47 protein-coding genes, 1 tRNA gene and 1 rRNA gene (1 of these 49 running past the window's edge) are annotated in these 57,671 nt (G+C 71.4%); 32 read left to right on the forward strand and 17 right to left on the reverse strand.

The features are described from left to right. The 3 genes from rrf to ACZ499_RS10220 form a co-directional block, all read left to right on the forward strand. Positions 1-88: ribosomal RNA gene (rrf, locus tag ACZ499_RS10210) — 5S ribosomal RNA — on the forward strand; the annotation flags it as partial. Positions 89-186: 98 nt separating this feature from the next. Beyond that, entirely contained in the window at positions 187-864 is a 678-nt protein-coding gene (locus tag ACZ499_RS10215) for a DegT/DnrJ/EryC1/StrS family aminotransferase (protein WP_468673586.1), read from the forward strand. Positions 865-976: 112 nt separating this feature from the next. Beyond that, positions 977-1,049 (forward strand) — tRNA-Thr (locus ACZ499_RS10220). A gap of 106 nt (positions 1,050-1,155) precedes the next feature. On the opposite strand, the gene ACZ499_RS10225 is transcribed toward ACZ499_RS10220, so the two are convergent. Further along, on the reverse strand, positions 1,156-3,855 hold the full coding sequence (locus ACZ499_RS10225) for a SpoIIE family protein phosphatase (protein WP_468408776.1): 2,700 nt from the start codon (positions 3,853-3,855) through the stop codon (positions 1,156-1,158). A 300-nt stretch (positions 3,856-4,155) separates the two neighbouring features. Between ACZ499_RS10225 and ACZ499_RS10230 the strand changes: the two genes are divergently transcribed. The 10 genes from ACZ499_RS10230 to ACZ499_RS10275 all read left to right on the forward strand — a co-directional run bounded on the left by ACZ499_RS10230 (position 4,156) and on the right by ACZ499_RS10275 (position 18,893). Beyond that, on the forward strand, positions 4,156-9,618 hold the full coding sequence (locus tag ACZ499_RS10230) for a HAMP domain-containing protein (protein ID WP_468673587.1): 5,463 nt from the start codon (positions 4,156-4,158) through the stop codon (positions 9,616-9,618). A gap of 244 nt (positions 9,619-9,862) precedes the next feature. Beyond that, on the forward strand, positions 9,863-10,543 hold the full coding sequence (locus ACZ499_RS10235) for a response regulator (RefSeq protein WP_067165024.1): 681 nt from the start codon (positions 9,863-9,865) through the stop codon (positions 10,541-10,543). 161 nt (positions 10,544-10,704) lie between these two features. Beyond that, complete coding sequence (locus ACZ499_RS10240) at positions 10,705-13,518, forward strand: DNA translocase FtsK (protein ID WP_468673588.1); 2,814 nt, start codon at positions 10,705-10,707, stop codon at positions 13,516-13,518. 255 nt (positions 13,519-13,773) lie between these two features. Then, entirely contained in the window at positions 13,774-14,637 is an 864-nt protein-coding gene (locus ACZ499_RS10245; RefSeq protein WP_468673589.1) for a helix-turn-helix domain-containing protein, read from the forward strand. Positions 14,638-14,730: 93 nt separating this feature from the next. Next, positions 14,731-16,206: a 30S ribosomal protein S12 methylthiotransferase RimO gene (gene rimO, locus ACZ499_RS10250; protein WP_385540061.1), complete on the forward strand. Its 1,476-nt coding sequence runs from the start codon at positions 14,731-14,733 to the stop codon at positions 16,204-16,206. Next, a complete protein-coding gene (gene pgsA, locus ACZ499_RS10255; RefSeq protein ID WP_468673590.1) occupies positions 16,203-16,892 on the forward strand; it encodes a CDP-diacylglycerol--glycerol-3-phosphate 3-phosphatidyltransferase in 690 nt (229 codons plus the stop codon). The genes rimO and pgsA overlap by 4 nt, the downstream gene beginning before the upstream one ends. Continuing rightward, positions 16,889-17,398, forward strand: a complete 510-nt coding sequence (locus tag ACZ499_RS10260; RefSeq protein ID WP_468673591.1) for a CinA family protein — start codon at positions 16,889-16,891, stop codon at positions 17,396-17,398. Before pgsA ends, ACZ499_RS10260 begins: the two co-directional genes overlap by 4 nt. 109 nt (positions 17,399-17,507) lie before the next feature. Further along, a complete protein-coding gene (locus ACZ499_RS10265; protein WP_067165033.1) occupies positions 17,508-17,891 on the forward strand; it encodes a helix-turn-helix domain-containing protein in 384 nt (127 codons plus the stop codon). Between the two features lie 151 nt (positions 17,892-18,042). Further along, positions 18,043-18,513 (forward strand): Dps family protein, encoded by a 471-nt coding sequence (locus tag ACZ499_RS10270; RefSeq protein WP_468673592.1) that lies wholly within the window; start codon positions 18,043-18,045, stop codon positions 18,511-18,513. 164 nt (positions 18,514-18,677) lie between these two features. Beyond that, positions 18,678-18,893, forward strand: coding sequence for a hypothetical protein (locus ACZ499_RS10275; protein WP_385540081.1), 216 nt, complete (start codon positions 18,678-18,680; stop codon positions 18,891-18,893). Here the strand turns inward: ACZ499_RS10275 and ACZ499_RS10280 are convergent. The 3 genes from ACZ499_RS10280 to ACZ499_RS10290 all read right to left on the reverse strand — a co-directional run bounded on the left by ACZ499_RS10280 (position 18,841) and on the right by ACZ499_RS10290 (position 25,461). Then, on the reverse strand, positions 18,841-19,605 hold the full coding sequence (locus ACZ499_RS10280) for an SDR family NAD(P)-dependent oxidoreductase (RefSeq protein ID WP_468673593.1): 765 nt from the start codon (positions 19,603-19,605) through the stop codon (positions 18,841-18,843). The genes ACZ499_RS10275 and ACZ499_RS10280 overlap by 53 nt on opposite strands. Before the next feature lie 83 nt (positions 19,606-19,688). Then, positions 19,689-20,483, reverse strand: coding sequence for an Fpg/Nei family DNA glycosylase (locus tag ACZ499_RS10285; RefSeq protein WP_468673594.1), 795 nt, complete (start codon positions 20,481-20,483; stop codon positions 19,689-19,691). Between the two features lie 328 nt (positions 20,484-20,811). After that, positions 20,812-25,461, reverse strand: a complete 4,650-nt coding sequence (locus tag ACZ499_RS10290; protein ID WP_468673595.1) for an ATP-dependent helicase — start codon at positions 25,459-25,461, stop codon at positions 20,812-20,814. A gap of 56 nt (positions 25,462-25,517) precedes the next feature. Here ACZ499_RS10290 and ACZ499_RS10295 point away from each other — a divergent pair, with 56 nt between their 5' ends. The 3 genes from ACZ499_RS10295 (at position 25,518) to ACZ499_RS10305 (ending at position 27,542) form a co-directional block, all read left to right on the forward strand. Then, positions 25,518-26,372, forward strand: coding sequence for a helix-turn-helix domain-containing protein (locus tag ACZ499_RS10295; protein WP_468673596.1), 855 nt, complete (start codon positions 25,518-25,520; stop codon positions 26,370-26,372). 106 nt (positions 26,373-26,478) lie between these two features. After that, on the forward strand, positions 26,479-27,237 hold the full coding sequence (locus ACZ499_RS10300; RefSeq protein WP_468674068.1) for an AzlC family ABC transporter permease: 759 nt from the start codon (positions 26,479-26,481) through the stop codon (positions 27,235-27,237). Then, a complete protein-coding gene (locus ACZ499_RS10305) occupies positions 27,234-27,542 on the forward strand; it encodes an AzlD domain-containing protein (protein ID WP_385824625.1) in 309 nt (102 codons plus the stop codon). Before ACZ499_RS10300 ends, ACZ499_RS10305 begins: the two co-directional genes overlap by 4 nt. A gap of 160 nt (positions 27,543-27,702) precedes the next feature. On the opposite strand, the gene ACZ499_RS10310 is transcribed toward ACZ499_RS10305, so the two are convergent. Beyond that, positions 27,703-28,644 carry a hypothetical protein gene (locus tag ACZ499_RS10310; protein WP_468673597.1) on the reverse strand — a complete coding sequence of 314 codons (942 nt, stop codon included), beginning with the start codon at positions 28,642-28,644 and terminating at the stop codon, positions 27,703-27,705. 79 nt (positions 28,645-28,723) lie between these two features. Here ACZ499_RS10310 and ACZ499_RS10315 point away from each other — a divergent pair, with 79 nt between their 5' ends. The 6 genes from ACZ499_RS10315 (at position 28,724) to ACZ499_RS10340 (ending at position 35,906) form a co-directional block, all read left to right on the forward strand. Further along, positions 28,724-28,918: a DUF3046 domain-containing protein gene (locus tag ACZ499_RS10315; RefSeq protein WP_468673598.1), complete on the forward strand. Its 195-nt coding sequence runs from the start codon at positions 28,724-28,726 to the stop codon at positions 28,916-28,918. A 335-nt stretch (positions 28,919-29,253) separates the two neighbouring features. Next, positions 29,254-30,405: an AI-2E family transporter gene (locus ACZ499_RS10320; RefSeq protein ID WP_468674070.1), complete on the forward strand. Its 1,152-nt coding sequence runs from the start codon at positions 29,254-29,256 to the stop codon at positions 30,403-30,405. Between the two features lie 230 nt (positions 30,406-30,635). Next, positions 30,636-31,757, forward strand: coding sequence for a recombinase RecA (recA, locus tag ACZ499_RS10325; protein WP_468408747.1), 1,122 nt, complete (start codon positions 30,636-30,638; stop codon positions 31,755-31,757). A 3-nt stretch (positions 31,758-31,760) separates the two neighbouring features. Further along, the gene (recX, locus tag ACZ499_RS10330; protein WP_468673599.1) at positions 31,761-32,417 is read left to right on the forward strand and encodes a recombination regulator RecX; all 657 of its coding nucleotides are present in this window, start codon (positions 31,761-31,763) and stop codon (positions 32,415-32,417) included. 292 nt (positions 32,418-32,709) lie between these two features. Then, positions 32,710-33,318 (forward strand): ArsR/SmtB family transcription factor, encoded by a 609-nt coding sequence (locus tag ACZ499_RS10335; RefSeq protein ID WP_468673600.1) that lies wholly within the window; start codon positions 32,710-32,712, stop codon positions 33,316-33,318. Continuing rightward, positions 33,315-35,906 (forward strand): ABC transporter permease, encoded by a 2,592-nt coding sequence (locus tag ACZ499_RS10340; RefSeq protein ID WP_468673601.1) that lies wholly within the window; start codon positions 33,315-33,317, stop codon positions 35,904-35,906. The genes ACZ499_RS10335 and ACZ499_RS10340 overlap by 4 nt, the downstream gene beginning before the upstream one ends. A gap of 153 nt (positions 35,907-36,059) precedes the next feature. On the opposite strand, the gene ACZ499_RS10345 is transcribed toward ACZ499_RS10340, so the two are convergent. The 8 genes from ACZ499_RS10345 to ACZ499_RS10380 all read right to left on the reverse strand — a co-directional run bounded on the left by ACZ499_RS10345 (position 36,060) and on the right by ACZ499_RS10380 (position 42,485). Beyond that, on the reverse strand, positions 36,060-36,461 hold the full coding sequence (locus tag ACZ499_RS10345; RefSeq protein WP_468673602.1) for a rhodanese-like domain-containing protein: 402 nt from the start codon (positions 36,459-36,461) through the stop codon (positions 36,060-36,062). Continuing rightward, positions 36,458-36,973: a cupin domain-containing protein gene (locus ACZ499_RS10350; RefSeq protein ID WP_468408788.1), complete on the reverse strand. Its 516-nt coding sequence runs from the start codon at positions 36,971-36,973 to the stop codon at positions 36,458-36,460. The genes ACZ499_RS10345 and ACZ499_RS10350 overlap by 4 nt, the downstream gene beginning before the upstream one ends. Positions 36,974-37,099: 126 nt before the next feature. Then, positions 37,100-37,147, reverse strand: a complete 48-nt coding sequence (locus ACZ499_RS10355; RefSeq protein ID WP_309506048.1) for a hypothetical protein — start codon at positions 37,145-37,147, stop codon at positions 37,100-37,102. Positions 37,148-37,218: 71 nt separating this feature from the next. After that, a complete protein-coding gene (locus tag ACZ499_RS10360; RefSeq protein ID WP_468673604.1) occupies positions 37,219-38,823 on the reverse strand; it encodes an FAD-dependent monooxygenase in 1,605 nt (534 codons plus the stop codon). A 143-nt stretch (positions 38,824-38,966) separates the two neighbouring features. Next, a complete protein-coding gene (locus ACZ499_RS10365) occupies positions 38,967-39,881 on the reverse strand; it encodes an amino acid ABC transporter permease (protein WP_468408735.1) in 915 nt (304 codons plus the stop codon). Then, the gene (locus tag ACZ499_RS10370) at positions 39,878-40,525 is read right to left on the reverse strand and encodes an amino acid ABC transporter permease (protein ID WP_385540031.1); all 648 of its coding nucleotides are present in this window, start codon (positions 40,523-40,525) and stop codon (positions 39,878-39,880) included. The genes ACZ499_RS10365 and ACZ499_RS10370 overlap by 4 nt, the downstream gene beginning before the upstream one ends. 143 nt (positions 40,526-40,668) lie before the next feature. Further along, positions 40,669-41,589, reverse strand: a complete 921-nt coding sequence (locus tag ACZ499_RS10375; protein WP_468673606.1) for a glutamate ABC transporter substrate-binding protein — start codon at positions 41,587-41,589, stop codon at positions 40,669-40,671. A gap of 110 nt (positions 41,590-41,699) precedes the next feature. Beyond that, positions 41,700-42,485 carry an amino acid ABC transporter ATP-binding protein gene (locus tag ACZ499_RS10380; RefSeq protein WP_468673608.1) on the reverse strand — a complete coding sequence of 262 codons (786 nt, stop codon included), beginning with the start codon at positions 42,483-42,485 and terminating at the stop codon, positions 41,700-41,702. A 253-nt stretch (positions 42,486-42,738) separates the two neighbouring features. Here ACZ499_RS10380 and ACZ499_RS10385 point away from each other — a divergent pair, with 253 nt between their 5' ends. Both ACZ499_RS10385 and ACZ499_RS10390 read left to right on the forward strand, forming a co-directional pair. Next, positions 42,739-43,443 (forward strand): response regulator transcription factor, encoded by a 705-nt coding sequence (locus ACZ499_RS10385; RefSeq protein WP_371655082.1) that lies wholly within the window; start codon positions 42,739-42,741, stop codon positions 43,441-43,443. Positions 43,444-43,458: 15 nt separating this feature from the next. Beyond that, the gene (locus ACZ499_RS10390) at positions 43,459-44,859 is read left to right on the forward strand and encodes a sensor histidine kinase (protein ID WP_468673611.1); all 1,401 of its coding nucleotides are present in this window, start codon (positions 43,459-43,461) and stop codon (positions 44,857-44,859) included. 65 nt (positions 44,860-44,924) lie between these two features. Here ACZ499_RS10390 and ACZ499_RS10395 read toward each other — a convergent pair whose 3' ends face one another. Further along, complete coding sequence (locus tag ACZ499_RS10395) at positions 44,925-45,920, reverse strand: TAXI family TRAP transporter solute-binding subunit (protein WP_468673614.1); 996 nt, start codon at positions 45,918-45,920, stop codon at positions 44,925-44,927. Between the two features lie 98 nt (positions 45,921-46,018). Here ACZ499_RS10395 and miaB point away from each other — a divergent pair, with 98 nt between their 5' ends. Continuing rightward, positions 46,019-47,515, forward strand: a complete 1,497-nt coding sequence (gene miaB, locus ACZ499_RS10400; RefSeq protein WP_468673616.1) for a tRNA (N6-isopentenyl adenosine(37)-C2)-methylthiotransferase MiaB — start codon at positions 46,019-46,021, stop codon at positions 47,513-47,515. A 238-nt stretch (positions 47,516-47,753) separates the two neighbouring features. Continuing rightward, positions 47,754-48,479: a class III extradiol dioxygenase subunit B-like domain-containing protein gene (locus tag ACZ499_RS10405; RefSeq protein WP_468673618.1), complete on the forward strand. Its 726-nt coding sequence runs from the start codon at positions 47,754-47,756 to the stop codon at positions 48,477-48,479. 121 nt (positions 48,480-48,600) lie between these two features. Here the strand turns inward: ACZ499_RS10405 and ACZ499_RS10410 are convergent, their stop codons facing one another. Continuing rightward, complete coding sequence (locus tag ACZ499_RS10410) at positions 48,601-48,840, reverse strand: antitoxin (protein WP_468408717.1); 240 nt, start codon at positions 48,838-48,840, stop codon at positions 48,601-48,603. Positions 48,841-48,922: 82 nt separating this feature from the next. Continuing rightward, on the reverse strand, positions 48,923-49,189 hold the full coding sequence (locus ACZ499_RS10415; RefSeq protein ID WP_468673621.1) for a hypothetical protein: 267 nt from the start codon (positions 49,187-49,189) through the stop codon (positions 48,923-48,925). A 183-nt stretch (positions 49,190-49,372) separates the two neighbouring features. Here ACZ499_RS10415 and miaA point away from each other — a divergent pair, with 183 nt between their 5' ends. From miaA to hflX, 6 genes are all read left to right on the forward strand, one after another. Continuing rightward, complete coding sequence (gene miaA, locus ACZ499_RS10420) at positions 49,373-50,311, forward strand: tRNA (adenosine(37)-N6)-dimethylallyltransferase MiaA (protein WP_468673623.1); 939 nt, start codon at positions 49,373-49,375, stop codon at positions 50,309-50,311. Between the two features lie 202 nt (positions 50,312-50,513). Beyond that, positions 50,514-51,002, forward strand: a complete 489-nt coding sequence (locus ACZ499_RS10425) for a hypothetical protein (RefSeq protein WP_468673625.1) — start codon at positions 50,514-50,516, stop codon at positions 51,000-51,002. Positions 51,003-51,169: 167 nt separating this feature from the next. Next, positions 51,170-52,054, forward strand: a complete 885-nt coding sequence (gene dapF / locus ACZ499_RS10430; RefSeq protein WP_468673627.1) for a diaminopimelate epimerase — start codon at positions 51,170-51,172, stop codon at positions 52,052-52,054. A 139-nt stretch (positions 52,055-52,193) separates the two neighbouring features. Then, a complete protein-coding gene (locus ACZ499_RS10435) occupies positions 52,194-54,281 on the forward strand; it encodes a RelA/SpoT family protein (RefSeq protein ID WP_468673629.1) in 2,088 nt (695 codons plus the stop codon). An 80-nt stretch (positions 54,282-54,361) separates the two neighbouring features. Then, positions 54,362-55,807, forward strand: coding sequence for a M1 family metallopeptidase (locus ACZ499_RS10440; protein ID WP_468673631.1), 1,446 nt, complete (start codon positions 54,362-54,364; stop codon positions 55,805-55,807). Positions 55,808-55,995: 188 nt separating this feature from the next. After that, complete coding sequence (hflX, locus tag ACZ499_RS10445) at positions 55,996-57,501, forward strand: GTPase HflX (RefSeq protein WP_468673634.1); 1,506 nt, start codon at positions 55,996-55,998, stop codon at positions 57,499-57,501. A gap of 100 nt (positions 57,502-57,601) precedes the next feature. Here hflX and ACZ499_RS10450 read toward each other — a convergent pair whose 3' ends face one another. Next, positions 57,602-57,671 carry the 3' end of a trypsin-like serine peptidase gene (locus ACZ499_RS10450; RefSeq protein ID WP_468408701.1) on the reverse strand. Its footprint extends 1,100 nt past the window's final position, so 70 of the gene's 1,170 nt are visible here — the last part of the coding sequence; its start codon lies off the right edge, out of view; its stop codon occupies positions 57,602-57,604.

Here is a 57,671-nt window from a genome sequence, read left to right on the forward strand (position 1 = left end):
CGGTTACATTCCGAACCCGGAAGCTAAGCCTTTCAGCGCCGATGGTACTGCAGGGGGGACCCTGTGGGAGAGTAGGACACCGCCGAACAAATTTTCAACGCGGGTTCCCGAGCTTCGGCTCGGGGACCCGCGTTTTTTTATGCCCGATCACCTGCTGTTCATATCGTGCGAGCACCATGCCCAGCTATGGGGATCATCGGAAAGCTGGAGTCCGCGGGCTTCGCGGCCGGGGACGAAGTGATCGTGCCGGCGTACGACGACGGTGCGGTGGCGCGGGCCGTGGTGGCGGCCGGTGCCCTGCCGGTGTTCGCCGACATAGACCCGGAGACGTACTGCCTGGGTGTCGGGGGCATCGAGGCCGTCGTGACCTCGCGGACCGTCGGGCTCGTACTCGTCCACCGCTTCGGGCACCCGGCCGACGCCGGCCAGTTCAGGCAACTCGCCGACCGGCTCGGGCTGTTGCTGGTGGAGAAGGACGAAGACGAAGACGACGGCGGCGACGTCGTGCAACGCCGGGAGCGGGCGGGGTATTTGGACCGGCGGCTCATCGGAGTGCGGACGCCCGTACCGGCCGCCGGGCACGGGTACCAGCGCTATGTCGTAAGGGTGCCCGGGAACGGGCGGCCCGATCGGGACGCGTTCGCGCGGCTGTTGCGGCGGCGCGGGGTCGAGTGCGAGGTGCCCGTGCTTACGCCGATGCACCGGACGCGGGAGTTCAGGCGGGTCGGCTGTGCGCTGCCGGAGACCGAGCGGGCCGTGGACGAGACGCTCGCGCTGCCCCGTCTGGACGGGCTTTCCGACGCGGGCGTACGGAAGTTGGTCTCGGTCTGCAATGCCCTCGGAGGGCTCCTTCAGCCGGCGTGACAGGGGCGCTGGGTAGCGCACCGCAGGAACTGGCGAGCGCGGTTCGGACCACCGTCTGATTCGGGGTATGCTTTATCTCGTTGGTGAGGGAGAAACCCCGAAACAACAACCGGCCCCTATAGCTCAGTCGGTAGAGCGTCTCCATGGTAAGGAGAAGGTCTGCGGTTCGATTCCGCATGGGGGCTCAGCAGCAAGACGATGAAAGGCCCCGCCCAATTGGGCGGGGCCTTTCGCGTTCTTACGGCCCCGGTTTCCGGTGGCCCTCGGTCCTGTCGGGGCCCCCGGCCCCGCTTAGTGCCGGGGCTGTTCCGGGATGCGCATCGACAGGATCGCCATGTCGTCGGACGCGGGCTCGGCGGCGAAGCGTTCCACCGCGCGCAGGACGCGGGCCGCAACGGCGCCGGCGGTCAGGCCCGTACACGTGGCGAGGACGTCGGTCAGACCGTCGTCTCCCAGCATCCGGGTACCCTCGCGGCGCTCGGTGATGCCATCGGTCACACACAGCAGGACATCGCCCGGGTCCAGGGTGATCGTCTGCTCGTACAGCTCCAGGTCCTCCATGACGCCGAGCAGCGGCTGGGGTTCGGCGGCGGGTTCGACCGTGCCGTCCTGGCGCAGGCGCAGCGGGAGCGGATGGCCCGCGCACACGATCTTCAGCACCGCGCTGCCGTCCTCCTGCGGCCACAACTCGCCGTACAGGAGCGTCAGGAAGCGGCTGCGGGCGCCCTCGTCGAGGATTGCGGCGTTGAGGCGCTCCAGGACCGCCGGGCCGCCGAAACCCTCGCGAGCGAGGAGGCGCAGGGCGTGGCGGGCCAGGCCCGTGACGGCCGCGGCCTCGGGGCCGGTGCCGCAGACGTCGCCGATCGCGAAGCCGTACGCGCCGTCGCGGATCGGGAAGAGGTCGTAGAAGTCGCCGCCGACCTCATTGCCCTCGCCGGCCGCGCGGTAGATGACCTCGACCTCGACGCCGGGGATCTGCGGGAGGCCGGGCGGCAGGAGGCTGCGCTGGAGGGAGCGGCTGATGGCCGTGCGCTCCGAGTAGAGGCGGGCGTTGTCGAGGGCGAGCGCGGCCCGGCGCGAGAGGTCTTCGGCCAGTTCCAGGATCTCCTGGCGGAAGTGGTCGTCGGAGGGCTTGCCGAGCGTGAGCATGCCGATGACGCGGTTGCGGGCGACCAGGGGCAGGACGACCGTCTCACCGCCGACCGCGGCGGCCGTGGACAGCGTGGTGCCGAGGCCGCTGCCCAGGTGCGGGCTGGTGCCGCGGCCGAGGTCGCGCATGGAGGTGCGCAGTGCGGCCTGGTGGGCCGCTTCACCGGGGGCGGTCCAGACGCGGGCGCCCGGGGTGGGGACCGGCTCCGGCGGGTCGATCTTGGAGAGGAGCGCCTTGAGGCCGTCGATGCGCTCCTCGTCCTCGTGGAGGACGTACGACAGGTACGGATCGGAGGCCTGGTCCGCGATCGTGTAGACGGCGCACCAGGTGGCGAGGGTGGGGACGGTCATCTGTGCCATCAGGGCCAACGTCTGGTCCCGGTCCAGAGTTCCCGCGAGCAGGTCCGAGGCTTCCACGAGGAAGCTCAGCGATCCCCGGCGCAGCCGTTCGAGCTCGCCCAGGCGTGCCGACTCGACGGCGAGCGCGATGCGGTCGGCGGCGAACTGGAGGCGCAGCGCTTCTTCGTTGGAGTAGCGCCCGGCCGACTCGGCGGCGACGCCGAGGGAGCCGGTGAGGCGGCCCTCGACCTTGAGCGGGACGGTGACGACCGAGCGCATGCCGGAGCCGCCGAGGATCGGGACGGCGCCGGGGACGGCCGCGAGGTCCTCGTGGACGGCGGGCATCCTGGCCGAGCCGTAGCGGCCGGTGCCCGCTTCGACGGGCACGCGCGCGAAGCGCTGGCGGGCGGACGGGAGACCGGTGGTGGCCCGGACCTCCAGCTCGGTCTCGTCGTCGGTGGCCAGGAGCAGGAACGCGGCGTCGCCGTCGAGCATGTCGCGGGCGCGCTCCACGGTCCGCTGGAGCAGTCCGTCGAGGTCGTCGGGGGCAGGGGAGCCGATGAAGACCTCGAACGGGTCGACGTTGCGGCTCTCGCCCATGGAGGTGGAGTCGGCGGGGGCCCGCACGGGGGTCTGCAGCACTGCCCGCTCGTCGTCGCGGACCAGCAGGCAGACGGTGGACGGCTCGCCATTCGTGTCGCGTACCCGAAGATGTGACGCGTACACGGGCAGGACGCGGCCGTCTGCGCCGCGGATGCCGTAACTGCCCTCCCAGCGCGAGAGTTGCAGGGCCTCGACGATTCCGGTGGAGGTGCCGGGGGTGTGCGGCCAGGCCGCGAACTCGGTGAGCTGCTTGCCGGTGACCTTCTCGGCGGGGTAGCCGAACAGTTCCTCGGCGTCCTCGTTCCAGGCGCGGACGGCGCCGGTGCGGTCGATCTGGATGACCGCGACGCGGACCCGGCCGTCGGTGACGGGCAGCAGCTCCACGGGCAGGGCCGGTCCGGCCGAGCGGGTGCCCACCGGGCGGGCGGGGAGGTCGAGCTGGAACCAGACGTGCTTCTGGGTGGGCGTGTACTCGACGCCCCAGCGGGAGGCGAGGGCGGCGCACAGCAGCAGGCCGCGGCCGTTCTCACGTTCGGGGCCTGCGACCTCGGCGGGGGAGGCGTGGAGCGGAACTTCCCGTTCGGGGTAATGGTCGGCGACCTCGACCCGGACGCCGTCCTCGGAGCGCAGGCAGAGTACGTCGGCGGCGGTGCCCGCGTGGACGACCGCGTTGGTGACGAGCTCACTGGTGAGGACGACGGCGTCGTCGACGACGTCCGCGTATCCCCAGCCCTGGAGGGTGTCGCGGACGAATGCGCGGGCGGTCGCGACGGACCGCCCGACGGGTTCGAAGCTGGCTTCCGCCCGCGCGGTGATCACAGAACTCCTCGTACGCGTCTCGACGCCCGGTTTCCCCTGCCGGGGTCCGGGAAGGTGCCCCCCGGGAATCAACACTCCCATGTGTGGCCCGCCCCCTCCGGTGTCCCGTGGTCGTCCTTGTGGCGTCCGCTGTCCCCCGGGCTCAGAGGAGCAGGGGGGCGCTCCCGCCTTCGGACGGACCGGGGCGGTTGGGCAGCCGGAAGCCAGGTTACTTACCCTCGCTGTCCTAGCGGATGCCGGTCACCAGTGTTTCCGCCCTCCGAGGGCGGGGACGGTATGCGAAGCTGCCGAACTGTTATGGCCGGGTTCGGTCATGGTGAAACACTGGGAAGGCTTGAAGGAAGCCCGATGAGGGCGGTCGACCCCTGCGGGAGGGACACGGTGGAGTCTGGCGTGGCGGCGCGTGGCAAGAGCACGCGCGCGAAAGGCGGACGGACCCGCGGTAAGGGGACGACCGAGGTGGACACCGCTGCGCTGCAGCGGCTGCTCGCCGCACTGGCGTCGATGCGGGACGGTAATTTCCGCAAGCGGCTGACCGTCTCCGGGGACGGGGTGATGGCCGAGATCGCCGCCGTTTTCAACGAGGTCGCCGACCGCAACCTCCATCTGACCGGGGAGATCGCCCGGGTACGGCGGATGGTGGGGCGCGAGGGGAAGCTGAGCGAGCGGCTGGAGAACGGGGCCTGTGAGGGCTCCTGGGCGGCCGCCATCGACGCCTCCAACGCCCTGGTGGACGATCTGGCCAGGCCGGTCTCCGAGGTCGGCAGGGTGCTGTCGGCGGTCGCCGAGGGCGATCTGGAACAGCGCATGGACCTGCGTTCGCACGGCGTGGACAACGCCGAGCGGCCGTTGCGCGGCGAATTCCTCAAAGTGGGGCGAACCGTCAACAACCTGGTTGATCAGCTGTCGGCGTTCACCGACGAAGTGACGAGGGTCGCACTGGAGGTCGGCACCGAAGGCAAGCTCGGCGGCCAGGCGCAGGTGCGTGGAATGTCCGGTTCGTGGAAGGACCTCACGGATTCGGTGAACACGATGGCGTACCGGCTGACCGCCCAGGTACGTGACATCGCTCTCGTGACGACGGCGGTCGCCAAGGGCGATCTGTCGCGCAAGGTGACCGTGCACGTCGCCGGCGAGATGCTCCAGCTGAAGAACACCGTCAACACGATGGTCGACCAGCTCTCCTCGTTCTCCTCCGAGGTGACGAGGGTCGCGCGCGAGGTGGGCACCGAGGGCGAGCTCGGCGGTCAGGCGCAGGTGCCGGGCGTCGCGGGAGTGTGGAAGGACCTGACCGACTCCGTCAATCTGATGGCGGGCAACCTCACCGCCCAGGTGCGCGGGATCGCCCAGGTGACGACGGCGGTCGCCAACGGCGACCTGTCGCAGAAGGTGACCGTCAACGCGCGCGGGGAGGTCGCCCAGCTCGCCGAGACGATCAACCAGATGACCGAGACGCTGCGTACGTTCGCCGACGAGGTGACCCGGGTCGCCAACGAGGTCGGCGCCGAGGGCCTGCTGGGCGGTCAGGCGCAGGTGCCGGGCGCGGCGGGCACCTGGAAGGACCTGACCGACTCGGTCAACACGGTCTTCCGCAATCTGACGACGCAGGTGCGCGACATCGCCCAGGTGACCACGGCGGTCGCCAACGGCGACATGACCCAGAAGGTCACGGTCGACGTCGCGGGCGAGATGCTGGAGCTGAAGAACACTGTCAACACGATGGTGGACCAGCTCCAGTCCTTCGGTTCCGAAGTGACCCGGGTGGCCCGCGAGGTCGGCGTCGAGGGGCGTCTGGGCGGCCAGGCCGAGGTGCCGGGCGCGGCCGGCACGTGGAAGGACCTGACGGACTCCGTCAACAACGCGTTCCGCAACCTCACCGGTCAGGTGCGCAACATCGCCCAGGTGACGACGGCGGTCGCCAACGGCGACCTGTCGCAGAAGGTCACGGTGGACGTCTCCGGCGAGATGCTGGAGCTGAAGAACACCGTCAACACGATGGTCGACCAGCTGGCGTCGTTCTCCGCCCAGTTGACGCGGATGGCGCAGGACGTGGGCACGGAGGGCCGGCTCGGCGGCCAGGCCCGGGTGGACGGCGTCCTGGGCACCTGGAAGGAACTCACCGACTCCGTCAACTTCATGGCGGGCAACCTCACCTCCCAGGTGCGCCAGATCGCCCAGGTGACCACGGCGGTGGCGCGCGGTGACCTGTCGCAGAAGATCGACGTGGACGCCCGCGGCGAGATCCTGGAACTGAAGAACACCATCAACAACATGGTCGACCAGCTGTCCGGCTTCGCCGAGCAGGTGACCAGGGTCGCGCGCGAGGTGGGCACCGACGGCCGCCTCGGCGGCCAGGCGCAGGTGCCGGGCGTGGCCGGTGTGTGGCGCGACCTGACCGACTCGGTGAACGGCATGGCCGGCAACCTCACCGCCCAGGTCCGCAACATCGCCCAGGTCGCCACGGCGGTGGCGCGCGGTGACCTGTCGCAGAAGATCGACGTGGACGCCCGCGGCGAGATCCTGGAACTGAAGAACGTCCTGAACACGATGGTCGACCAGCTCTCGAACTTCGCGGAGCAGGTGACCCGGGTGGCCCGCGAGGTGGGCACCGAGGGCATCCTGGGCGGTCAGGCCGAGGTGCAGGGCGTCTCGGGCACCTGGAAGGACCTCACCCAGTCCGTCAACTTCATGGCGAACAACCTGACGTTCCAGGTGCGCAACATTGCCGAGGTGACGACGGCGGTCGCCAAGGGCGACCTCTCGAAGAAGATCACCGTCGACGCCAAGGGCGAGATCCTGGAGCTGGTGACGACCGTCAACACGATGGTCGACCAGCTCTCCAACTTCGCGGACGAGGTGACGAGGGTCGCGCGCGAGGTGGGCACCGAGGGCATCCTCGGCGGCCAGGCCCGGGTGCGCGGGGTCACCGGCATCTGGAAGGACCTCAGCGACAACGTCAACCTGATGGCCGCGAACCTCACCTACCAGGTGCGCAACATCGCCCGGGTGTCGACGGCCGTCGCCAACGGCGACCTCACCAAGAAGGTGACGGTCGAGGCGCGCGGCGAGGTCGCGGAACTCGCCGACACCGTCAACACGATGGTGACGACCCTGTCCTCCTTCGCCGACCAGGTCACGAGGGTCGCGCGCGAGGTGGGCACCGACGGCATCCTCGGCGGACAGGCCCGCGTCCCCGGTGTCTCCGGCACGTGGAAGGACCTCACCGAATCGGTGAACTCCATGGCCGACAACCTCACCGGCCAGGTGCGCCAGATCGCCACCGTCACCACCGCCATCGCCAAGGGCGATCTCACCAAGAAGATCGACATCGATGCCCGCGGTGAGATCCAGGAGCTGAAGAACACCATCAACACGATGGTCGACCAGCTGTCATCGTTCGCCGTGGAGGTCACCCGGGTCGCCCGCGAGGTGGGCACCGAGGGCCAGCTCGGCGGCCACGCGCGCGTACGCGACGTCGACGGCACCTGGCGCGACCTCACCGAGTCCGTGAACGAGATGGCCGGGAACCTGACCCGGCAGGTGCGCGCCATCGCGGCCGTCGCCACCGCGGTGACCCGCGGCGACCTCAACCTCAAGATCGACGTGGACGCGGCGGGCGAGATCCAGGCCCTCCAGGACAACATCAACACGATGATCGCCAACCTGCGCGACACCACGGTCGCCAACAAGGAGCAGGACTGGCTCAAGGGCAACCTCGCCCGTATCTCCGGCCTGATGCAGGGCCGCCGCGATCTGGACGACGTCGCCTCCCTGATCATGACCGAGCTGACGCCCGTGGTCTCGGCCCAGCACGGCGCGTTCTTCCTCGCCCTGCCGGCCGCCGGCTCCCCCGAGGTCGGGGGGGACGAGGACAGCCCGTACGAGCTGAAGATGCGCGGGAGTTACGGGTACTCGTCAGGCTCGATGCCCACCTCGTTCCGGCCCGGCGAGACGCTGATCGGCACGGCGGCGGAGGAGAAGCGCACGATCCTGGTGGAGAACGTGCCGCCGGGCTATCTGAAGATCTCCTCCGGCCTCGGGGAGGCGCCGCCCGCCCATGTGATCGTGCTGCCGGTGCTCTTCGAGGGCAAGGTCCTCGGCGTGATCGAGCTGGCTTCGTTCCAGCCGTTCACCCACATCCAGAAGGACTTCCTCAACCAGATCGCGGAGATGATCGCGACCAGCGTCAACACGATCAGCGTCAACTCCAAGACGGAGGTGCTGCTCAAGCAGTCGCAGGAGCTGACCGAGCAGCTGCGCGAGCGGTCGGCGGAGCTGGAGAACCGGCAGAAGGCCCTGCAGGAGTCCAACGCGGAGCTGGAGGAGAAGGCCGAGCTGCTCGCCCAGCAGAACCGTGACATCGAGGTGAAGAACACCGAGATCGAGGAGGCCCGGCAGGTCCTGGAGGAGCGCGCCGAACAGCTCGCGGTCTCGATGCGCTACAAGTCCGAGTTCCTGGCGAACATGTCGCACGAGCTGCGCACGCCCCTCAACTCGCTGCTGATCCTGGCCAAGTTGCTCGCCGACAACGCGGAGGGCAACCTCTCGCCGAAGCAGGTCGAGTTCGCGGAAACGATCCATGGTGCGGGTTCGGACCTGCTCCAGCTCATCAACGACATCCTCGACCTGTCCAAGGTCGAGGCGGGCAAGATGGACGTCAGTCCGACCCGGATCGCCCTGGTGCAGCTCGTCGACTACGTGGAGGCGACGTTCAGGCCGCTCACCGCGGAGAAGGGGCTCGACTTCTCCGTACGGGTCTCGCCGGAGCTTCCGGCGACGCTGCACACCGATGAGCAGCGGCTGCTGCAGGTGCTGCGCAACCTGCTGTCGAACGCGGTGAAGTTCACCGACAGCGGCGCCGTCGAGCTGGTGATCAGGCCCGCCCACGCCGATGTTCCGCACGCGATCCGCGAACAGCTCCTGGAGGCGGGCTCGCTGCGCGACGCGGACGCCGATCTGATCGCGTTCTCGGTCACCGACACCGGCATCGGCATCGCGGCCAGCAAGATGCGGGTGATTTTCGAGGCGTTCAAGCAGGCCGACGGCACGACCAGCCGCAAGTACGGCGGCACCGGCCTCGGCCTCTCCATCAGCCGCGAGATCGCCCGGCTGCTCGGCGGCGAGATCCACGCGGCGAGCGAGCCCGGCCGCGGCTCCACCTTCACGCTCTATCTCCCGCTGCACCCCAGCGAGTTGCCGCCGCAGGGCTACCCGCAGCTGCCGCCCGGCGGCGAGGCGGCTGCCGAGGGCGCCCTGGCGGACGGCGTACGGCAGGACCTCGTCCCGCACGAGAGCGCGGCGCCCACGCCGGGCGAGAGCCAGATGGGGGCGGCCGGGCTGTTCCGGCGCCGCCGCAAGGCGCTGGGCACGGAGCCCCCGGCGACGCTGCCCGGCCAGCCGGGAGAGGCGCAGCAGGACTCCTGGGCCGCCCAGGAGCCGGAGCGCGCGCCGACGCGCACCTTCCACTTCGGTGGCGAGAAGGTGCTGATCGTCGACGACGACGTACGCAACGTCTTCGCGCTCACCAGCGTGCTGGAGCAGCACGGCCTGTCGGTGCTGTACGCGGAGAACGGCCGCGAGGGGATCGAGGTCCTGGAACAGCACGAGGACACGGCCGTGGTGCTGATGGACATCATGATGCCGGAGATGGACGGGTACGCCACGACTTCGGCGATCCGTCGTATGCCGCAGTTCGCGGGACTGCCCATCATCGCGCTCACCGCGAAGGCGATGAAGGGCGACCGGGAGAAGGCCATCGAGTCCGGCGCGTCCGACTACGTCACCAAGCCGGTCGACCCCGACCATCTGCTCTCGGTGATGGAGCAGTGGATGCGCGGGAAGTGATCGGTGGCCGCACGGTTCACCGCGAGTTGCTGACTGACTGTGGCCGAAGGCGTGTGAGACGGCGGTATTCGGGGAACCTTCTGGTCTCCCACTACGTTTCTGCTACGTGCACAGTGACATCGCGGTGACAGGGTGTGGCGACAGGCGGGGTGCGGCTACCATGACCGGCACAAGGACGGGCGGCGCAAGGGAGTCGTCCCCTGGGGCGGCGCCCGGTGCACTGCCGGGGCGAGGAGGACGGGCCATGGTGCAGAAGGCCAAGATCCTCCTGGTCGATGACCGGCCGGAGAATCTGCTGGCGCTGGAGGCCATCCTCTCTGCGCTCGATCAGACACTGGTGCGGGCATCGTCAGGGGAGGAAGCGCTCAAAGCGCTGCTGACGGACGATTTCGCAGTCATCCTGCTGGACGTCCAGATGCCGGGCATGGACGGTTTCGAGACCGCCGCGCACATCAAGCGGCGGGAGCGGACCCGGGACATCCCGATCATCTTCCTCACCGCCATCAACCACGGCCCGCACCACACGTTCCGGGGGTACGCGGCGGGAGCCGTCGACTACATCTCGAAGCCCTTCGACCCCTGGGTGCTGCGCGCCAAGGTGTCGGTGTTCGTCGAGCTCTATATGAAGAACTGTCAGCTGCGCGAGCAGGCCGCGCTGCTGCGGCTCCAGCTGGAGGGCGGCGGCCAGACGGCCGGCGACCCCAAGGAGCCGGCGGGCCTCCTCGCCGAACTGTCCGCGCGGCTCGCGGCGGTCGAGGAGCAGGCCGAGGCGCTCTCCAAGCAGCTCGACGACGAGTCGGCGGACGCGGCGGCGGTGGCCACCGCCGCCCACCTGGAGCGCAAACTGACCGGTCTGCGGCGGGCTCTTGACGCCCTGGAGCCGGGCACCGGCAGTGGCACGGCAGCCCTGCCCTCGCAGAACTGAGCGCACTGAGCGGCGCGGAACCGAGCGGTCCGGAGGGGCCTGACGCTGATGACGCGTCAGGCCCTTTTGTGCGTACGTGAGTATCGTCTTTCGGTACGACACGAACGGGTGAAGCACCGGCCGTCGTGTCGACCGCCGCCCGCACCGGTAACCTCAGCACCATGGCCTCACGTACGTCCGGCAAGGGTTCCCAGGGCACGGCGGGCACCGCGAAGCGCACCGGCCGTACCGCGGCACCCGCCAAGAAGGCGGCCGCGCCCGCCAAGAAAGCGCCCGCGAAGAAGGCTGCCGCGCCCGCGAAGAAAGCCCCCGCCAAAAAGGCACCGGCCAAGAAGGCGGTTGCCGCCAAGCCCGCGCCCAAGCCGGCGCCTTCGCCCACCGGGGGCGTGTACCGGCTCGCGCGCGCCGTCTGGCTGGGCGCGGCCCATGGGGTCGGGGCGATGTTCCGCGGCATAGGGCGGGGCGCCAAGGGCCTGGACCCGGCCCACCGCAAGGACGGGCTCGCCCTGCTGCTGCTCGGTGTCGCGCTGATCGTCGCCGCGGGTACCTGGTCGAATCTGCGCGGCCCGGTCGGTGATCTCGTCGAGATGCTGGTGACCGGTGCGTTCGGACGGCTCGACCTGCTGGTGCCGCTGCTGCTCGGCGCGATCGCGGTCCGGCTGATCCTCTACCCGGAGAGGCCCGAGGCCAACGGCCGGATCGTGATCGGCCTCTCCGCACTGGTGCTCGGCGTGCTCGGCCAGGTCCACATCGCCTGCGGCTCACCGGGCCGGGACGACGGCACCAGCGCGATGCAGGACGCGGGCGGCCTCATCGGCTGGGCCGCGTCCAAGCCGCTCGAATTCCTGATGGGCGACGTCCTGGCGGTGCCGATGCTGGTGCTGCTGACCGTCTTCGGGCTGCTAGTGGTCACCGCGACACCCGTCAACGCCATCCCGCAGCGGCTGCGGGCCCTGGGCGCCCGGCTCGGCATCGTCGAGCCCCTGCCGGGGGAGTACGGCGAGGACGAGCTGTACGAAGACGACTGGCGCGACGAGGAACCCGCACCGCGCGCCCGGCGTACGCCCGGGCGCCGCGTCGCCCCGTCGGACGAGTACGGCCAGGACGAGGCCGAGCAGGCGGCGCTCTCACAGCGCCGCAAGCCCCGGCGCGCCTCGGTGCAACCGGCGTTCGACCTGCCGATGGACCCGGTCGACGTGGCCGCCGCCGCGGCCGCCGCGCTCGACGGCGCCGTACTGAACGGCCTGCCGCCGTCCCCGATCGTCGCCGATCTCACCCAGGGCGTCTCCGTCGAGCGGGAGCGCGGCAGCACCACACCGGTGCCCACGGCCCGCGGCGAGGCCGCCGCCAAGGCCGGGGCGCAGCCCGCCGCCAAGGCCGACGTCACCAAGCCGGCGCCCAGGGCGACCCCGGGCGCGCCCGCCGTCGTACCGGATCTGACCAAGGCGGCCCCGGCCCACTCCGAGATGCCCTCGCGCGCCGAGCAGCTCCAGCTCGCGGGCGACATCACCTACGCGCTGCCCTCGCTGGACCTGCTGGAGCGGGGCGGCCCGGGCAAGACGCGCAGCGCCGCCAACGACGCCATAGTGGCCTCGCTGCAGAACGTCTTCACGGAGTTCAAGGTCGACGCGGCCGTCACCGGCTTCACCCGGGGCCCGACGGTCACCCGGTACGAGGTGGAGCTTGGCCCGGCCGTGAAGGTCGAGCGGATCACCGCGCTGACCAAGAACATCGCGTACGCGGTGGCCAGCCCGGACGTACGGATCATCTCGCCGATCCCCGGCAAGTCGGCGGTCGGCATCGAGATCCCGAACACCGACCGCGAGATGGTCAACCTCGGCGACGTGCTGCGCCTGGCGGACGCGGCCGAGGACGACCATCCGATGCTCGTCGCGCTCGGCAAGGACGTCGAGGGCGGCTATGTGATGGCCAACCTGGCGAAGATGCCGCACGTCCTGGTGGCCGGCGCGACCGGCTCCGGCAAGTCGTCCTGCATCAACTGTCTGATCACCTCGGTCATGGTGCGGGCGACGCCGGAGGACGTACGGATGGTGCTCGTCGACCCCAAGCGGGTCGAACTCACCGCGTACGAGGGCATTCCGCACCTGATCACGCCGATCATCACCAACCCCAAGCGGGCCGCCGAGGCTCTTCAGTGGGTCGTGCGCGAGATGGACCTCCGCTACGACGACCTGGCGGCGTTCGGTTTCCGCCATATCGACGACTTCAACGAGGCGATCCGCAACGGCAAGGTCAAGCTGCCCGAGGGCAGCGAGCGGGAGCTGACCCCGTACCCGTATCTGCTGGTGATCGTCGACGAGCTCGCGGACCTGATGATGGTGGCGCCGCGTGACGTCGAGGACGCGATCGTGCGCATCACCCAGCTGGCCCGCGCCGCCGGCATCCATCTGGTCCTCGCCACCCAGCGGCCGTCCGTGGACGTCGTGACCGGCCTGATCAAGGCGAACGTGCCGTCGAGGCTCGCCTTCGCGACCTCCTCGCTCGCCGACAGCCGCGTCATCCTCGATCAGCCCGGCGCCGAAAAGCTCATCGGAAAGGGTGACGGACTGTTCCTGCCGATGGGCGCGAACAAGCCGACCCGCCTCCAGGGCGCGTTCGTCACCGAGGACGAGATCGCGGGGATCGTCCAGCACTGCAAGGACCAGATGGCCCCGGTCTTCCGCGAGGACGTCACCGTCGGCCAGAAGCAGAAGAAGGAGATCGACGAGGAGATCGGCGACGACCTCGATCTGCTCTGCCAGGCCGCTGAGCTGGTCGTCTCCACCCAGTTCGGGTCGACATCCATGCTTCAGCGCAAGCTGCGGGTCGGCTTCGCCAAGGCGGGCCGACTGATGGACCTGATGGAGTCGCGCGGGATCGTGGGCCCCAGCGAGGGCTCCAAGGCGCGTGACGTCCTGGTCAAGCCGGATGAACTCGACGGTGTGCTGGCGGTGATCCGCGGGGAGGCTCCCTGATGGCCCGGGGCGGGCCCCAGGGGTCGGTCCCGCGGCCGAATGGAGCACAGAAACAGGAGCGTGGGGCAACCGTTTTCCCCGGCTGTACGTCCAGTTGAGGGAAGATCAGGAACGTGTCCCCCTCCTGACCCGTTAGGAGGAAGGGAGGAGGCCATTCCTATGGCGTACAAACTCCACCCTCCCGGTTGCCCCACCCTTTCGTACCCCCCCTAGACTGAACACCCAGCAGGTGGCTCACGCTCGAAAGGCGCCCCCGTGTCCATCGGCAACTCCCCCGAAGACGACCGGCCTTCCCTCGGCGACGACGACCGGCCCTCCTTTGCTGACGACGATCGGCCGACGATCGGCCACGCCCTCAAGCAGGCCCGAATCGCGGCAGGACTGACCGTCGACGAGGTCAGTTCGATCACGCGGGTGCGCATCCCGATCGTGCAGGGCCTGGAGGAGGACGACTTCTCCCGGTGCGGCGGCGATGTGTACGCGCGCGGACACATCCGCACGGTCGCGCGTGCCGTGCGCCTGGATCCGGAGCCCCTGGTCAGGCAGTACGACGCCGAGCACGGCGGCCGCCCCGCGCCCACGCCCGCGGCGCCCATGTTCGAGGCCGAGCGGATCAGGCCCGAGCGGCGCCGCCCGAACTGGACCGCGGCCATGGTCGCCGCGATCGTGGTGGTCGTCGGCTTCGTCGGTTTCACGATGTTCAGCGGCAGCGGCGACTCCAAGGGCAAGAGCGCCCAGGTCGCCGAGGGCCCGACCCAGACGCAGCAGCAGAGCCCGAGCCCCAAGCCGGTCCCGAGCCCGCCCGCCGCGCCCAAGCCCCCCGCCCCCTCCGACAGCGCCATCGCCGCGGCCCCGCAGGACAAGGTCACCGTCAAGCTCAGCGCCATCTCCGACAAGAGCTGGATCTCGGCCAAGGCGCACAACGGCCAGGTGCTCTACGACGGCCTCCTGGAGAAGGGCGAGTCGAAGACCTTCGTGGACGGCGAGAAGATCGATCTGATCCTCGGCAACGCCGGGGCGATCGAGCTCTACGTCAACGGAAAGAAGGTCGAGGACCAGTTCGGTGACGGCCAGGTCGAGCGGCTGACCTACACCAAGGGCGACCCGGTCGTCGGCTGACCGGGGCCGCCGCGTCCCGGCGCGTACGGCCGCCGATTCCTTGATCAACCCTCGCGGCGGGACCGCGGGCCGGGACAAAGTAGTCTTGAGTCCATGCCCGAACGCCGTACCGTCGCCCTTGTCACTCTCGGCTGCGCCCGTAACGAGGTGGACTCGGAGGAGCTTGCAGGCCGCTTGGCAGCGGACGGCTGGGAGCTCGTCGAGGACGCCTCGGACGCCGATGTCGCCGTCGTCAACACCTGTGGGTTCGTCGAAGCCGCCAAGAAGGACTCCGTCGACGCGCTCCTCGAAGCCAACGATCTCAAGGACCACGGCCGCACCCAGGCCGTGGTCGCCGTCGGCTGTATGGCCGAGCGGTACGGCAAGGAACTCGCCGACGCGCTCCCCGAGGCCGACGGCGTGCTCGGCTTCGACGACTACTCCGACATCTCCAACCGGCTCCAGACCATCCTCAGCGGTGGCAGCGTGGAGGCGCACACCCCGCGCGACCGGCGCAAGCTGCTGCCGCTGAGCCCCGTCGAGCGCCAGAGCGCCGACGTGGCGCTTCCCGGCCACGCGCAGGAGGCACCGGAGAGCGCCCCCGAGGACCTGCCCGAGGGTGTCGCGCCCGCCTCCGGCCCGCGCGCCCCGCTGCGCCGCCGCCTGGACACCAGCCCGGTCGCCTCGGTGAAGCTGGCCTCCGGCTGCGACCGCCGCTGCTCGTTCTGCGCCATCCCGTCCTTCCGCGGCTCCTTCATCTCGCGCCGCCCCTCGGACGTCCTCGGCGAGACGCGCTGGCTGGCCGAGCAGGGCGTCAAGGAGGTCATGCTGGTCTCCGAGAACAACACCTCGTACGGCAAGGACCTCGGCGACATCCGGCTCCTGGAGACGCTGCTGCCGGAGCTCGCGGCCGTCGACGGCATCGAGCGCGTACGCGTCAGCTACCTCCAGCCCGCCGAGATGCGGCCGGGCCTGATCGACGTGCTGACCTCGACCGACAAGGTCGTCCCGTACTTCGACCTGTCCTTCCAGCACTCCGCTCCCGGCGTGCTGCGGGCCATGCGGCGCTTCGGCGACACCGAGCGGTTCCTCGAGCTCCTGGAGACGATCCGTGCCAAGGCGCCGCTGGCCGGTGTGCGCTCCAACTTCATCGTCGGCTTTCCCGGTGAGACCGAGGCCGACTTCCAGGAGCTGGAACGCTTCCTCACCGGCGCCCGGCTCGACGCCATCGGCGTCTTCGGCTACTCCGACGAGGAGGGCACCGAGGCCGTCACGTACGAGAACAAGCTGGACGCCGAGGTGATCGCCGAGCGGCTCGACCACCTGTCGCGGCTCGCCGAGGAGCTGACCGCCCAGCGCGCCGAGGAGCGCGTCGGCGACACCGTCCGGGTGCTGGTCGAGTCGGTCGACAGCGAGGACGGCGTGATCGGCCGCGCCGAGCACCAGGCGCCCGAGACCGATGGTCAAGTGCGGTTCACGGAGGGCACGGGACTGACGCCGGGCCGTATCGTCGAGGCGAAGGTCGTCGCCGCCGAGGGCGTCGACCTGGTGGTGACGAGTCTCGACGTCCTTGAGGAGGCGGCCAGATGACCGGAGTCCCGGCATCCGCGGCGGGTGGTACCGGCCGGACGCCGGCGCCCGGCGGCAAGCTGGGCGCGGCGGCCGTCAACCAGGCCAGCCTCTGGAACATCGCCAACATCCTCACCATGATCCGGCTCGTCCTCGTGCCGGGCTTCGTGGCGCTGATGCTGCAGGACGGCGGGTACGACCCGGCCTGGCGCGCCTGGGCGTGGGCGGCGTTCGCCGTCGCCATGATCACGGACATCTTCGACGGCCATCTGGCCCGGACGTACAACCTGGTCACGGACTTCGGGAAGATCGCGGACCCGATCGCGGACAAGGCGATCATGGGCGCCGCGCTGGTCTGCCTCTCCTCGCTCGGCGATCTGCCGTGGTGGGTGACCGGGGCGATCCTCTTCCGGGAACTCGGGATCACGCTCATGCGTTTCTGGGTCATCAGGCACGGGGTGATTCCCGCCAGCCGGGGCGGGAAGCTGAAGACCCTGGCACAGGGCACGGCAACGGGGATGTACGTGCTGGCGCTCACGGGTCCGCTGGCGACCCTGCGCTTCTGGGTGATGGCGGTCGCCGTGGTGCTGACGCTCGTCACCGGGCTCGACTATGTGCGACAGGCGGTCGTACTGAGGCGCCAGGGGCTCGCCGCGCAGCGCGCGGCGCGCGACGCCGAGGCCGCCGTGGAGGGACCAGGCCGGTGAGCGAGGCGGCCCGGATCGTGCGGATGCTCACGGAGCGTGAGCAGACGCTTGCGGTGGCGGAGTCACTCACGGGCGGTCTGGTGGCCGCAGAGGTGACGTCCGTGGCGGGTGCCTCACGCGTCTTCCGCGGCTCCGTCACGGCGTACGCGACCGAGCTGAAGCGGGATGTGCTGGGCGTCGACGCGACCCTTCTGGGTGAGCGCGGAGCGGTGGATCCCGAGGTCGCACGGCAGATGGCGGCGGGTGTGCGGAAGGTTCTGGGCGCCGACTGGGGCATCGCCACCACCGGCGTCGCCGGGCCCGCACCCCAGGACGGCCGGCCGGTCGGGACCGTCTACGTGGCGGTCGAAGGGCCGGACGGGAACGGGAAAACCGTCGCTTTGAGGTTGAACGGCGACAGGGCGGAAATCCGTAGAGAGAGTGTACGGAGCGTGCTCGACCTGCTCTCCGGTGAACTCGGCGAAGATACGCGGGCACAGGATACGGAACAGAACGGGGGGAATTGATGTTTGCAGCCCTGAGTGAACACGACATCGCTCCCCGCACGGCCGCAGCGCGAAGCGGTACGGTGGGGCGTGAAGGATGCGGCTACGCGGTCCGAGGAGGGAGCCACCGATGATTCTGCTCCGTCGCCTGCTGGGTGACGTGCTGCGTCGGCAGCGCCAGCGCCAGGGCCGTACTCTGCGCGAAGTCTCCTCGTCCGCCCGAGTCTCACTCGGCTATCTCTCCGAGGTGGAGCGGGGGCAGAAGGAGGCATCCTCCGAGCTGCTCTCCGCGATCTGCGACGCGCTTGACGTACGGATGTCCGAGCTCATGCGGGAAGTGAGCGACGAGCTGGCACTTGCCGAGCTCGCTGCCTCGGCGGCGGCGAGCGATCCGGTGCCTGCACCGGTACGTCCGATGCTCAATTCGATCTCCGTGACGTCGGTGACCGGTGTCCCGACCGAGCGAGTGACGATCAAGGCGCCCGCGGAAGCGGTGGACGTCGTCGCGGCCTGACGCTGTCGGGCTCTGTCTGCGAGTGGCCCCGGCCGGTCTGTTGACCGGCCGGGGCTTCTTCTTTTCCCCGGAATGCCTCATTTGAGGCTTCCGTGTAAAGGTGGGGGAGGAGAAGCGGGGAGAGCCGGCGCATACGAAACGGAGTGCACGCATGTCTGTCGTGAAGAGCTCGCTGTCCGAGGCCGACCTGAAGGTGGTGGGCGACGCGTTGCAGGGCGCCCTCGTCGACCTCGTGGACCTGTCGCTGGTCGCCAAGCAGGTGCACTGGAACGTGGTCGGGCCGCGCTTCAGGTCCGTCCACCTCCAGCTCGACGAGGTGGTCGACACGGCCAGGCTCCACTCCGACACGGTGGCCGAGCGGGCCGCGGCGCTCGGGGTCGCCCCGGACGGCCGGGCGGCGACCGTGGCGTCGTCGAGCGCGATCGGCACGGTGCCGACCGGCTGGATCAAGGACGGTGACGCGGTACGGATCCTGGTCGACGCGCTGGGCGCGGTGATCACCAGGATGCGCGAGCGGGTCGGGTCCACCGGCGACCCGGACCCGGTCAGTCAGGACGTGCTCATCGGGCTGACGGGGGACCTGGAGAAGCATGCGTGGATGTTCCAGGCGGAGACGGCCTGAGGGTCTGTGGCCTGAAGTCTGCGGCCTTGGGTTCTGCGGGCTGAGGGCGCTTGAGGGGTACGTGGGGCGTGCGGGACGGTGTACGCGCTGGGACTGCATTCGGTGCGCCCTCCCGGTGGACGAGGAGGGCGGTCTAGCGTCGGTCCGAGGAGGCGGCCATGGCAGTGGCGGTGCGTTGGGTGCCGGCGCTCGTGGTGGGGGCGCTGTGGTGGTGGGCGGTGCTGCGCCTGCTGACGGCACCCGACGAGGCCGGCGTCCTCGAAGGCGCGGTGGCCGCGGGCGGCTGGGGTCTGAGCCTGCTGCCGGTGCACGTCGCGAGCCCCACGGTCACCACGGCATCGCGACGCCGCCGTTCGGACGCAGGATCTGGCCCGTCGTGAACGACGACGCGTCCGAGGCGAGATAGAGCACGGCGTGCGCGATGTCCTCGGGCTCGCCGATCCGCCCGAGCGGGGAGAGCCGGACCATCGTCGACTCGATCTGCCGCTGGTGCTCGGCCGAGTGCCGCTCGGTCATCGGCGTGCGGACCCAGCCGGGCGCGACGGCGTTGACGCGGATGGAGTGCGGGCCGAGCTCCGTGGCCAGGGTCTTGGTCAGCTGGACGACGGCCGCCTTCGAGGCGCTGTAGCAGAAAAGGCCGGGCCCGGCGGAGTCGACGGCTCCGGACGCCATGGTGATGATGCTGCCCGCCGTACCGTTCTCGATCATGACGCGGGCCGCCTCCTGGCAAGAGTGCAGTACGCCCTTGAAGTTGACCGCGAGAACGCGGTCGAGGTCGGCGTCGTCGGTGTCGAGGACCGCACTTGAGTGCATGATCCCGGCGACGGCGGCCAGGACGTCGACCCGGCCCGAGGTCCGCATGGCCGCGCGCAGCCGGGTGCGATCGGTCACGTCGAGCACATGGGTGTAGGCGGTGCCCCCGGCCTTGGCGATCAGCTCGCGGGTCCCCTGGAGGCCCCGGTCGTCGACGTCGGCGCAGTGCACGACCGCGCCCGCCTCCGCGAGCAGTACGGCACTGGCCCGCCCGATACCGCCGGCGGCGCCGGTCACGAAGGCGGTGCGATCGGTGAGGTCGTACACCGAGAGGGGCATGCGGGGACGGTACGGCGGGATCTGACGGGGCGTCAACTGTCGTGTCGTCGTGGCCGCCTTGCCGCGTCAACCGGTCGGCCGGGTCAACTGCCGTTCTGCCCGGGGCGGCTGTCCGCCGGAGGGTTGGGCTGGCACCGGGGGCACCAGTAGGTGGGGCGCTCGCTGCCGGCCGGATCGCGCAGGGTGGTGGCGCGCAGCGCCGTACCGCAGCGCGGGCAGGGCTGCCCGCTGCGCCCGTACACATACACGTTCCGGGACGTGCGCTCCCGATTCGCCTCCAGGAGCTTCTTGGCGGCGACGACGACCCGCGCGGGGTCGGTGAGGTCGCCCACCGGCAGCCACGGCACGGCCCGGACGGCGAAGCAGATCTCCGACTTGTAGATGTTGCCCACGCCCGCCAGATTGCGCTGGTCGAGCAGCGCCTCGCCGAGCGGCCGGCCCGGGTCCTGGAGCAGGTTGCGCAGGGCCAGCTCGGGGTCCCAGCCCGGCCCGAGCAGATCGGGGCCCAGATGGCCGACGACGCGGTGCTCGTCGCGGGTGCGGAGCAGTTCGAGCACGGCCAGCCGGTACCCGACGGCCGTCCGCTCCGCCGTGCCCAGGATCGCCCGGATCTGGTCGCTCCGGCCGCCCCGCCAGCGCTCCCCGGGCGAGAACACCCGCCAGGACCCTTCCATCCGCAGATGCGAGTGGAGGGTGAGACCGCCCTCGATCCGGGTGAGCAGATGCTTCCCGCGCGGGGTGACGTCCAGCACGGTCCGCCCGGTCAGGTCTACGGTCGCGAGCCGGGGCACGCGCAGATCGGACCGGATCAGCTCGCGTCCGGCGAGCGCGTCATCGAGCCGCCGAGCGGCCTGCCAGACGGTGTCTCCTTCGGGCATGGGGCCATTGTGCCGGGGTGGGGGCGTGGGTGGCGTACGGGGCGGTTCTGGCGCGGCCCTTGTCGGTGGGGGGTGGGGGTGGTGGGGGTCGGTGGGGGTCGGTGGGGTTGGGTCTGGGGTCAGCCCCTCGGCGGGCGGCAAGGGCTGGGTGAGCCCCGGCGGCGTGCGGGGGAGAGCCTCGACCGGGTGCGGAGCCCGGGCGGAGCCCGAGGCGGTGCAGGGGCGCAGCCCCACCCGGGGGCTCCGGGGGCGAGCCCCCGGGAAACCCGCCTGCCCCATCCGTCACCGGCCGCCCGCAGGGCTTTCGGGAAGGGCGGGGTGGGGAACATCAAGGCCGCAGCCGCAACCCCCTCGGTGTCGGGACGAAGCCCGCCGCCTCCAGTGCCCGGGCGAGCGGCGACGTGAGCGCGGACTCGGCGTTGACCCGCTCCACGGTCACCGTCCCCAGCCGTCCCGCACGCGCCGCCCCCGCCAGCGCCTCCACCGCCGCAAGCAGCGCCGGATCGTCGGGCTCTGCGGGCCAGACCAGCAGGGACTTGCCGCCGCGCTCCATGTAGAGCGCGAGCTCACCGTCGACCAGGACCACCATCGACCCGGCCTTGCGGCCCGGCTTGTGCCCGGCTCCCGTCGGCGGCTCGGGCCAGGGAAGCGCCGCCCCGTAGGCGTTGGCGGGGTCGGCGGCCGCCAGCACCACGCCACGGGGCGCGGGCCGCGCCTCCGCACGGTCGCGCGCGGTGGCCGCCGCCCGTAGCCGGTCCACCGCCCCGTCCATCGCGAACTGGGCCGCGCCCAGCCCCTCGACGACGTAGCCCCGCCGCGCCTGGCCGCTGTCCTCGAACGCCGCCAGGATCCGGTACGTCGCCGAGAAGCCGCCCTCGACCCCCTCGGCCGCGACCGCGCCCCGGGTGACCACTCCGTGGCGGTCCAGGAGCGTCCGGGCCAGGGCGTGCGCCCGGTGCGTGGGGTCCGGCTCGCGGGCGGGCAGCAGTGACCAGCGCCCCGACACCGTCGGCGGTCCGGTGCGCGACGCGGGCCGCGCCGCCGTCGTCAGCGTCCCGTAACGCCCGCGCGGAACGGTCCGCCTGGCCCGGTGCGCCGTGGACCCGGCGGTCCGGCCCGACCCGAGCAGCGCCCGCAGCGGCGCGAGCGTGTCGTTGGTGAGCCGCCCCGACCACGCCAGGTCCCATACGGCGTCGGCCAGTTCGGGGTCGCTCGCCTCCGGGTGCGTGGTGGAGCGGACCTGGTCGGCGATCTGGCGGAAGAACAGCCCGTATCCGGGGGCGAGCGCCGTCAGCACCGACTCGTGCAGCGCGGTGAGCTCCAGGGGGTGCGGCGGTGGCAGCAGCAGTGGCGCCGCGTCCGCGAGGAACAGGGACACCCAGCCGTCCTTGCCCGGCAGTGCGCCCGCCCCCGCCCACAGGACCTCGCCGGTGGTGGTGAGCTCGTCGAGCAGCCCCGGCCCGTAGTCGGAGACCCGGGACGGCAGGATCAGCTTCTCCAGGGCGGACGCGGGCACGGCGGCGCCCTGCAGCTGCTCGACGGCCCGTGCCAGCCCGTCGATGCCGCGCAGGCTGTTGCTCCCCAGGTGCTGCCACTGCGGCAGGAAGGTGGCGAGCGCCGCGGGCGGCACCGGTTCGAGCTCATGGCGCAGCGCGGCCAGGGAGCGGCGGCGCAGCCTGCGCAGCACCGTCGCGTCGCACCACTCCTGCCCGAGCCCCGCCGGATGGAACTCGCCCTGCACCACCCGCCCGCTCGCCGCCAGCCGTTGCAGCGCGCCGTCGGTGACGGCCGTGCCGAGGCCGAACCGGGCGGCCGCCGTGGCCGAGGTGAACGGCCCGTGCGTGCGCGCGTACCGCGACAGGAGGTCGCCGAGCGGGTCCTTGACCGGCTCCATGAACGCCTCGGGCACGCCCACCGGCAGCGCCGTGCCCAGCGCGTCGCGCAGCCGCCCCGCGTCCTCGATCGCCGCCCAGTGTCCGGCGCCGCCGACCCGCACCCGGATGGCGCGGCGGGCGGCCGCGAGCTCCTGCGGCCACCCCGGGTCGGCGCCGCGCGCGACCAGCTCGTCGTCGGTCAGCGGCCCCAGGACCCGCAGCAGGTCGGCGACGCCCTCCACGTCCTTGATCCGGCGGTCCTCGGTGAGCCACTGGAGCTCCTGCTCCAGCTCGGTCAGGACGTCCGCGTCCAGGAGCTCGCGCAACTCGGCCTGGCCGAGCAGCTCGGCCAGGAGGCGGGAGTCGAGCGAGAGGGCGGCGGCCCGCCGCTCGGCCAGCGGCGAGTCGCCCTCGTAGAGGAACTGGGCGACATAGCCGAAGAGCAGCGAGCGCGCGAAGGGGGACGGCTCGGGCGTGGTCACCTCGACCAGCCGGACCCGGCGCGCCTCCAGGTCACCCATCAGCTCGGTCAGCCCCGGCACGTCGAAGACGTCCTGGAGGCACTCGCGGACGGCTTCCAGGACGATCGGGAACGAGCCGAACTCGCTCGCCACCTGGAGCAGTTGGGCCGCCCGCTGGCGCTGCTGCCACAGCGGGGTGCGCTTGCCGGGGCTGCGCCGGGGCAGCAGCAACGCGCGCGCGGCGCACTCCCGGAAGCGGGCGGCGAACAGTGCGGAGCCCCCCACCTGGTCGGTGACGATCTGCTCGATCTCGCCCTTGTCGAAGACGGCGTCCGCCGCGCCGACCGGGGCCTGCTCGCTGTCGTACGTCGAGTCCAGGTGCCCCGGGTCCTGGTCGAGGAGGTCGAGGCCCATCAGGTCGGCGTCGGGCAGCCGCAGCACGATGCCGTCGTCCGCGTGCATCACCTGGGCGTCCATCCCGTACCGCTCGGCCAGGCGGGCGCCGAGCGCCAGCGCCCAGGGCGCGTGCACCTGGGCCCCGAAGGGGGAGTGGATGACGACCCGCCAGTCGCCCAGCTCGTCGCGGAACCGCTCGACGAGGATGGTGCGGTCGTCGGGCACGTGGCCGCACGCGCGGCGCTGCTCGTCGAGGTAGGCCAGGAGGTTGTCGGCCGCCCAGTCGTCCAGGCCCGCGCTCAGCAGCCGCAGCCGCGCGTCCTCGGGGCTGAGCGAGCCGACCTCGCGCAGGAACGCGCCCAGTGCGCGGCCCAGTTCGAGCGGGCGGCCCAGCTGGTCGCCCTTCCAGAAGGGCAGCCGTCCCGGCACGCCGGGGGCGGGGGAGACCAGCACGCGGTCGCGGGTGATGTCCTCGATGCGCCAGGACGTGGTGCCCAGCGTGAACACATCGCCGACGCGCGACTCGTAGACCATCTCCTCGTCGAGCTCGCCGACCCGGCCGCCGCCCTTCTTGGGGTCGGAGCCCGCCAGGAAGACCCCGAAGAGGCCGCGGTCCGGGATGGTGCCGCCGGACGTCACCGCGAGGCGCTGCGCGCCGGGGCGGCCCGTCACCGTACCGGCCACGCGGTCCCACACCACGCGCGGGCGCAGTTCCGCGAAGGCGTCGGACGGATAGCGGCCCGCCAGCATGTCCAGGACGGCCGTGAACGCCGACTCCGGCAGCGCCGCGAACGGCGCCGCCCGGCGGACCAGCGCCAGCAGATCGTCCGCCTGCCAGCTGTCCAGGGCCGTCATGGCGACCAGTTGCTGCGCCAGCACGTCCAGCGGATTGGACGGGATCCGCAGCGACTCGATGGCTCCCGAGCGCATCCGCTCGGTGACCACCGCCGACTGGACCAAGTCGCCCCGGTACTTCGGGAAGACCACCCCTGTGGAGACCGCGCCCACCTGGTGACCCGCGCGGCCCACCCGCTGGAGGCCCGAGGCGACCGAGGGCGGCGACTCGATCTGCACGACCAGGTCCACCGCGCCCATGTCGATGCCCAGTTCAAGACTGGAGGTGGCGACGACGGCGGGCAGCCGGCCCGCCTTCAGGTCCTCCTCGACAAGGGCCCGCTGCTCCTTGGAGACCGAGCCGTGATGGGCGCGCGCGAGGACGGGCGGCGCGCCCTTGGCCGCTCCCGACTGGGCCATGACCTCGGCCGGGGAGTGGGCCTCCGCCAAGGGCACGGCGGCCTCGCCCGCCTCCAGCGCGGCCGCCGTGGCACGCTCGTACGCGATCTCGTTGAGCCGGTTGCACAATCGCTCGGCGAGACGGCGGGAGTTGGCGAAGACGATCGTCGAGCGGTGCGCCTGGACCAGGTCGACGATGCGCTCCTCGACATGCGGCCAGATCGACGGCTTCTCCGCGCCCTCCGAGGCGTCGGCCGCCGGTGAGCCGCCCAGCTCTCCCAGGTCCTCCACCGGAACGACCACCGACAGGTCGAACTCCTTGGTGGAGCGCGGCTGGACGATCTCCACCTTGCGCTGCGGCGACAGGAAGCGCGCCACCTCGTCCACCGGACGCACCGTCGCCGAAAGACCGATCCGGCGCGCCGGTCTGGCCAGCAGCTCGTCCAACCGCTCCAGGGACAGGGCGAGATGGGCTCCGCGCTTGGTGCCCGCCACCGCGTGCACCTCGTCCAGGATCACCGTCTCCACGCCCGACAGCGCCTCGCGCGCGGACGACGTGAGCATCAGGAACAACGACTCGGGCGTGGTGATCAGAATGTCCGGCGGCCGGGTCGACATGGCACGGCGCTCGGCGGGCGGAGTGTCGCCGGAACGGATCCCGACCCGCACCTCCGGCTCCGGCAGCCCCAGGCGCACCGACTCCTGGCGGATACCGGTGAGCGGGGAGCGCAGATTGCGCTCGACGTCGACCGCCAGTGCCTTCAGCGGCGACACGTACAGCACCCGGCAGCGCTTCTTCGCCTCGGCGGGCGGCGGGGCGGCGGCCAGCGCGTCCAGAGCGGCCAGGAACGCAGCGAGGGTCTTGCCCGAGCCCGTCGGCGCGACCACCAGGACGTCCGAACCCTCGGAGATCGCCCGCCAGGCGCCCTCCTGCGCGGCGGTGGGCGCGGTGAAGGCCCCCGTGAACCAGCCCCTGGTCGCGGGAGAGAAGGAGTCCAGCGCTGTCCTTGCCATGGTCCCCATCGTGCACCCACCCACTGACAATGGCCCGGACCTGGGAGAATGGGGATATGAACGCGGCCGAGGAGTGGGCACGGCACTGGCAGTACCCGGGGCTGCCGGGCCTGGAACTGCTCCACGCCCGCTACGTCAGCCACTCCTTCTCCCGGCACAGCCACGAGGGCTTCGTCTTCGGCGCGGTACGCGGCGGGATCGAGGACGTGGTCCTGCCCGGCGAGACCATACGGGCACGGCCCGGCACCGTCGTCATGATCAACCCCGAGGTGCCGCACTCCGCCCACGCCGGAGTCCCGGAGGGCTGGACGTACGCCACGCTCTACCCCTCGTCGCAGCTGATCGCCGACATCGCCGCCGAGGTCACCACCTTGCGCGGCACCGTGGGATTCGCCGAGATCATCGTCGAGGACCCGGACACCTCCCTGCTCATCCAGGAGGTGCACCGGGCGGCCGAGCAGGGCAACGCGCTCGCCGCCGACACCGTGTTCCGCGTCGCCGTCGCCCGGCTGCTGCGCCGCCACGGACGCTCCCTGCCCGCGCGCACCACCGGCTCGGCGGGCACTCGCACGGCGGCAGCCGCACGCGCCGTCCTGGAGCAGCGGCTGGCCGACCCGCCGTCCCTGGAACAGCTGGCCCACGGCCTCGGGACCAGCCCGTTCGCGCTGCTGCGAGCCTTCAAGGGCGCGTACGGGCTGCCCCCGCACACCTGGCTCACCGGCGAACGCGTCCGCCGGGCCCGACAGCTCCTGGAGGCCGGGACCGCGCCCGCGGAGGCCGCCGTGGCCGTCGGCTTCACCGACCAGCCGCACCTCAACCGCCACTTCACCCGCATTGTGGGCGTGACGCCGGGCGCGTACCGCAGGGAGCGCGCAAGAACGTACAAGAACGCGGGGAGCCCGCCCACGTAACGTCCCGGACGTGGCAACAGAACAGTCAGCACTCCCAGAAATACGCCCGGAGGGCGAAGCCGAACCGGGCTCCGCGGCGACCGGCACCGGTTCGCACTCCGCCGTCGTGGGCGAGGCCAAGCCGGACTCCGCCGTCGTCAGGGACGCCCTCGGCGTCGGCGTGGCCGTCGGGCTCTCCGGCTTCGCCTTCGGTGTGACCTCGGCGGGATCGGGGCTCACACTCCTCCAGACCTGTGGGCTCAGCCTCCTCGTCTTCACCGGGGCCTCGCAGTTCGCCCTGGTGGGCGCGCTCGCCGCGGGCGGCAACCCGTTCACGGCCGCGGCCGGAGCCTTCTTCCTTGGCGTACGCAACGCGTTCTACGGGTTGCGGCTGTCGCAGCTGCTCGCACTCCCGCGCGCGGTGCGGCCGTTCGCCGCCCAGTGGGTGATCGACGAGACGACCGCCGTGACCCTCGCCCAGCCCACCCGGCGGGCCGCGCGGATCGGCTTCACCGTCACCGGACTCACGCTCTACGTGCTGTGGAACCTGACGACCCTGGCCGGAGCCGTGGGCGCGGAGGCGATCGGCGACACGGACGCGTGGGGGCTGGACGCGGCGAGCCCCGCCGTCTTCCTGGCGTTGCTCGCGCCGATGCTCACCACCGCCACGGAACGGATCACCGCCGGGCTCGCGGTACTGCTCGCTCTGGGCTTCCTGCCGGTACTGCCCGCCGGAGCGCCGGTCCTGATGGCCGCGCTCGCCGCCCCCGTCGTGCTGTTCCTGAAGGGACGCAAGGACGCCGCGAAAGGCCGCGAGAACACCAGGAAGGGCCGGGCGAAGTCCGTATCGGCCGACGGGAACTCCGGGAAGGAAGCGGGACGTTGAACGTCTGGATCGCCATCGCGGCCACTGCCGTCGGCTGCTACCTGGTCAAGCTCCTCGGCCTCCTCGTCCCCGCCGGGGCCCTGGAGCGGCCACTGGTGCGCCGGCTCGCCGCGCTACTGCCGGTGGCGCTGCTGGCCGCCCTCACCGCCCAGCAGACCTTCAGCAGCGGGCAGCACCTGGTGCTCGACGCCAGAGGCGCGGGCCTCGCGGCGGCAGCCGTCGCCCTGATGCTGCGCGCCCCCTTCCTGGTGATCGTCTTCGCTGCCGTACTGGTGACGGCGGGGGTGCGGGCCCTGGGCGGCTGAGAGCTGCCCCGCACAGCCCGTACGGAGGGCATCCGCCCGCCGCAGTACCGGAAGGCAGTCCGGCCTCCGGACGGGAGAGGCGGACCGCCCTCCGTGCAGGGAAGACGGACCGCCCTCCGTAGGGGACAGGTGGAGGCTCGGCAGTCGGGACTGCCCGGCGTCAGTCGATCGCGCGGCCGTACGCGCGCAGGGTCCGCAGCGCCTCGATCGTCACGATCGGCCGCCACTCCAGAGCCGTGCCCGGCGCCCACTCGCGCCAGTGGATGGGCCAGCCGCCGTCCTCCCGCTGCTCGGCCGCGAGGTGGTCGAGCGACCGGGCCATCTCCTCGTCCGTGAACCAGCGGCGGGCCAGCGATTCCGGCACGCGCGCGTAGTCGTGCGGAAAGTGGTGCTCGGCCGGGGCGTATCCGGGAGCGACAGGAAAGTCCTCAAGCCGGTCCGGATCGAGCACCGCGAGCCGCTGCTCGCGCACCAGCCGCCCGAGCCGGTCCGCCGCCGCCTCGGCCCGCGCGCGGCCCGGCACCCCGTCCAGAAAGGCGATCGCCGCCTCGATCTCGTACGGGTGCGACTTCTCCAGGGCGTCGACCGCCGCCCAGCAGAAGTCCGTCGCACGGAAGAGCCAGGCATGCCACACCTGGTTGCGGTGGAGCAGCCCGACCACCGGACCCGTGGCCAGCAGTTCGCTGGGCGGGTCGTCGACGATCTGCACGAACGGCGCGACGGGGTAGCCGCGCGCCGACGGGTGCAGCGCAGGCAGGGCGCCGTCGCGCGTCGAGACCGCCGTCAGATAGCCGCAGATCCGCTCCGTCCGCCGGCCGCTCACACGGCCGACGGAGTCCAGGACGCGCAGCGCGTGCGCGGTGGGCAGGGGCTGGCTGACGGGGCCGCGCAGATCGGGCTCCAGCGCGTGCCCGTAGCCCCCGTCGTCGTTCTGGTAGGCGGCGAGTGCGGTCTCCACTGGGTCGGCGCCGCCGCCGAGGAAGTGGTGCGCGAACCGCCGCTGCTCCAGCACTCGGGCCGTCAGCCAGACGAAGTGCTCGGCTCGGGCGAGCGGCGTGCGGAGCGTGGGGACAGTCGCGGGTGATGTTCCGGATCCGGCCATGGTCCGACCGTAGGGCGCGAAGCGCCGCAGACAAGCCGGACGGCCCCGGCTGCACTCTCAGGGGCGGGATACTGGAGTCATGCGGTTGACGATTTTCTGGGAGCGGATGGCCGACCACTTCGGCGCCGCCTACGCCGACTCCTTCGCGCGCGACCATGTCATGACGGAGCTCGGCGGGCGTACCGTCCACGAGGCACTCGACGCGGGCTGGGAGACCAAGGACGTCTGGCGGGCCGTGTGCACCGCCATGGACGTGCCCGCGTACAAGCGGTGACGATCCGGGGCTGAGGGCCCGCTGTCGGAGGCATGGGCGAGACTTGCTGCGTGGCACCGACTGACGAGAGCGACACCCAGACAGACCGCCTGGCCGACCGCCCGGCCGGGAACGACCGCAGACCCGGGGACGAAGTCCGTTCCGAGGACGAGCTCCGTTCCGACGGTGACGGGCGCCCGCCCGAGGAAGGCCGCCTGTCCGCGACGGGCGGCGCCCACGCGCGCGCGATCCCGCACGCGGCCGTGGGCGAGGCCCCGGCCGCGCCCGGAGCGGCTCCGGGCGCCGGGACCGCCGGGCCGCCGCCGCCCGTGCCCGGGGTCGGCGGCGCCGTGCGGATGCCGCGGTGGCTGCCGCGCGCCATGGTGCTGGCGCTCGCCCTCTACGCCTGCTTCCAGCTCGGCAGCTGGGCCTTCCACCAGCTCATCGGGCTGCTGATCAACATTCTGATCTCGTTCTTCCTCGCCCTCGCGGTGGAGCCGGCCGTCGGGCGGATGTCGGCTCGCGGGATGCGCCGCGGCCTCGCCACCTTCATCGTCTTCTTCGCGGTGATCATCGCGGCGGCCGGGTTCATCGTGCTGCTCGGCTCGATGCTGGCGGGCCAGATCGTCGACATGGTCGAGCACTTCCCCAAGTATCTCGACTCGGTGATCAGCTGGATCAACGCGTCGTTCCACACCGACCTCTCACGCGTCGAGGTCCAGGACAGTCTGCTGCACTCGGACTGGCTCCAGAAGTACGTGCAGAACAGCGCGAGCGGTGTGCTCGACGTCTCGGCCACCGTCCTGGGCGGTCTCTTCCGGGTGCTGACGATCTTCCTGTTCTCGTTCTACTTCGCGGCCGACGGGCCCCGGCTGCGGCGCACGGTCTGCTCCATGCTGCCGCCCGCCCGCCAGGCCGAAGTGCTGCGCGCCTGGGAGATCGCGGTCGACAAGACCGGCGGCTACCTCTACTCGCGCGGCCTGATGGCGCTCATCTCCGGCGTCGCGCACTACGTCCTGCTGCAGATCCTGGGCGTGCCGTACGCGCCGGTGCTCGCGGTCTGGGTGGGTCTGGTCTCCCAGTTCATCCCCACCATCGGTACGTATCTGGCGGGCGCGCTCCCGATGCTGATCGCCTTCACTGTCGACCCTTGGTACGCGGTGTGGGTGCTCGGGTTCGTGGTGATCTACCAGCAGTTCGAGAACTACATGCTGCAGCCCAAGCTCACTGCCAAGACCGTCGACATCCACCCGGCGGTCGCCTTCGGCTCGGTCATCGCCGGCACCGCGCTGATGGGCGCGGTCGGCGCGCTGATCGCGATCCCCGCGGTGGCGACGCTCCAGGCGTTCCTGGGGGCCTATGTGAAGCGCTACGACGTGACGGACGACCCGCGCGTGCACGGCAGGCGCGAGCGGGTCGGAGACTCCGCCCTGGTGCGCATGCGGCGTGCGCTGAGCCGGGACCGGGCGGCGGAGCCGGTCGCTCCGACGGGCGGCGACGGCGCTTGAGGCGACGGTCGGAACCGTCCGGCCGCACCCTCGCCCGTGCCGCGTGGTGCGCTTGACACTAAAATCGAACATCCATTCATATGGAAGCAGGGCCCTGTGTTCACTTGGGTTCCGCCGGGTTTCCGGTGGGGGTTATCCACAGGCGGGAGGGACTCCGGGGCCCATTGTCAGTGGCAGGGGTTAGCGTCTTTGACGTGAAGCGATCGACTCAAGCAAACCGGGTGGAACCCATGGCAGGAACCGACCGCGAGAAGGCGTTGGACGCCGCGCTCGCACAGATTGAACGGCAATTCGGCAAGGGCGCGGTGATGCGCCTGGGCGAGCGGCCGAACGAGCCCATCGAGGTCATCCCCACCGGGTCGACCGCGCTCGACGTGGCGCTCGGCGTAGGCGGCCTGCCGCGCGGCCGCGTGGTGGAGGTCTACGGACCGGAGTCCTCCGGCAAGACGACCCTGACCCTGCACGCGGTGGCGAACGCGCAGAAGGCCGGCGGCCAGGTCGCCTTCGTGGACGCCGAGCACGCCCTGGACCCCGAGTACGCGAAGAAGCTCGGCGTCGACATCGACAACCTGATCCTGTCCCAGCCGGACAACGGCGAGCAGGCTCTGGAGATCGTCGACATGCTGGTGCGCTCGGGCGCCCTCGACCTGATCGTCATCGACTCCGTCGCGGCCCTGGTGCCGCGCGCGGAGATCGAGGGCGAGATGGGCGACTCGCACGTGGGTCTCCAGGCCCGTCTGATGAGCCAGGCGCTCCGGAAGATCACCAGCGCGCTGAACCAGTCCAAGACCACCGCGATCTTCATCAACCAGCTCCGCGAGAAGATCGGTGTGATGTTCGGCTCGCCGGAGACCACGACCGGTGGCCGCGCCCTGAAGTTCTACGCCTCGGTGCGGCTCGACATCCGCCGCATCGAGACCCTGAAGGACGGCACCGACGCGGTCGGCAACCGCACCCGCGTCAAGGTCGTCAAGAACAAGGTCGCGCCGCCCTTCAAGCAGGCGGAGTTCGACATCCTCTACGGCCAGGGCATCAGCCGCGAGGGCGGCCTGATCGACATGGGCGTCGAGCACGGCTTCGTCCGCAAGGCCGGCGCCTGGTACACGTACGAGGGCGACCAGCTCGGCCAGGGCAAGGAGAACGCCCGCAACTTCCTGAAGGACAACCCCGACCTCGCCGACGAGATCGAGAAGAAGATCAAGGAGAAGCTGGGCGTCGGCGTCCGGCCCGAGGCCCCCAAGGCCGAGCCCGGTCCGGACGCGGCCGCTGCGGCCTCGGAGGCGGAGGCGGCATCCGTGCCCGCCCCGGCCACCAAGGCCAAGACGGCCAAGGCCGCCGCTGCCAAGAGCTAGACCATGACACGCAGGACCGAATGGGCCGAGCCGGACGGGACGGGTCCCGACCGGGCCCGGTCCGGGCGGCCGGGCCCGAAGCGGGCCGGCTCCCGACGGGCCGGCCCGGAGGGATTCGGTGACGGTGCCGACTCGTCGAAGGCCGAGAAGGAACCGGCGCCGCAGGACCCGGCTGAGCGGGCGCGGGCGATCTGCCTGCGCCTGCTCACCGGGACCCCCCGGACCCGCAAGCAACTGGCCGACGCCCTCAAGAAGCGGGAGATCCCCGACGAGGTCGCCGAGGAAATCCTCTCGCGCTTCGAAGAGGTCGGACTGATCAACGACGCGGCGTTCGCGGGGGCCTGGGTCGAATCCCGCCACCACGGACGCGGCCTGGCCCGCCGGGCACTCGCCCGCGAGCTCCGCACCAAGGGTGTGGACTCGGCGGTCGTCGATGAGGCCGTCGGGCAGCTCGACTCCGACCAGGAGGAGGAGACCGCCCGGGAGCTGGTGGCCCGCAAGCTCCGCTCCACCCGGGGCCTGGACCGCGACCGCCGCATCCGCCGCCTCGCCGGCATGCTGGCCCGCAAGGGCTACCCGGAAGGCATGGCCCTCAGAGTCGTCCGCCAGGCCCTGGAAGCCGAGGGCGAAACCGCGGACGACTTGTACGAGACGTACTGAGGTTTCCCCGGGCTGGCGCACCCGCAGAGCCAACTGCCGCCAGCCCGAGGCCAAGGCCCGCATCTCCACCCCAGAGCCCGGTCAACTCGCCGCCAGAACCACACACGCCCCCGGTCACCCCGGCCGGGGGCGTTGTCGTGCGCGGATCCCACGCCGCTCCGTCCAGTCGCCACCGACTCCTTCTGAGCTGCGGAAACCGTGCTTCTGCTGCACCGGGCGGGGGATATCCCCACCCCGAGGACGCCGGGGCGCTCCAGTGCACAGGTATCTGTGCACAGGTGAATGTGTACGCATGGCACAGGAACCCGGCGGTACCGAGATCGCGGATCTCACCGCGCTCAAGGCGCTGGCGCAGCCGCGGCGGCAGCAGATCCTTCAACACCTCGCTCTCCACGGCCCGGCCACGTCCGCGATCCTGGCGCGCGGCCTCGGCCTGAACACCGGCGCCACCAGTTACCACCTGCGCGAACTCGCCCGGTACGGCTTCGTCGAGGAGACCGAAGGCAACAGCCCGCGTCGGCAACGCTGGTGGCGGGCCGTCCCCGGCGACCGGCGCTTTCCGCCCCGCAGCCGTCAGACCCCCGAGATGCGGCTCGTCATGGACGAGCTGAACCACCACGCCTACGCGGCCGACGTCGAGCTCTTCGAACGACTTCAGCGCGAGAGCACCACCGATGACTTCGGCTACTCGCGCAGTGAGATCCGGCTCACGGACGCCGAACTCCGCGAGTTCTTCGAGGAGTACATCGCCCTCCTCAACCGCTACAAGCGCGCGGAGGGGGAGACGCCGGCGGGGGCACGGGTCGTGCACACCCGGCTGATGGCCTTCCCCGCCCCCGCCCCCCTCCCCACCCCCACCCCCTCCGCCCCCGAAACTCACGCTCCCGAGGAATCCTCATGATGTTGCGCTATGCCTTGCAGACCATCCGGGACCGCAAGGGCGGGTTCCTGGGTGCGTTCACCGCCCTCATGTGCGCGGCCGCGTTGATCACCGCCTGCGGGACGCTCCTGGAGACCGGGCTGCGCGGAAAGATAGCCACCGAACGCTATGCAGCCGCGCCCCTGATCGTCTCCGCCGACCAGAACGTCCACCAGACCACGGTCAAGGAGAAGAAGGGCAAGACCAAGGTCAAGCACAAGGCCAAACCCGTCGCCGAACGAGCGTGGCTGCCCGACCGACTGCTTCCCGCCGTACGTGCCGTGCCCGGCGTCCAGTCCGCCGTCCCCGAACTCACCTTTCTCGCCCAGCCGTTGGTGACGGGTGGGGCGGGCCGGGCAACGTACGGGCACAGCTGGGAGTCCGCTCCGCTCACTCCTTTCTCGCTTGTCCAGGGACGCGCCCCGAGAGCGGCCACTGATGTTGTCATCGACCAGGGGCTCGCCTCGCGCGCCCACCTCACCCCCGGCGACCGGCTTACGGTGCAGTCAACCCAGTCTCCGCAGACGTACACCGTCACCGGGGTAGCCGCCCCCTCCTCCGGTCAGCTCAAGCGTCAGACCTCCCTCTTCTTCTCCGCCGCCGAAGCCGCGCGCCTCGCCGCCCGGCCCGGTCAGCTCTCCGCCATCGGAGTCGTCGCCGAACCTGGTGTGGACGTCGGGCAGTTGAAGGCGGACATCGGCAAGGCGCTCGCCGTCGCGGCGGGTGGCGGTCGGGGTGCGGCCGCCGGGGACACTCCTCGCAGCGCTGCCCGGATCTCCACCGGCGACGCCCGGGGCGCCGTCGAGTTCCTGGACGCGGCCGGGGCCCGTACCAAGCTGGTCTCCATGGGAGGTGCCATCGGCGGCACCTCGCTGCTTGTCGCGGTCCTGGTCGTCGTCGGCACCTTCGCCCTCTCGATCCAGCAGCGACACCGTGAACTCGCCCTGCTGCGCGCCATCGCCGCCACTCCTCAGCAGGTGCGCAGGCTGATCGGCCGCGAGGCGCTGCTCGTGGGCGCGGTCGCCGGCGTGCTCGGCTCCCTCGCCGGACTGCCGCTGGGGGCCTGGCTGCACGGCCGGTTCGTCGCGACGGGCGCCGTTCCGGTCACCCTGGAGCGAGCCGTCAGCGTCTTCCCGATGTTTGCCGCCGTTGCCGCGACCCTGCTCGGCGCGTGGGGCGCCGCCCGTATCTCGGGCCGCCGGATCTCCCGGATCCGTCCCGCCGAGGCCATGGCCGAGTCCGCCGTGGAGCGCACTCGCCCCGCCTGGGGCCGGGTCATCGCCGGTCTGGTCCTGCTCGCGGGCGGGGTCGTCCTCGTCGCCGTACTGAGCGGACTGCGCACCGAGCCCGCCTCAACACCGGTCACGTTCCTCGCTGTTGTGGTCCTGGCGTCCGCCGTCTCGCTGCTCGGTCCGCTGCTGGTCAAGGGTGCGGCCGCACTGCTCGCCGGGCCGCTGCGGCTCGCCGGATCGGGTGGCCGGCTCGCTACCTCCAATCTGCGCGGGAACGCCGCTCGGATGGCCGCCGCCGTCACTCCGCTCGCCCTGCTCATCGGTATGACCTGCACGGTCCTGTTCGTCCAGCCGACGCTCGGTGACGCAGCCCGCGCCCAGGTCCGTGACGGCCTCCGCGCCGACTGGGCGCTCGTCGCGCAGGGCCCGGGTGTCCCGGCCCGCGCCGCCGAGAAGATCCGGACGACCCACGGGGTCGCCGCCACCACCGAGATCGTCCGGACCACCGTCCGGGTCGGCCTCGACAAGTACGCCGCCCAGGGCGTCACTCCGGACGGGCTTGCGCGCACCTGGGATCCGGATGTGACCCGCGGCAGCCTCGACCCGCTCACCCGCGACAAGAACGCCGTCGCCGTCAGCCGACTCGCCGCCGACCAGCTGGGGCTGCGCCCTGGCAGCCCGCTCAAGCTCACTCTCGGCGACGGAACGCCCGCCACCCTGACCGTCGTCGCCGTATACGCCCGCGGGCTCGGCTTCGGTGACATCACCCTCCCGCACGACCTGCTCGCCCACCACATGGACAACCCCCTCGCCTCCACCGTCCTGGTCTCCGCCGCCAACACGGTTACTCAGAGTGAACTCGCCGCCGCGGTGAAGGAGTTCCCCGGCCTGTCCGTTATCACCCGTTCGAGTGTCGACAAGCTCCAGGCCGACCAGCAGCGGGCGGGCGCCGAGGTCAATTGCCTGGCCATGGGGCTGGTGCTCGTCTTCACCGCCATCGCCGTCGTCAACACGCTCGCCATGTCGGTGTCCGAGCGGTTCCGGGAGTTCGCGATGCTCCGGCTCGCGGGTGCCACGCGCCGCCAGGTGCTGCGGATGCTCCGTCTCGAAGCCGTCGCGGTGCTGTCGATCGCCGCGGTGCTCGGCTCGGCGATCTCGCTGGCCGTGCTCACCGCCTTCAGCGTGGGCATGACGGGCAGCGCCGCCCCGGCCGTCCTTCCCCTGGTGTACGTGACCGTCGTCGGGGTCGCCGGACTGCTGGCCCTCGTCGCGACGGCCCTGCCCGGGCGGATGGCGCTCGCCGTACGCCCGGTGGAGGTGGCCACCAGCAAGCAGTAGCCCTTCTCGGCCGCCTCCACCACCGGTCCAGGCCAGGACTGCCGGTCAGCGGATGAACACCCGCTGACCGGCAGCCCTGGCGCTTGCAATCGGGCAAGCCCTGTCAGCCCTCATGCCTGCAAGCGCGGTCAGCCCTCCAGGCCCGCCCGCGCGTCACCCGGCAGGAGCCGTCACCGGCAGTCCGTCCGCGCGCCACGCCTGGAATCCGCCGATCAGGTCCGTCGCCCGGTGCAGCCCCAACTGGCGCAGGGACGCGGCCGCGAGGGACGACGCGTAGCCCTCGTTGCAGATCACCACGACCCGCAGGTCGTGGCCGGTGGCCTCCGGGGCGCGGTGGCTGCCCTGGGGGTCGAGCCGCCACTCCAGCTCGTTGCGCTCGACGACGAGCGCTCCGGGGATCAGGCCGTCGCGCTCGCGCAGCGCCGCGTACCGGATGTCGACCAGGAGCGCCTCGCCCGCCCGCGCGGCCTCTCGCGCCTCCCGCGCCTCGACTCGGTCCAGGTCCTCGCGGACCCGGTCCAGCAACTCGTCGATTCCCACCGGGTGTTCGCTCACTGCCAGTCCTCCGGGCGCTCGACGTGCTCCAGCCGCAGCACCGCGCCCGTACGGCTGTAGCGCCGGATCAGGGGCAGCGGTGGGTAGTACGCGTGGACCGAGATCGTGTGGTCGGTCGTCGACTCGTTGCGCACCTCGTGCACGTGGTGCGGTCCGAAAGACCGCCCCTTTCCGGCCTCCACGTTCCGTGAACGGTCGAGGTCCTCGGCGAGTTCCAGCGTCTTCCACCCCTCGGACGGCAGCCTGGCCGCCAGGGAGTCCTCCTTGAGCGTCCCGGCCGCCGTCGCGAACGCGCCGTGGGAGCCGCCGTGGTCGTGCCAGCCGGTGCCGGTGCCCGGCGGCCAGCCGATCAGCCAGGCCTCGCTGCCGCCGGGGCCGTCCAGCCGGATCCAGGTCCTGCCCTGCGGGTCGAGTGGCAGGGAGGCGACGAGCGAGGCGTCGGCGGCCGTGCGGCGGGCGAAGTCGAGCAGGTCCGCCTGGCTCGGCGCGGAGGGGGAAGCGGGCCCGGGCAGGCAGACGCGGGTGGAGTCGGACGTAGGGGGATGCGCGGAAGGTGACACGTGGGACCGTCCTGGAGAGTTCGCGTGTGCGCGCGTACGCCGGACAGCGGCCCGGCGGCGCGAGGAGGGAGAGGCGAATCAGCAGGACGGGCGACACACGCAGCCCGCGTAGCGGACGAGGTCCATATGGACCCTCCGCCACAGGCGCACATCGGTGTCGGTCACGTTCCGGAGTACACCATGTGCGCCTGTGCCGGTCAATTGATGTCCGCGGTGCGGTCCTCCACGTGCGCGTGGGCGACGGCCCCACCGCGCGCCGTGTCGGCGGCCGTGTACAGCTCGCCCGGCCAGACCCCGCAGAAGGCGGTGACCAGGTGCCCGTCGGGGCGTACGAGCAGCACGGTGTGGGCCGCGGCTCCCGGGTACTCCTCGGCCACCAGCAGCTCGGCGTCGGCGGGCAGGGCGTTCACCGCGGCCGTCAGGCGCGGCATCACCCCAGCGGTCAGCCAGTGCCGCCGGTCCCAGACGCCGGTGCCGGGTGCGACCAGGACCACCAGGAGCCGTCCCCGGCCCAGCCGGTCCCGCAGTGCCACCGTGGATCCGTCCGGAGCCGTCACGGGGACGTCCTCGACCGGTGCGCCCGCCTCTGTGTCGACCGGCGCGTGCGCCTCGGCGGGTGGGGGCGCGAGGGGGGAGTGCGGGTAGGCGGGCGGCGCGCCGAGCGGGCCGTGCCCCAGGTGGCCGTCGGCGAGCAACGCGTCGTGGCCACGCGCGGCGCCCGGGATGTACGAGCGCAGCCCTCCGCTGCCGCGCAGCACGGGCAGCGCCTGGTCGGCGGCGCGCAGCCGGGCGGCGACACTCGCGCGTCGCTCCGTCTGATAGCTGTCTAGCAGCACCTCGGAGGCGCCGTGATGCCAGGCCTGCGCCAGCTTCCAGGCCAGGTTGGAGGCGTCCCGCAGCCCCTCGTCGAGGCCCTGGATGCCCACCGCGCCCAGCAGATGGGCGGCGTCCCCGGCGAGGAAGGCGCGGCGCACCCGCCAGCGGCGGGCGAGGCGATGATGGAGCGTGTACACGCCGGTGTCCAGGAGTTCGTACGACGGAGTCGTGCCGCACCACCCGGCCAGCGTGTCGCGCAGCCGGCCCATCAGCGCGTCCGGGGTGACGAGTTCGGCGCGGGGCGGCAGCAGCCAGTCGATGCGCCAGGTCCCGTCGAGCAGTGGGCGGGCCGTCACCTCCTCGCCGCCGGTGCGCCACGGAGGCAGCCGGTGCAGCAACGCCTCGCCGGGCCAGGGCAGTTCGGTGCGCAGCGCGACGACTGCCTGACGCTCCACTGCCGTACGCCCGGCGAAGCGGACGTCGAGGAGTTTGCGCACGGTGGAGCGCGCGCCGTCGCAGCCCACCAGGTAGCTGCCGCGCCACCAGGCGGCGCCCGGGCCGGTGGTGTGGGCGGAGACGCCGCTGTCGTCCTGCTCCAGGGCGTCCAGACGGCTCTGGGGTGCCAGCTTGACGAGCCGGGAGGCGGCCGCCGCTTCCCGCAGGCCGAGGGTGAGGGCGTGCTGGGGCAGATGGACCGGTGGGGGGCCGCCGTCGAGACCGTCTCCGAAGGAGACCTGACGTTGCAGGGTGCCGCGCCGCATGGCCCGCCAGCCCACCCAGCGGGCGCCCTCGTCGCGTACCGCGGCGCAGCCCAGCCGTTCCGCGAAGGCGGCCGTGTCGGGCCGCAGGACGGCCGTACGGACCGGGCGGGGCTCCTCACCGCCGGGGCCCTCGTCAAGGACGACGGAGGGCACCTTCTGGGCGGCGAGGGAGAGGGCGAGCGCGAGTCCGACCGGACCGGCGCCGACGACGATCACCGGGTCCACGGCGTGGCTCCCTGGGCCCGGCGGGACGGCTGGCAGGTGGCGCTGAGGACCCGGTGCACGATCACAGAACGTATGCAACCCACTGCGGGTGCTTGCGTCAAGTGACGGAGGCAGTGACGCGAGCGCCACTGCCTCATACACCGTCAGTTTGTCGTACCGCCGGGCCCGTCGGGCACTTCGGCACCGGCTCCCACGACCGCACCGACCGGGTCGGCGCCGGTCACCGGGGCCGCTGCCGCGGCCATGGTGATGCCGGTCTTGGCGCGCCGGCCGCGCCGCTCGATCCAGGTGGCGAGACCGGAGAGCGCCATGCACATCGCGACGTAGATGGTGCCGATGACGACGATCGTCGACACGTACGGGTACTGGCCGTTGACCTGGGTGTTGCTCGCGATCAGACGGGCCGTCTGGAGCAGTTCGGGGTAGAGGATGATGAAGCCGAGCGAGGTGTCCTTGAGGGTCACCACCAGCTGGCTGATGATCGTCGGCAGCATCGCCCGGACCGCCTGCGGCATCAGCACGCTGGTCATGACCTGGGTCTTGCTCATGCCGAGCGCGTACGCCGCCTCGCGCTGGCCCTTGGGCACGGAGTTGACGCCCGCGCGCAGCACCTCGGCCTGGACGCAGCCGTTGTAGATCGACAGGCCGAGCGCCAGCGCCCACATCGAGTAGTCGGTCAGGAATCCGACCCAGACGGCGTAGATGGTGATCAGCAGCGGGATCGACCGGAAGAGCTCGATGAAGCCCGTCGCGGCCCAGCGGACCGGCTTGTGGTCGGAGAGGCGGGCGACCGCCAGGAGCACGCCGAGGACCAGCGAGCCGACCGCCGCCAGGCCGAAGGCCTTGAGGGTGGCGACGACACCGTCGGCGATGTTCTCCCGGATGCCCGAGTAGTTGAAGATGTCCCACATCTCGGGGGCGAGATGGCCCTTGTCCGACAGCCGCACGATGCTCAGGGCGAGCAGCGCGAGGATGGCGAGCGAGCCGAGGACGGCGTAGATCCGGTTGCGTACGACGGCCTTGGGGCCCGGGGCGTCGTAGAGAACGCTGGCGCTCATCGGGCGACCTCCATACGGCTCTCCAGCAGGCGGAAGGCGCCGCTGATGAAGAAGGTGACGACCAGGTAGCCCAGTGCGACCCAGACGAAGACGGGGACGATGTCGTAGCCCTCGTCGCTCATCAGCTTCTGCCAGCCGAAGAGTTCGGTGACGCTGAAGGCGCCGGCGATCGCCGAGTTCTTGGTGAGCGCGATGAAGATCGAGCTCAGCGGCGGGATGACGGTCCGGGTGGCCTGCGGCAGGACGATCAGGCGCAGGGTCTGTGTGAACGACATGCCGATCGAGCGGGCGGCCTCGGCCTGGCCCAGCGGCACGGTGTTGATGCCGGACCTGACGGTCTCGCACACGAAGGAGGCGGTGTAGAAGCCGAGGGCGAGCGAGCCGAGCAGGAAGGGGCTCATCCCGGGGAAGAAGATCTCCGGGACGACGAAGAAGAAGGCGAGGAACAGCAGGGTCAGCGGGGTGTTGCGCAGCAGCGTCACCCAGGCGGTGCCGAAGAAGCGCAGCGGCGGCACCGGCGAGACCCGGAATCCGGCCAGCAGCAGCCCGAGGACCAGGGCGATGACCGAACTGACGGCGGTGATCTCCACGGTTCCTATGAAGCCGTCACGGAATTCCGAGAAGTTGTCGAGCAGTACGTTCATGAGGTCTCCGCGTCGGCGGGCGGCTGGGCGGGCAGGGCCGGGAGCGCCCTCCACGCGCGCGTGGAGGGCGGCTCAGCCGGCCGGGTCGGCGGCGGCGCGGTCAACCGTGCCGTCTCGGTGACACCCGTAGGGGTGCGACCGGATCAGTAGCGCTGGACGGCCGGCGGGTCGACGTACTTGGCGCCCGACAGACCGAGAGTCGCCTCGTAGATCTTCTTGTAGGTGCCGTCCTTGACGTGCTTCTCGATCGAGTCGTTGACGAAGTCGCGCAGCGCCTTGTCGTCCTTGCTCATGCCTACGCCGTACGGCTCCTGCGTGAACGGGTGACCGGTGACCCTGAGCTTGCCGGGGTTGGCGGCCGCGTAGCCCTTGAGGATCGAGTCGTCGGTGGTGACCGCGTCGACCTGCTTGGTCAGCAGCTGCTGCACGCAGTCGGAGTACTTGGCGAGCTCGACGACCTTCGCGCCGTACTCCGGCTTCTTGATCTCCTGGAGCGGGGTGGAGCCGACGATCGAGCAGACCTTCTTGCCCTTGACCGTGTTCTTGTCGGTGATCGCGGTCTCGTCCTTGCGGACCAGCAGGTCGGCGCCGGCCTTGTAGTACGGGCCCGCGAAGCCGACCAGCTTCTTGCGCTTGTCGTTGATCGTGTAGGTGCCTACGTAGTAGTCGACCTGGCCCTTGGAGATCGCGGTCTCACGGATGCCGGAGTCGACGGTCTTCCACTGGATCTGCTGGTCGGTGAAGCCCAGGTCGGCGGCGATCATCTTGGCGACCTCGACGTCGAAGCCGGAGCGCACCTTGGTCGACTGGTCCTCGAAGCCGAGGTAGGGCTGGTCGGCCTTGGAGCCGATGACCAGCTTGCCGCGGGCCTTGGCGGCCTTGAAGGCGGGGGAGTCGAGGGTGACGTCCTTGGCGACGGTGTACGTGGGCAGCTGCGGGGCGCCCGACTGGCCGGGCTTGGCGGCCTGCTTGTCGCCCGCGGAACCGGACTTGCCGCCGCAGGCGGTCGCGGTCAGCGCGAGCACAGCGATCGCCGCGAAGGCGGCGGACTGGCGGAGCTTCATGTGAACATCCCTCGTATCGCTTGAATCGCTCAGATGTGGGGGCCGTCGGCCGGTGGCGCCGGTGGGGGAGGAGCCGCACTCGGGCAGCCGCTCCGGGTCCGCGGGGAGCCTCAGTGGTGAAGGATCTTCGACAGGAAGTCCTTGGCCCGGTCGCTGCGCGGGTTGCTGAAGAACTGGTCGGGCGTGGCCTCTTCGACGATCTTTCCGTCGGCCATGAAGACGACGCGGTTGGCGGCGGAGCGGGCGAAGCCCATCTCATGGGTGACGACGACCATCGTCATGCCGTCGCGCGCCAGCTGCTGCATGACTTCGAGGACCTCGTTGATCATCTCCGGGTCGAGCGCGGAGGTGGGCTCGTCGAAGAGCATGACCTTCGGGTCCATCGCCAACGCGCGCGCGATGGCGACGCGTTGCTGCTGTCCGCCGGACAGCTGCGCGGGGTACTTGTCGGCCTGGGTGCCCACGCCCACCCGGTCGAGCAGGGCGCGGCCCTTCTCCTCGGCCTGCTTCTTCTCCGTCCTGCGGACCTTGGTCTGGCCCAGCATGACGTTCTCCAGCACGGTCTTGTGCGCGAAGAGGTTGAACGACTGGAAGACCATGCCGACGTCGGCGCGGAGCCGGGCCAGTTCGCGGCCCTCCTGCGGCAGCGGCTTCCCGTCGATCGTTATCGCCCCGGAGTCGATCGTCTCCAGGCGGTTGATGGTGCGGCACAGCGTGGACTTTCCGGACCCCGACGGTCCGATCACGACCACGACCTCGCCGCGCGCGATCGTCAGATCGATGTCCTGGAGCACGTGCAGCGCGCCGAAGTGCTTGTTGACGTTGTTCAGCACGACCAGGTCGCCCGACGCGGGTGCCGCGTCCTCGGCGTCCTTGGCCACTGATACTCCGCTCATCGGCTTCCAGCTCCGCTCTTCCTCGGTTGGGGAGGAACGTAGTGCGCCGCTACGACCAGCGTCATTACATCTGAGCGGAACTTGAGCATCACGATCCGGTAGCGGAGTGGCACTCTCCGTTAAGGGGGCGCGCGGTGCAATACCGGCTGCGTAACGGAAGCCGCGCTCCGGTGCGTGCCCTCTTGACGCACACCGGCGGCATGGGCGTGGATGCGGGAGTACATGCCTGGCGACGACTACGGAAGGGGGGGCGATGAGACTGCTGCTCGTCGAGGACGACGACCATGTCGCCGCGGCCCTGTCCGCCGTGCTCGCCAAGCACGGCTTCGCCGTGGTGCACGCGCGCAACGGCGAGGAGGCGCTGCGGGCGCTGCTGCCGGACGACCGCGCCCCAAAGGAGCCCTTCGGGGTCGTCCTGCTCGACCTCGGACTGCCCGACCAGGACGGCTACGAGGTCTGCGGGAAGATCCGCAAGCGCACCGCCATCCCGGTGATCATGGTCACCGCGCGCGCGGACGTGCGCTCGCGCATCCACGGCCTGAACCTCGGCGCCGACGACTACGTGGTCAAGCCCTACGACACCGGCGAACTGCTGGCGCGCATCCACGCGGTCAGCCGCCGCACCACCACGGGCGAGGACAGCGGCGCGATCCCGGCGGTCGCCCTGCGACTGGGGCGCGTCCAGATCGAGCTGCCCACCCGCAGGGTCAGCGTCGACGGCGAGTGCGTCCAGCTCACCCGCAAGGAGTTCGACCTGCTCGCGCTGCTCGCCCAGCGGCCCGGGGTGGTCTTCCGGCGCGAGCAGATCATCAGCGAGGTGTGGCGCACCAGTTGGGAGGGCACGGGGCGCACTCTCGAAGTGCACGTCGCGTCCCTGCGCTCCAAGCTGCGGATGCCGGCCCTGATCGAGACCGTGCGCGGCGTCGGCTACCGGCTCGTCGCCCCGGCCGCGCTGTAAGGCCCGACACACCCGGTGCGTACGCGACTCCTGCCGCTGCTGATCTTCCTGCTCGCCCTCGTCCTGATGGCGCTGGGCTTCCCGCTCGCGATCAGCGTCGCCTCCGCCCAGCAGCAGAAGGTCGTCGTCGACCGCATCGACGACACCGCGCGCTTCGCGGCGCTCGCCCAGTTCGTCACCGCCGCCGACGACAAGGACACCAGCAGCAAAGAGCGCCTGGCCACCCTGGAGGAGGAACTCGCCCGCTACCACGAGCTGTACGGGATCCGCGCGGGCGTCTTCTTCCGCAACGGCGTCGCCATGGCGAGCGCCCCCAGGGGCTGGGCCGTGCCGGACGACAGCAAGGGCGGCGACGCCTTCCAGGAGGCGCTGGCGGGCCGCAGGAGCCACGATCCGCCCCAGGTCTGGCCGTGGCAGCGCGGACGGCTCGTGGTGGCCTCCCCGGTGGTGCGCGAGGGCGATGTGATCGCCGTGGTGGTCACCGACTCGCCCACCGGGCACATGCGGTCGCGGGCACTGCGCGGCTGGCTGCTGATCGCGGCGGGCGAGGTGGCGGCGATGCTGCTCGCGGTCGGTGCGGCCTTCCGGCTCACCAGCTGGGTGCTGCGGCCCGTACGCGTCCTGGACGCGGCCACGCACGACATAGCGACCGGGCGCATGAAGTCACGCGTCGCGGTCGCCGGTGGACCCCCGGAACTAAGAAGGCTGGCCCGGTCGTTCAACGAGATGGCGGACAACGTCGAGGACGTGCTGGACCAGCAGCGCGCCTTCGTCGCCGACGCCTCCCACCAGTTGCGCAACCCGCTCTCCGCCCTGCTGTTGCGCATCGAACTCCTCGCGCTCGAACTGCCCGAAGGGAACGAGGAGATCGCCTCGGTGCGTGCCGAGGGCAAGCGCCTGGCCCAGGTGCTAGACGACCTGCTGGGCCTGGCGCTGGCCGAGCACGCCGAGGCGGACCTCCATCTCACCGACATCGGCGCGCTGGCGCGCGAGCGGGTGGAGGCCTGGCGCCCGCTCGCCGAGGACAAGGGCGTGCGGCTCACCGAGCAGCGGGCCGCCGTCACCGCCTGGGTGGACCCGGTGGCGCTCTCCAGCGCCCTGGACGCCGTCATCGACAACGCACTGAAGTTCACTCCGGAGGGTGAGGAGGTCACGGTCGCCATCGCCGCTGACGGCGATTACTCGAAGATCACCGTCACCGATCGCGGACCCGGCCTGACCGACGACGAACTGAGCCGGATCGGGGACCGGTTCTGGCGCTCGGGCCGGCACCAGAACATCAAGGGATCGGGCCTGGGCCTGTCCATCTCGCGGATCCTGCTCGCGGCGGGCGACGGCACCATCACATACGCCCACCACGAGCCGCACGGCTTGCGGGTGACCCTCCGGGTGCCGCGCACCTCGCCGACGGGCTGAGGGGCTCTTACGGCCCCGGGAGAGCCCGGCTGAGGCGGGTCGGCCGACTGCCGGTGCCCCCCGGGTCAGGGCTTGGTCGAGAGGTAGTAGCGGCGCGCGCCGTCGTGCAGCGGCAGCGGCTCCGTGTAGATCGCGGTGCGCAGATCCACCAGCTGCGCGGCGTGCACCTCGCGGCCGATGGCGTCCCGGCTGCGGATCACCGTATGGGTGAACTCCTCGGTCAGGCCCCGGTCCGTACGGTCCGTGGTGACCAGCAGGTTCGCCACCGCGATCGTCGGTACGGCGACGCCCCGCTGCGCCTGCGGATAGGCGTCGGCGGGCATGGTCGCCGCCCGGTAGAAACCGGTGAGGCCGTCCTCTCGGTGCAGCGCGGTGACCAGGTCGCCCAGCGGCACCAGGCGGATCTGGTCCTGCTCGGACAGCCGCAGCACGGCTGTGGTGGGCAGCCCGCCCGACCAGAAGAACGCGTCGATCTTCCCGGTCCGCAGCAGCTCCGGCATGGTGTCGATGCCCGCCGACACCGCAGTGATGTCATGCGCCGGATCCAGCTTGGCGGCGGTCATCAGCCGCTCCGCGAGCAGCCGCACCCCCGACCCGGGCTGGCCTATGCCGACGCGCTTGGAGCGCAGGTCCGCCGTCGTACGCACCGACGAGTCGCGGGGCACGACGAGCTGGACGTAGTCGTCGTAGAGGCGGGCGCAGCCGCGCAGGCGGTCGGCCCCGACGGAGTCGTCGCGGAGGTATTTGGCCACCGCGTCGGCGGTCGCGATGGTGAAGTCGGCCTGCCCGGTGGCCACCCGCTTCAGGTTCTGCTGCGAGCCCTCGCTGGTCTGGAGCCGGACGTCCACCTCGGGCAGATCGTCGGCCAGCGCCCGCTCCAGCAGCTCGCCGTACCGCTGGTACACCCCGGTCCGCACACCCGTACTGAACGTGATCGTCCCCGACGGCCGCGAGGCCCCCAGCGACAGCAGCCACCACAGCAGCAGCCCGAACACCACCAGCGCCGCGGCCGCCCCCTGGAGGGCACGACGGCGGCTGACACGGGGGAGGGCCTGGAGCATGGCGCGATCCTGCCAGCTCACTCCCCGTGATGGCCAGGCCCGGGGTCGGGGGAAGGCGGGGCGGTGTGCCGGTACGACCTCGTACCCTGGTGTACGAGATGAGCGAGGTAGAGGGTTTGAAAACGTACGAGGTGCGCACCTACGGGTGCCAGATGAACGTGCACGACTCCGAGCGGCTGTCCGGCCTCCTGGAGGGCGCGGGCTACGTACGCGCGCCCGAGGGCAGCGACGGTGACGCCGACGTCGTCGTCTTCAACACCTGCGCGGTGCGCGAGAACGCCGACAACAAGCTGTACGGCAATCTCGGCCGGCTCGCCCCGATGAAGACGAAGCGGCCCGGGATGCAGATCGCCGTCGGCGGCTGTCTGGCCCAGAAGGACCGCGACACCATCGTCCAGCGGGCGCCCTGGGTGGACGTCGTCTTCGGCACGCACAACATCGGCAAGCTGCCGGTGCTCCTTGAGCGCGCCCGCATCCAGGAAGAGGCGCAGGTCGAGATCGCCGAGTCGCTGGAGGCGTTCCCCTCGACGCTGCCCACCCGGCGCGAGTCCGCCTACGCGGCCTGGGTCTCCATCTCGGTCGGCTGCAACAACACCTGCACCTTCTGCATCGTCCCCGCGCTGCGCGGCAAGGAGAAGGACCGCCGCCCCGGCGACATCCTCGCCGAGGTCGAGGCGCTGGTCGCCGAGGGCGTCTCCGAGATCACCCTGCTCGGCCAGAACGTCAACGCGTACGGCTCGGACATCGGGGACCGCGAGGCCTTCTCCAAGCTGCTGCGCGCCTGCGGCAAGATCGAGGGCCTGGAGCGGGTCCGCTTCACCTCGCCGCACCCCCGCGACTTCACGGACGACGTGATCGCCGCGATGGCCGAGACCCCGAACGTGATGCCGCAGCTCCACATGCCGATGCAGTCCGGCTCGGACACCGTCCTGAAGGCGATGCGCCGCTCGTACCGGCAGGAGCGTTTCCTCGGGATCATCGAGAAGGTCCGCGCCGCCATTCCGCACGCGGCCATCTCCACCGACATCATCGTGGGCTTCCCCGGCGAGACCGAGGAGGACTTCGAGCAGACCATGCACGCGGTCCGCGAGGCCCGCTTCGCGAACGCCTTCACCTTCCAGTACTCCAAGCGCCCCGGCACCCCCGCGGCGACCATGGAGGGACAGATCCCCAAGGAGGTCGTGCAGGCGCGCTACGAGCGCCTGGTGGCCCTCCAGGAGGAGATCTCCTGGGAGGAGAACAAGAAGCAGGTCGGCCGCACCTTGGAGGTCATGGTCGCCGAGGGCGAGGGCCGCAAGGACGGCAGCACGCACCGGCTCTCCGGCCGCGCCCCCGACAACCGCCTGGTGCACTTCACCAAGCCGGAGCAGGACGTGCGCCCCGGCGACGTGGTGACCGTCGAGATCACCTACGCAGCCCCGCACCACCTGCTGGCCGAGGGCCCGACGAGCGGCGTGCGCCGCACCCGCGCGGGCGACGCCTGGGAGAAGCGCAACGCGGCCCCGGCACAGCCCGCCGGGGTGCTGCTCGGCCTGCCGAAGATCGGCGTCCCCGAGCCGCTGCCGGCCGCGACGGGCGGATGCAGCGTCGTCTGAAGTCTCTCCACGCGCGCGTGGACGAAGCCACTCGCGGGTGGCCCGTTGACGCGCGCGTGGCGGGTTCCGGCCCACAACGCGGGTGGGTTGCCCGGACGGGCTCAGCTCACGCGCGCGTGGTCGGTTCATCGATAAGCGCGTCGCCGCCCGGATCGCCTTCGCTCAGCTCACGCGCGCGTGGCCGGTTCGTGGCGCCCGTGCCGGGCCGAAGCCGGGCACACCCACTACGCTGCGGATCATGCTCGTAGCCGCCGCCGTCTGCCCCTGTCCGCCGCTACTGGTGCCCGCGGTCGCCTCCGGCGCCGCGCCGGAGCTCGATGCCGCGCGGGACGCCTGCGCCGACGCCGTGGGGCTGCTGGCCGCCTCCCGGCCCGATCTGCTCGTCGTGGTCGGCCCCGCCGACCAGGCGGCGCGCGGCCCGCACCCCCAGGGCGCGCCCGGGTCCTTCGCAGGCTTCGGCGTGGACCTTCGCGTACGGCTCGGCCCGGCGCCGGCCGACGGTGGTGACGCGCGCGAGGAGCGAGAGCTGCCGCCCTCGCTCGCCGTCGGCGCGTGGCTGCTGGAACGGTCCGGCTGGTCGGACGCCCCGGTCGAGGGGCTGGGAGTGGGCGAGCCGCTGGAGGCCGCACGCTGCGCCGACGCGGGGCGGGGCCTGGGCGCCAGGGCCGACCGCGTCGCTCTCCTGGTGATGGGCGACGGCAGCGCCTGCCGCACCCTCAAGTCCCCCGGCTACCTCGACGAGCGCGCCACCGTCTTCGACGAAGGCGTGGGGAGCGCGCTGGGCGCCGCCGACACGCGCGCGTTGCTGGAGCTGGACGCGGAGCTCGCGTACGAACTCAAGGCGGCCGGCCGGGCACCCTGGCAGGTGTTGGCGGGCGCCGCCGAGGGGGCGGGCCTGGCGGGCCGGCTGCTGTACGAGGACGCGCCGTACGGCGTGGGGTACTTCGTCGCCGTCTGGTCCTGAGCGACGCCGGATCCCGGCCCGGGCTGCCTCGGAGCAGCGCGTGCCAGGCGGCGCACGGGGCCGCGACACCACACGGGGACGGCCGTGGAGCTTGAGTGCTCCACGGCCGTCCCCGAGGTGATCAGGCCGTCGGAGGCGGGGTGCCGCCGTCGTCCTTGTGCGAGATCCGGTCCAGGGCGTCCTTGGCCTTCCCCGTACCCGTTTGGATCTTGTCGCTGTACTTGCCCTTGGTCTTTTCGTCGACGGTCCTGGCGACCTTGTCCAGCCCCTGTCCGATCTTTGCCTCGTGCTGCTGTGCGAAGTCGGACACCTTGTCCTTGGCGGGGGCCAGTTTGTCCTTCAGGCTCTCCAAGAAGCCCATGTGGTCACCTTCCCTCTGCCCTCATCTCGGGAACTGCGCGCCCTCGACCAGGGGACCGTACGAAATGCATGCATACGCCGCGTTACTTCCGGGCGCTCTCGCCCGCCTCGTTGTCCGCCGCTTCCTCCGCCGACTGCTGCTTGGGAATCTCCACGCCCTCGGCGGCGGCCGCTTCGGCGGACTCCTCCGCCGTGGCCTCCGCGGCAGGCTCGGAACCCTCCGTGGTGGCGGTCTCCGGCTCGCCCTCCGGGGCCTCCCCCTCGGCCGTCAGGGTGGCGGACTTCGCCTCCTCGGTTGACTCCGCTACAGCCTCCTCGGCCTTACGGCGAAACCTTGAAAAAACACCCATATCTACTCCATAGCGTACTCGTGTGGGCGAAATCCCGCCCCATCCGGAGCGCCTCATTGCGTCGCCCGGGGGTACCGGTTCGGCAAACCGGCGGTCGGAACCTCGCAACAGGCAACGAACCCGCATGCGTCCCGTCACGTAGCTCGTTCGGGGACGGTGGCCGAGGTTTGCGAGACTGTGACAGTGAGAACTGCAGCTCCCGCACCGCGGGTCATCGCCGTCGTCGGTCCCACAGCGGCCGGAAAGTCCGATCTGGGTGTCTTCCTGGCCCAGCAGCTCGGCGGCGAGGTCGTCAACGCCGACTCGATGCAGCTCTACCGGGGGATGGACATCGGCACCGCCAAGCTGACGCTCGACGAGCGCGGCGGAGTGCCCCACCACCTCCTGGACATCTGGGACGTGACCGAGCCCGCCAGCGTCGCCGAGTACCAGAAGCTCGCCCGCGCCGAGATCGACCGGCTGCTCGCCGAGGGCCGCACGCCGGTCCTCGTCGGCGGCTCCGGCCTCTACGTGCGCGGCGCGATCGACGTGCTCGACTTCCCCGGCACCGATCCCGAGGTACGCGCGCGTCTGGAGCGCGAGCTGGAGCAGGACGGGCCCGGCGCGCTGCACCGGCTCCTGGCCGAGGCCGACCCCGGGGCGGCGCGCGCGATCCTGCCCAGCAACGGCCGCAGGATCGTGCGGGCCCTGGAGGTCATCGAGATCACCGGAAAGCCGTTCACGGCCAACCTGCCCGGCCACGACTCCGTGTACGACACCGTGCAGATCGGCGTCGACGTCGGCCGTCCCGAGCTCGACGAGCGGATCGCCGTCCGGGTCGACCGTATGTGGGAGGCGGGCCTGGTGGACGAGGTGCGCGCGCTGGAGGCCCAGGGGCTGCGGGAGGGGCGTACCGCATCGCGCGCGTTGGGCTACCAGCAGGTGCTCACGGCGCTCGGGGGGGAGTGCACCGAGGACGAGGCGCGCGCCGAGACCGTCCGCGCCACCAAGCGCTTCGCGCGCCGCCAGGACTCCTGGTTCCGCCGGGACCCGCGCGTGCACTGGCTGAGCGGTGCCGTCGAGCACCGAGGGGAACTCCCCGGGCAGGCGCTGGCGTTGGTCGAACGAGCGGTCACAGCCTGATCACGTGATGGCATCGGGACGCACCGCCGGTCATTCCGGCACCCGCGCGCGTGCCATCATCGACCTCGATCGACCAGTGGAGTCCGAGTTGGGAGGGCGCGTGGCGATGGAAGCCGGCCCTCGCGACAGAGAGCACGGAACGCGGGACGAGCCCGCGCAACCGGGTCCTTCGGAAGTGACGGCAGTGTCGGAAGGGCCGGACGTGAGCGACGCCGGACGGGAGCCCGCCCACCACGACGCCCCGGAACCGAGCCCCGCGGAGCTGGTCGTCGGTGCCTTGGGCCCGGCCGTGCCGGGAGCCGTCGGACTCACCCCCGACGGACCGCAGGACGACAGTGTGCTCGCCGAGGGCGGCGAGGTCGAGGTCGAGATCCGCCCGCAGCGCAGGCTGCGGATCTGGCAGCTCGCGCCGATCGTGATGCTCGCGGCCATGGGCTCGCTGATGTTCGCCTTCCCGCTCGCCTTCGAGTTCGGCGACGGCGGCCCGGTCGTGGCCATGCTCGGCCTCCTGATCAGCTGCTGCGCCGCCGGCTGGGGCATGATGGCCGCCCGCCGGGTCGGCTACACGTGGCCGGGGCTGCCCGCGCGCGGATCGGGCGAGCGCCCCGACTGGCGGGTGATCGGGCTGTACGTGGGCGGCCTGGCCGCGGTGGTGGCACTTGCCGTCTGGCGCGTCGCCCGGCTGCGCTGAGCGCCGCGGGGCGGCGTGGCCCGGCGGAGTCCGGTGCCCGCCGACTCCGACGAGAACCCGTCGACCCCGCCCCGCGGGGACCCGTCGACCCAGCCCACCCCCGCCCTGGACACGTCGTCCCGGAGCGTCCCGGCCCGTTGTCAGTGGGCACCCGTACGATTGACGGCGTGAACAACACCTCGCCGCTCACCTTCCTCAAGGGCCACGGGACCGAGAACGACTTCGTGATCCTCCCCGACCCGGACAACGCCGTCGACCTGCCCGCCTCCACCGTCGCCCGCCTCTGCGACCGCCGGGCCGGCATCGGCGGCGACGGGCTGCTCCACGTCGTGCGCAGCGCCGCGCACCCCGAGGCGAAGACCATGGCCGGCGAGGCCGAGTGGTTCATGGACTACCGCAACTCGGACGGCTCGATCGCCGAGATGTGCGGCAACGGCGTGCGCGTCTTCGCCGGGTACCTCCAGCGCGCCGGGCTCGTCGAGGAGGGCGACCTGGCGATCGCCACCCGGGGCGGGGTGAAGAAGGCACACATCTCCAAGGGCGGCGACATCACGGTCTCCATGGGCCGCGCCGTGCTGCCGGAAGAGGGCGTCACGGTCACGGTCGAGGGACGCAGCTGGTCCGCCCGCAACGTCAACATGGGCAACCCGCACGCGGTCGCCTTCGTCGAGGACCTGGCCCACGCGGGCGAACTGCGCTCGGTGCCGCCGTACAGCCCGGCCGCCGTCTACCCGGAGGGTGTGAACGTCGAGTTCGTCGTCGACCGGGGCCCCGGCCACGTGGCGATGCGGGTGTACGAGCGCGGCTCCGGCGAGACCCGCTCCTGCGGAACGGGCGCGTGCGCGGTCGCCGTGGCGGCGGCGCGCAGGGACGGCGCGGACCCCGCCGTCACCGGCGCCCCCGTGACGTACACGGTGGACCTCCCGGGCGGGACTCTGGTGATCACGGAGTTCCCCGATGGCGAGATCGAGATGACCGGCCCCGCCGTGATCGTCGCCGAAGGCGTGATCGACCCGGCGCTCCTCGAAACGGTTGAAACGGCCGTGGCCTGAACCTTCGCTCGAATGGGTGATCCGGTTCACGCTGAGCGAGAGCCGGACTGCGCCACGTGGTGGGGTCGGTAGCATCAAGCACCGGCCCTGAGGGCACGCCTGCCTTTCCACCGCCGGTCGATGCTGCCGGAGGTGCCCCATGAGTGCAGAGGCCACGAATCCTGACGCGCAGAGCCGCCGACGCGGACTTCCCAGGATCGACCTCCGCAGGCTGGGCCGGGCCGCCCTGCTGGGCCCCACGTCGCGCGACCGGCTGCCCGACGCCATCGGGCACGTCGCCGAGGCGCACCGGGCCCATCACCCCGACGCCGACCTGGCGGTGCTGCGGCGCGCGTACGTGCTGGCGGAAACGTCCCACCGGGGCCAGTTCCGCAAGAGCGGCGAGCCGTACATCACGCATCCGCTGGCCGTCACCCTCATCCTCGCCGAACTGGGCGCCGAGACCACCACGTTGACGGCCTCGCTGCTGCACGACACCGTCGAGGACACCGAGGTGACGCTCGATCAGGTGCGGGCGGAGTTCGGCGAGGGAGTCACCTATCTGGTGGACGGCGTCACCAAGTTGGAGAAGGTCGACTACGGCGCGGCGGCCGAGCCCGAGACCTTCCGCAAGATGCTCGTCGCCACCGGCAACGACGTACGCGTGATGTCGATCAAACTCGCGGACCGGCTGCACAACATGCGCACCCTGGGCGTGATGCGCCCGGAGAAGCAGGCGAGGATCGCCAAAGTCACCCGTGACGTGCTGATTCCGCTGGCCGAACGGCTGGGGGTGCAGGCCCTCAAGACCGAACTGGAGGATCTGGTTTTCGCCATCCTCCATCCCGAGGAGTACGAGCACACCCGGGCCCTGATCGCGGCCCACTCGGGCTCCGAGGACCCGCTGACCGCCATCGCGGACGGCGTCAGGGCCGTGCTGCGCGAAGCCGGCATCAGCGCCGAAGTCCTCATCCGGCCACGGCACTTCGTCTCCGTCCACCGTGTCCATCTCAAACGCGGAGAGCTGCGCGGCACGGACCTCGGCCGGCTGCTCGTCCTGGTCGCCGAGGACGCCGACTGCTACGCCGTCCTCGGCGAACTGCACACCTGCTTCACCCCGGTGATCTCCGAGTTCAAGGACTTCATCGCCGCTCCCAAGTTCAACCTGTACCAGTCGCTGCACACGGCGGTGGCGAGCTCCGACGGCGCGGTGGCCGAAGTCCTCATCCGCACCCACCAGATGCACAAGGTCGCCGAGGCCGGCGTCATCGCCCTCGGGAATCCGTACGCCGGGGGCGGGCCCGGCGACGGCGCCGACCCGGCGGCCGACGAGCGCGAGGACCCCACCCGGCCCGGCTGGCTCTCCCGTCTCCTGGACTGGCAGCAGAACGCGCCGGACCCCGACACCTTCTGGTCCTCCCTACGGGAGGAACTGGCGCAGGACCGCGAGATCACCGTTTTCGGCGCCGACGGCCGCACCCTGGGCCTGCCGGCCGGAGCGAGCTGTGTGGACGCCGCGTACGGCCAGTACGGCGAGGCCGCCCACCGCTGCATCGGTGCCCGCGTCAACGGCCGTCTGGCGACGCTCAGTACGGTGCTGAGCGACGGCGACACCGTGCAACTGCTGCTCGCCCAGGACGCCGCCTCCGGGCCGTCCCCGGACTGGCTCGACCACGCCAGGACCCCAGCCGCGCGGATCGCCATCACCGGCTGGCTCGCCGACCACCCCGAAGGGGTCAAGATCCCGGCGGCCGCGCCCCGCCCGCAGGTCACCTTCACCACCGACCGGCGCAGTGCCGCCAACGCCGTCACCGACCTGCCGGACGCGACGGTACGGCTCGCGGGGTGCTGCACGCCGGTCCCGCCGGACGCGGTCACCGGCTTCGCGGTGCGCGGCGGCGCCGTGACCGTCCACCGCGAGGAGTGTCCGGCGGTGGCCCGTATGACGGCGCTCGGGCGGGCCAGGGTCGGGGTGCGCTGGGGCGGCACCGCCGCCTGCCGGGTCACGCTGGTCGCCGAGGCGTTCGGGCGCCCGCGCTTGCTCGCCGACCTCACCGAGGCCATCGCCACGGCGGGCGCCGCGATCGTCTCCGCCACCGTCGAGCCGCCCAGCGAGCAGCGTGTACGGCACACGTACACGCTCCAGCTGGCCGATGCCGCCGAGCTGCCCGCCCTGATGCGCGTGATGCGCGATGTGCCGGGGGTGTACGACGTGACCCGCGCGCAGCACCCGGCCGCGGCCGGCTGAACCGACGGGCCGACGCTCGTTCGGGTGGGGGTGGTGCGCGTCGGCCCCGCCCTCGCACGGTGTACTGGTAGCGGTAGGGCATGCTGCTCTCCCCGCGCCGTGTGCGTGCCGCTCTGCTGGCCACCGCAGCCGCCTGTGTCCTGGCCGCCGCTCCGCCGCCCGCCCCGGCCGGAATCGGCGATCCGCTCTTCCCGCGGCTCGGCAACCCCGGGTACGACGTCCTCTCGTACGACATCGGATTCACCTATCAGGGCGACAACAGCAAGCCGCTTGAGGCTGTCACCACCATCGACGCCCGCGCCACTGACTGGCTCGACCGGATCAACCTGGACTTCGCGCGCGGCACCGTCCACGGCGTCGAAGTGAACGGGGAGCAGGCCGAGTTCGCGAGCGCCGACGAGGATCTGGTGATCACCCCGCGCCACCCGGTGTACGGAGGGCAGAGGCTGCGGATCACCGTCCGGCACACCAGCGACCCGCGCGGCGCCGAGGACGGCGGCTGGGTGCGCACCACCGACGGCCTGGTGATGGCCAACCAGGCCGACGCCGCGCACCGCGTGTTCCCGTGCAACGACCACCCCTCCGACAAGGCGATGTTCACCTTCCGGGTGGACGCCCCCAAGGAGTACACGGTCGTCGCCAACGGGCTGGAGACCGGCCGGACGGGGGCGGGCGGCCGGGCCGTCTCCACGTACCGCACCAAGCACCCGATGGCGACCGAGCTCGCCCAGGTCTCCATCGGCCGCTCGGCAGTGGTGCGCCGCCAGGGGCCGCACGGGCTGCCCGTGCGCGATGTCGTCCCGGCGGCCGACCGGCAGCAGCTGGAGCGCTGGCTGAAGAAGACGCCGGCCGAGATCGCGTGGATGGAGAAGCAGGTCGGGCCGTACCCGTTCGAGACGTACGGCGTCCTGATCGCCGGCGCGGACACCGGGTTCGAGCTGGAGACCCAGACACTGTCGCTCTTCGAGCGGTCGCTGTTCCTGCGCGCCTGGTACCCCGAGTGGTACGTGGACTCGCTGATGGTGCACGAGCTGGCGCACCACTGGTTCGGCGACAGCGTCTCCCCGCGCGCGTGGTCCGACCTCTGGCTCAACGAGGGGCACGCCACCTGGTACGAGGCGCTGTACGCGCAGGAGCACGGCAACCGGCCGATGGAGACGCGGATGCGCGAGGCCTACCGCCAGTCCGACGGCTGGCGCGCCGCGGGCGGGCCGCCCGCGGCCCCCGAGCCGCCCGTCCCCGGCCAGAAGATCAGCATCTTCCGGCCGGTCGTCTACGACGGGAGCGCGCTGGTGCTGTTCGCGCTGCGGCAGGAGATCGGCACGGCGAGGTTCCGCGAGCTGGAACGGCGCTGGGTGAGCGACCACGAGGACGGGACGGCCGCCACCGCCGACTTCGTCGGCCTCGCGTCCGAGGTCGCCGGGCGCGACCTCGCCGGGTTCTTCCAGGGCTGGCTGTACGGGGCGAAGACGCCGCCGATGCCCGGGCACAAGGACTGGCGCAGCGCCGCACCCCGGCACGCCTAGGGGCACGGGCGCGGGGGCACCCGTCCCCGACCCGCCGAGCGCCGGAAAACCGGGGTGACGGGCCCGGTGGCACCGTGCGACCATCGACGGGTCGGCGGCGCTGCCGGGGCCGGATTCCACTCGGGAATCTTTCGGATCCATTACGCGTTGTGACCGACGTAATCGCATTCCAACGACGTAAGGATCCAATGACCTCCTCTTCATCCCCTTCCCAGGACGAGCAGAGCTTCGCGGAGAAGAACCGCACCGAGAGCCTTCGGGCCGATGCCCTGATGGAAGAGGACGTCGCCTGGAGCCACGAGATCGACGGCGAGCGGGACGGCGAGCAGCTCGACCGCTCCGAGCGTGCCGCCCTGCGGCGCGTGGCGGGCCTCTCCACCGAACTCGAAGACGTCACCGAGGTCGAGTACCGCCAGCTGCGCCTGGAGCGCGTCGTACTGGTGGGCGTCTGGACCACGGGCACCCTCAAGGACGCGGAGAACTCCCTGGCGGAGCTCGCCGCACTCGCCGAGACAGCGGGCGCGCTGGTGCTCGACGGCGTCTACCAGCGCCGTGACAAGCCCGACCCGGCCACCTACATCGGATCCGGCAAGGCACTGGAACTGCGGGACATCGTCCTGGAGTCCGGCGCCGACACCGTGGTCTGCGACGGTGAGCTCAGCCCCGGCCAGCTGATCCATCTGGAAGACATCGTCAAGGTCAAGGTGGTCGACCGGACCGCCCTGATCCTCGACATCTTCGCCCAGCACGCCAAGTCCCGAGAGGGCAAGGCCCAGGTCTCGCTGGCCCAGATGCAGTACATGCTGCCCAGGCTGCGCGGCTGGGGCCAGTCGCTCTCCCGGCAGATGGGCGGTGGCGGCTCCGGCTCGTCCGGCGGCGGCATGGCCACCCGTGGTCCCGGTGAGACCAAGATCGAGACGGACCGGCGGCGGATCCGCGAGAAGATGGCGAAGATGCGCCGGGAGATCGCGGAGATGAAGACCGGCCGCGAGATCAAGCGCCAGGAGCGCCGTCGCAACAAGGTCCCCTCGGTAGCCATCGCGGGGTACACCAACGCCGGCAAGTCCTCGCTGCTCAACCGCCTCACGGGCGCGGGCGTCCTGGTGGAGAACGCACTGTTCGCCACCCTCGACCCGACCGTGCGCCGGGCAGAGACGCCCAGCGGCCGGCTGTACACACTGGCCGACACCGTCGGGTTCGTCCGGCACCTGCCGCACCACCTGGTCGAGGCGTTCCGCTCCACCATGGAGGAGGTCGGCGACTCCGACCTGATCCTGCACGTGGTGGACGGCTCACACCCGGCCCCGGAGGAGCAGCTGGCCGCCGTGCGCGAGGTGATCCGCGAGGTGGGCGCGGTCGACGTGCCCGAGATCGTGGTGATCAACAAGGCGGACGCGGCCGACCCGCTGGTCCTCCAGCGCCTGCTGCGGATCGAGAAGCACTCCATCGCGGTCTCCGCCCGTACGGGCATGGGCATCGAGCAGCTGCTCGGCATCATCGACGCCGAACTGCCGCGCCCCGAGGTCGAGATCGAGGCCCTCGTGCCGTACACGCACGGACAGCTGGTCTCGCGCGCGCACGCCGAGGGCGAGGTGATCTCCGAGGAGCACACCCCGGAGGGCACGCTGCTCAAGGCGCGGGTGCACGAGGTGCTGGCGGCGGAGCTCGCTCCGTACGTACCGGCCAAGCACTGACCGCAGGCGCGGCCGGGCACCGACCGGCCCGCAGATGCGAACAAGGCCCGCCCCCTCCGTACGAGGGGGCGGGCCTTGTCGTCGTCAGGTGTCAGCAGCCCTACCGGCCGCCGTACTTCTGACTCATCTGGGTGAAGATCTGCTGGGCGCCGGCGCCCAGCTGGGGTCCG

The sequence above is a fragment of the Streptomyces sp. NPDC031265 genome (assembly GCF_055570295.1).

Bases quoted from the DNA above. Each gene is read 5' to 3' on its own strand.
- ACZ499_RS10215 (WP_468673586.1), top strand. From the start codon at position 187: ATGGGGATCATCGGAAAGCTGGAGTCCGCGGGCTTCGCGGCCGGGGAC.
- ACZ499_RS10225 (WP_468408776.1), bottom strand. From the start codon at position 3,855: ATGGGAGTGTTGATTCCCGGGGGGCACCTTCCCGGACCCCGGCAGGGG.
- ACZ499_RS10235 (WP_067165024.1), top strand. From the start codon at position 9,863: ATGGTGCAGAAGGCCAAGATCCTCCTGGTCGATGACCGGCCGGAGAAT.
- ACZ499_RS10240 (WP_468673588.1), top strand. From the start codon at position 10,705: ATGGCCTCACGTACGTCCGGCAAGGGTTCCCAGGGCACGGCGGGCACC.
- rimO (WP_385540061.1), top strand. From the start codon at position 14,731: ATGCCCGAACGCCGTACCGTCGCCCTTGTCACTCTCGGCTGCGCCCGT.
- pgsA (WP_468673590.1), top strand. From the start codon at position 16,203: ATGACCGGAGTCCCGGCATCCGCGGCGGGTGGTACCGGCCGGACGCCG.
- ACZ499_RS10265 (WP_067165033.1), top strand. From the start codon at position 17,508: ATGATTCTGCTCCGTCGCCTGCTGGGTGACGTGCTGCGTCGGCAGCGC.
- ACZ499_RS10270 (WP_468673592.1), top strand. From the start codon at position 18,043: ATGTCTGTCGTGAAGAGCTCGCTGTCCGAGGCCGACCTGAAGGTGGTG.
- ACZ499_RS10280 (WP_468673593.1), bottom strand. From the start codon at position 19,605: ATGCCCCTCTCGGTGTACGACCTCACCGATCGCACCGCCTTCGTGACC.
- ACZ499_RS10285 (WP_468673594.1), bottom strand. From the start codon at position 20,483: ATGCCCGAAGGAGACACCGTCTGGCAGGCCGCTCGGCGGCTCGATGAC.
- ACZ499_RS10290 (WP_468673595.1), bottom strand. From the start codon at position 25,461: ATGGCAAGGACAGCGCTGGACTCCTTCTCTCCCGCGACCAGGGGCTGG.
- ACZ499_RS10295 (WP_468673596.1), top strand. From the start codon at position 25,518: ATGAACGCGGCCGAGGAGTGGGCACGGCACTGGCAGTACCCGGGGCTG.
- ACZ499_RS10310 (WP_468673597.1), bottom strand. From the start codon at position 28,644: ATGGCCGGATCCGGAACATCACCCGCGACTGTCCCCACGCTCCGCACG.
- ACZ499_RS10315 (WP_468673598.1), top strand. From the start codon at position 28,724: ATGCGGTTGACGATTTTCTGGGAGCGGATGGCCGACCACTTCGGCGCC.
- ACZ499_RS10320 (WP_468674070.1), top strand. From the start codon at position 29,254: ATGCCGCGGTGGCTGCCGCGCGCCATGGTGCTGGCGCTCGCCCTCTAC.
- recA (WP_468408747.1), top strand. From the start codon at position 30,636: ATGGCAGGAACCGACCGCGAGAAGGCGTTGGACGCCGCGCTCGCACAG.
- recX (WP_468673599.1), top strand. From the start codon at position 31,761: ATGACACGCAGGACCGAATGGGCCGAGCCGGACGGGACGGGTCCCGAC.
- ACZ499_RS10335 (WP_468673600.1), top strand. From the start codon at position 32,710: ATGGCACAGGAACCCGGCGGTACCGAGATCGCGGATCTCACCGCGCTC.
- ACZ499_RS10340 (WP_468673601.1), top strand. From the start codon at position 33,315: ATGATGTTGCGCTATGCCTTGCAGACCATCCGGGACCGCAAGGGCGGG.
- ACZ499_RS10365 (WP_468408735.1), bottom strand. From the start codon at position 39,881: ATGAGCGCCAGCGTTCTCTACGACGCCCCGGGCCCCAAGGCCGTCGTA.
- ACZ499_RS10370 (WP_385540031.1), bottom strand. From the start codon at position 40,525: ATGAACGTACTGCTCGACAACTTCTCGGAATTCCGTGACGGCTTCATA.
- ACZ499_RS10375 (WP_468673606.1), bottom strand. From the start codon at position 41,589: ATGAAGCTCCGCCAGTCCGCCGCCTTCGCGGCGATCGCTGTGCTCGCG.
- ACZ499_RS10380 (WP_468673608.1), bottom strand. From the start codon at position 42,485: ATGAGCGGAGTATCAGTGGCCAAGGACGCCGAGGACGCGGCACCCGCG.
- ACZ499_RS10385 (WP_371655082.1), top strand. From the start codon at position 42,739: ATGAGACTGCTGCTCGTCGAGGACGACGACCATGTCGCCGCGGCCCTG.
- ACZ499_RS10395 (WP_468673614.1), bottom strand. From the start codon at position 45,920: ATGCTCCAGGCCCTCCCCCGTGTCAGCCGCCGTCGTGCCCTCCAGGGG.
- miaB (WP_468673616.1), top strand. From the start codon at position 46,019: ATGAGCGAGGTAGAGGGTTTGAAAACGTACGAGGTGCGCACCTACGGG.
- ACZ499_RS10405 (WP_468673618.1), top strand. From the start codon at position 47,754: ATGCTCGTAGCCGCCGCCGTCTGCCCCTGTCCGCCGCTACTGGTGCCC.
- ACZ499_RS10410 (WP_468408717.1), bottom strand. From the start codon at position 48,840: ATGGGCTTCTTGGAGAGCCTGAAGGACAAACTGGCCCCCGCCAAGGAC.
- ACZ499_RS10415 (WP_468673621.1), bottom strand. From the start codon at position 49,189: ATGGGTGTTTTTTCAAGGTTTCGCCGTAAGGCCGAGGAGGCTGTAGCG.
- ACZ499_RS10435 (WP_468673629.1), top strand. From the start codon at position 52,194: ATGAGTGCAGAGGCCACGAATCCTGACGCGCAGAGCCGCCGACGCGGA.
- ACZ499_RS10440 (WP_468673631.1), top strand. From the start codon at position 54,362: ATGCTGCTCTCCCCGCGCCGTGTGCGTGCCGCTCTGCTGGCCACCGCA.
- hflX (WP_468673634.1), top strand. From the start codon at position 55,996: ATGACCTCCTCTTCATCCCCTTCCCAGGACGAGCAGAGCTTCGCGGAG.